Origin of the sequence: Oceanobacillus sp. CFH 90083, from assembly GCF_009389585.1 — a bacterium.
Classification (GTDB): domain Bacteria; phylum Bacillota; class Bacilli; order Bacillales; family Amphibacillaceae; genus Oceanobacillus.
On sequence record NZ_VIYG01000013.1, the window covers coordinates 57672 to 101426 of the forward strand.

General features: G+C 38.9%; 42 protein-coding genes. 37 read left to right on the top strand and 5 right to left on the bottom strand.

What is annotated here, in order from left to right:
• Positions 1-58: 58 nt before the first annotated feature.
• From FLK20_RS17210 to FLK20_RS17235, 6 genes are all read left to right on the top strand, one after another.
• Complete coding sequence (locus FLK20_RS17210) at positions 59-442, top strand: DUF2642 domain-containing protein (RefSeq protein WP_152657824.1); 384 nt, start codon at positions 59-61, stop codon at positions 440-442.
• 13 nt (positions 443-455) lie between these two features.
• Positions 456-668 (top strand): hypothetical protein, encoded by a 213-nt coding sequence (locus tag FLK20_RS17215; RefSeq protein WP_152657825.1) that lies wholly within the window; start codon positions 456-458, stop codon positions 666-668.
• A 226-nt stretch (positions 669-894) separates the two neighbouring features.
• Entirely contained in the window at positions 895-2046 is a 1152-nt protein-coding gene (gene sat, locus FLK20_RS17220) for a sulfate adenylyltransferase (RefSeq protein WP_152657826.1), read from the top strand.
• Positions 2047-2117: 71 nt separating this feature from the next.
• Complete coding sequence (locus tag FLK20_RS17225) at positions 2118-3896, top strand: SLC13 family permease (protein WP_152657827.1); 1779 nt, start codon at positions 2118-2120, stop codon at positions 3894-3896.
• Positions 3897-3908: 12 nt separating this feature from the next.
• Positions 3909-4511 carry an adenylyl-sulfate kinase gene (gene cysC, locus FLK20_RS17230; protein WP_152657828.1) on the top strand — a complete coding sequence of 201 codons (603 nt, stop codon included), beginning with the start codon at positions 3909-3911 and terminating at the stop codon, positions 4509-4511.
• 249 nt (positions 4512-4760) lie between these two features.
• Positions 4761-5765 carry a polysaccharide biosynthesis protein gene (locus FLK20_RS17235; protein WP_152657829.1) on the top strand — a complete coding sequence of 335 codons (1005 nt, stop codon included), beginning with the start codon at positions 4761-4763 and terminating at the stop codon, positions 5763-5765.
• 366 nt (positions 5766-6131) lie between these two features.
• Here the strand turns inward: FLK20_RS17235 and FLK20_RS17240 are convergent, their stop codons facing one another.
• The 3 genes from FLK20_RS17240 to FLK20_RS17250 form a co-directional block, all read right to left on the bottom strand.
• Positions 6132-7058: a glycosyltransferase family protein gene (locus FLK20_RS17240; RefSeq protein ID WP_152657830.1), complete on the bottom strand. Its 927-nt coding sequence runs from the start codon at positions 7056-7058 to the stop codon at positions 6132-6134.
• Between the two features lie 66 nt (positions 7059-7124).
• On the bottom strand, positions 7125-7862 hold the full coding sequence (locus FLK20_RS17245) for a sulfotransferase domain-containing protein (RefSeq protein ID WP_194165663.1): 738 nt from the start codon (positions 7860-7862) through the stop codon (positions 7125-7127).
• Positions 7863-7867: 5 nt separating this feature from the next.
• The gene (locus tag FLK20_RS17250) at positions 7868-9010 is read right to left on the bottom strand and encodes a polysaccharide biosynthesis C-terminal domain-containing protein (protein ID WP_152657832.1); all 1143 of its coding nucleotides are present in this window, start codon (positions 9008-9010) and stop codon (positions 7868-7870) included.
• A gap of 164 nt (positions 9011-9174) precedes the next feature.
• Between FLK20_RS17250 and FLK20_RS17255 the strand changes: the two genes are divergently transcribed.
• Entirely contained in the window at positions 9175-10275 is a 1101-nt protein-coding gene (locus tag FLK20_RS17255) for a glycosyltransferase family 61 protein (protein WP_194165664.1), read from the top strand.
• A 137-nt stretch (positions 10276-10412) separates the two neighbouring features.
• Here FLK20_RS17255 and FLK20_RS17260 read toward each other — a convergent pair whose 3' ends face one another.
• Complete coding sequence (locus tag FLK20_RS17260; protein WP_152657834.1) at positions 10413-11690, bottom strand: glycosyltransferase family 2 protein; 1278 nt, start codon at positions 11688-11690, stop codon at positions 10413-10415.
• A 398-nt stretch (positions 11691-12088) separates the two neighbouring features.
• On the opposite strand from FLK20_RS17260, the gene FLK20_RS17270 reads away from it, so the two are divergent.
• From FLK20_RS17270 to FLK20_RS17395, 26 genes are all read left to right on the top strand, one after another.
• Entirely contained in the window at positions 12089-13159 is a 1071-nt protein-coding gene (locus tag FLK20_RS17270; protein WP_152657835.1) for a C45 family autoproteolytic acyltransferase/hydrolase, read from the top strand.
• 220 nt (positions 13160-13379) lie between these two features.
• Positions 13380-14573, top strand: a complete 1194-nt coding sequence (locus FLK20_RS17275; protein WP_152657836.1) for a M20 metallopeptidase family protein — start codon at positions 13380-13382, stop codon at positions 14571-14573.
• 51 nt (positions 14574-14624) lie between these two features.
• A complete protein-coding gene (locus FLK20_RS17280; protein WP_152657837.1) occupies positions 14625-16226 on the top strand; it encodes an ABC transporter substrate-binding protein in 1602 nt (533 codons plus the stop codon).
• 135 nt (positions 16227-16361) lie between these two features.
• On the top strand, positions 16362-17306 hold the full coding sequence (locus FLK20_RS17285; RefSeq protein WP_152657838.1) for an ABC transporter permease: 945 nt from the start codon (positions 16362-16364) through the stop codon (positions 17304-17306).
• Positions 17307-17364: 58 nt separating this feature from the next.
• The gene (locus FLK20_RS17290; RefSeq protein WP_152657839.1) at positions 17365-18216 is read left to right on the top strand and encodes an ABC transporter permease; all 852 of its coding nucleotides are present in this window, start codon (positions 17365-17367) and stop codon (positions 18214-18216) included.
• Positions 18217-18233: 17 nt separating this feature from the next.
• Positions 18234-19253 (top strand): ABC transporter ATP-binding protein, encoded by a 1020-nt coding sequence (locus FLK20_RS17295; protein WP_152657840.1) that lies wholly within the window; start codon positions 18234-18236, stop codon positions 19251-19253.
• A complete protein-coding gene (locus FLK20_RS17300; RefSeq protein WP_152657841.1) occupies positions 19253-20257 on the top strand; it encodes an ABC transporter ATP-binding protein in 1005 nt (334 codons plus the stop codon). The genes FLK20_RS17295 and FLK20_RS17300 overlap by 1 nt, the downstream gene beginning before the upstream one ends.
• 29 nt (positions 20258-20286) lie before the next feature.
• Entirely contained in the window at positions 20287-20721 is a 435-nt protein-coding gene (locus FLK20_RS17305) for a hypothetical protein (RefSeq protein WP_152657842.1), read from the top strand.
• Between the two features lie 390 nt (positions 20722-21111).
• Entirely contained in the window at positions 21112-21891 is a 780-nt protein-coding gene (locus FLK20_RS17310) for an ABC transporter permease (RefSeq protein ID WP_227995114.1), read from the top strand.
• Positions 21892-22328: 437 nt separating this feature from the next.
• Positions 22329-23588 (top strand): NAD(P)H-dependent oxidoreductase, encoded by a 1260-nt coding sequence (locus FLK20_RS17315; protein ID WP_152657843.1) that lies wholly within the window; start codon positions 22329-22331, stop codon positions 23586-23588.
• Positions 23589-23782: 194 nt separating this feature from the next.
• A complete protein-coding gene (locus FLK20_RS17320; RefSeq protein WP_152657844.1) occupies positions 23783-24139 on the top strand; it encodes a PTS glucitol/sorbitol transporter subunit IIA in 357 nt (118 codons plus the stop codon).
• Positions 24140-24208: 69 nt separating this feature from the next.
• The gene (srlA, locus tag FLK20_RS17325) at positions 24209-24751 is read left to right on the top strand and encodes a PTS glucitol/sorbitol transporter subunit IIC (protein ID WP_152657845.1); all 543 of its coding nucleotides are present in this window, start codon (positions 24209-24211) and stop codon (positions 24749-24751) included.
• 17 nt (positions 24752-24768) lie between these two features.
• Positions 24769-25812 carry a PTS glucitol/sorbitol transporter subunit IIB gene (gene srlE / locus FLK20_RS17330; protein ID WP_152657846.1) on the top strand — a complete coding sequence of 348 codons (1044 nt, stop codon included), beginning with the start codon at positions 24769-24771 and terminating at the stop codon, positions 25810-25812.
• A 25-nt stretch (positions 25813-25837) separates the two neighbouring features.
• A complete protein-coding gene (locus tag FLK20_RS17335) occupies positions 25838-26896 on the top strand; it encodes a zinc-dependent alcohol dehydrogenase (protein WP_152657847.1) in 1059 nt (352 codons plus the stop codon).
• A gap of 33 nt (positions 26897-26929) precedes the next feature.
• Complete coding sequence (locus tag FLK20_RS17340; protein ID WP_152657848.1) at positions 26930-27931, top strand: 2-hydroxyacid dehydrogenase; 1002 nt, start codon at positions 26930-26932, stop codon at positions 27929-27931.
• Between the two features lie 105 nt (positions 27932-28036).
• Complete coding sequence (locus FLK20_RS17345; RefSeq protein WP_152657849.1) at positions 28037-28420, top strand: transcriptional regulator GutM; 384 nt, start codon at positions 28037-28039, stop codon at positions 28418-28420.
• A 146-nt stretch (positions 28421-28566) separates the two neighbouring features.
• Entirely contained in the window at positions 28567-29508 is a 942-nt protein-coding gene (locus FLK20_RS17350) for a sugar-binding transcriptional regulator (protein WP_152657850.1), read from the top strand.
• 588 nt (positions 29509-30096) lie between these two features.
• The gene (locus FLK20_RS17355) at positions 30097-32163 is read left to right on the top strand and encodes a BglG family transcription antiterminator (RefSeq protein ID WP_152657851.1); all 2067 of its coding nucleotides are present in this window, start codon (positions 30097-30099) and stop codon (positions 32161-32163) included.
• 35 nt (positions 32164-32198) lie between these two features.
• Positions 32199-32672: a PTS sugar transporter subunit IIA gene (locus FLK20_RS17360; protein WP_194165665.1), complete on the top strand. Its 474-nt coding sequence runs from the start codon at positions 32199-32201 to the stop codon at positions 32670-32672.
• 26 nt (positions 32673-32698) lie between these two features.
• Complete coding sequence (locus FLK20_RS17365; protein ID WP_152657853.1) at positions 32699-34075, top strand: PTS galactitol transporter subunit IIC; 1377 nt, start codon at positions 32699-32701, stop codon at positions 34073-34075.
• A gap of 16 nt (positions 34076-34091) precedes the next feature.
• A complete protein-coding gene (locus tag FLK20_RS17370) occupies positions 34092-34376 on the top strand; it encodes a PTS sugar transporter subunit IIB (protein WP_152657854.1) in 285 nt (94 codons plus the stop codon).
• Between the two features lie 68 nt (positions 34377-34444).
• A complete protein-coding gene (locus tag FLK20_RS17375) occupies positions 34445-34891 on the top strand; it encodes a hypothetical protein (protein ID WP_152657855.1) in 447 nt (148 codons plus the stop codon).
• 6 nt (positions 34892-34897) lie between these two features.
• Positions 34898-35935: an alcohol dehydrogenase catalytic domain-containing protein gene (locus FLK20_RS17380; protein WP_152657856.1), complete on the top strand. Its 1038-nt coding sequence runs from the start codon at positions 34898-34900 to the stop codon at positions 35933-35935.
• A gap of 4 nt (positions 35936-35939) precedes the next feature.
• Entirely contained in the window at positions 35940-36590 is a 651-nt protein-coding gene (locus tag FLK20_RS17385; RefSeq protein ID WP_152657857.1) for an SDR family oxidoreductase, read from the top strand.
• Between the two features lie 20 nt (positions 36591-36610).
• Complete coding sequence (locus tag FLK20_RS17390) at positions 36611-37360, top strand: SDR family NAD(P)-dependent oxidoreductase (RefSeq protein WP_152657858.1); 750 nt, start codon at positions 36611-36613, stop codon at positions 37358-37360.
• A gap of 17 nt (positions 37361-37377) precedes the next feature.
• Positions 37378-37653 (top strand): PTS sugar transporter subunit IIB, encoded by a 276-nt coding sequence (locus FLK20_RS17395; RefSeq protein ID WP_152657859.1) that lies wholly within the window; start codon positions 37378-37380, stop codon positions 37651-37653.
• A gap of 84 nt (positions 37654-37737) precedes the next feature.
• On the opposite strand, the gene FLK20_RS17400 is transcribed toward FLK20_RS17395, so the two are convergent.
• Positions 37738-38688, bottom strand: a complete 951-nt coding sequence (locus FLK20_RS17400) for a sugar-binding transcriptional regulator (RefSeq protein WP_152657860.1) — start codon at positions 38686-38688, stop codon at positions 37738-37740.
• Between the two features lie 198 nt (positions 38689-38886).
• On the opposite strand from FLK20_RS17400, the gene FLK20_RS17405 reads away from it, so the two are divergent.
• Genes FLK20_RS17405 through lpdA form a run of 4 tightly spaced genes read left to right on the top strand, consistent with a single transcriptional unit; the run spans position 38887 to position 43632 of the window.
• The gene (locus FLK20_RS17405; RefSeq protein ID WP_152657861.1) at positions 38887-39867 is read left to right on the top strand and encodes a thiamine pyrophosphate-dependent dehydrogenase E1 component subunit alpha; all 981 of its coding nucleotides are present in this window, start codon (positions 38887-38889) and stop codon (positions 39865-39867) included.
• A gap of 30 nt (positions 39868-39897) precedes the next feature.
• Complete coding sequence (locus tag FLK20_RS17410; RefSeq protein WP_152657862.1) at positions 39898-40881, top strand: alpha-ketoacid dehydrogenase subunit beta; 984 nt, start codon at positions 39898-39900, stop codon at positions 40879-40881.
• 15 nt (positions 40882-40896) lie between these two features.
• Positions 40897-42246: a dihydrolipoamide acetyltransferase family protein gene (locus FLK20_RS17415; RefSeq protein WP_152657863.1), complete on the top strand. Its 1350-nt coding sequence runs from the start codon at positions 40897-40899 to the stop codon at positions 42244-42246.
• 12 nt (positions 42247-42258) lie between these two features.
• Complete coding sequence (gene lpdA, locus FLK20_RS17420) at positions 42259-43632, top strand: dihydrolipoyl dehydrogenase (protein WP_152657864.1); 1374 nt, start codon at positions 42259-42261, stop codon at positions 43630-43632.
• Positions 43633-43755: the final 123 nt, after the last annotated feature.

A 43755-nucleotide genomic window follows, 5' to 3' on the forward strand; every position in this document is an offset into this window, starting at 1 on the left:
TTATTAGTAGTAATAGACAGGAGATCCCGAAAATTATTATGGAAAGGAATGAATGAGCTTGGCTAATTTAACAGATCGTCAAAGAAATTTATTAGGGTTGCTAAACCTCTTGTCACAAAACACATTCAATAACAATAGCACCAGCGATGATAGCACGTTAAGTAACAGTTTTTCTCTCAATTTACCGGGGCTCAATCTGGATTTAGATCAGAGTTTAAATTTGGATTTTGGTTTCGGCAGAGGAAGAACTCCTGCTACCCCGACAACCATTAGAGAAGTTTTACTGGGTTTAGTAAACGAACAGGTGCAGGTCACTACTCCTTTTGACACAATAACTGGAACATTACTCAATGTTCAAAATGACTATATTACGATGATTGAAGCTTCTGGCGCACAAGTACTGACCCAAATAGAAAAAATTGAATTTGTCAGTAATATGTAAGGGAGGGGTCCAAATGTTTGAAGCGAGGTTTGTTGCTGAATTATCTACTCGAACCGGATCAAATGTGGAATTAGCTACAGATAACAATTTAATCGAAGGTATTCTCTCAACGGTTACCGCAGATTTGGTTTTAGTAATTGATGTGACAAGCGGCTATGGAGGCAATGTCAAAATATATATATCTTTGGATGCTATTAATTTCGTCCGCTTTCCTGTAGCAGCGTAGAAAAAATATTTATCAAGAAAGATTTGTTTTTCTTCACTCCCTATTTTTGGAAATAGAAAGGTGAAAAATACTCTGGTTTGGCAGCCAGGGTATTTTATTATTATCCACGGGAGCCGAATAAAAATCAAGCCAATTGCACTGCGATAAATTTGAGTCATAAGCGGTTTCGGCCAATGTTGCTATTCAATATATTACTATATGAAAATTGAAATTTGGAGGTTATAGTATGGTCAATCAACCACACGGCGGAAGATTAATCAGCCGTGAATTAACTGGACAGCAAAAAGATGAAGCAGCCAGACATGCTGAAAGGCTTCCATCAATCATTGTGGACCCCTGGGTGATTTCCGATATGGAATTGATTGGGACCGGAGGCTTTAGTCCGCTGACAGGGTTTATGAAGCAAGCTGATTATGAAAATGTTATTGCCAATACACGTCTTGCAGATGGCATGATTTGGAGCATTCCCATTACACTGCCGGTCACCGAACAACAGGCTCTAAACATTAACGTTGGTGAACAAATTGCTCTTAAAGGAAAGGATGATATCATTTACGGGATACTCGAGCTGGAGGAGAAATATGGATATGACAAAAAGAAAGAAGCACAGCATATCTATGGCACGACTGATGCGGCACATCCCGGTGTGAAAAAAGTTTATGAAAAAGGACATGTATACCTTGGCGGGCCAATTACACTGCTTCGCCGGCCGGATCATAGTCCATTTGCAGCTTATTACATGGATCCATCTGAAACACGGCAGATGTTTGCTGATTTGAATTGGAAAACAATCGTTGGTTTTCAGACACGTAACCCGGTGCACCGCGCACATGAATATATTCAGAAGGCTGCTCTGGAGTCGGTCGATGGTTTACTGCTGAATCCGCTTGTCGGTGAAACAAAGCCTGATGATATTCCGGCAGCTGTCCGGATGGAAAGCTATGAAATAATTTTAAAAAATTACTATGTGAAAGATCGTGTCCGTCTTGTCATCTATCCGGCAGCAATGCGCTACGCTGGACCGAGAGAAGCGATTTTACATGCTATTGTACGCAAAAATTATGGCTGTACACATTTCATCATCGGACGTGATCATGCTGGTGTTGGTAATTATTATGGTGCATATGATGCGCAAACACTGATCGGTCAATATGAAGAAGAACTCGGTATTCGGATTTTTAAGTTTGAAAATGCGTTTTACTGCAACATTTGTGAAAATATGGCATCCGGGAAAACCTGTCCGCATGACAAGGAAAACCATGTTGATTTAAGTGGCACAAAAGTACGTGAAATGCTTCGTAATGGCAAACGTCCGCCCAAAGAATTTTCACGTCCGGAAGTTGCGGATGTACTAATCAGAGGAATGCGAAGAAAATGAGGAAGGCTGTTCAAAAATCCTGCTCTAATTTCTTTTTCTTGAGCATGCAGATAAAGAGGGGATGAAATGTTATGACGCTGGAAATGATGTTTGTTCTGATGTTACTGCTGACCATGTTTTCCATTCTGATTTTTGAATTAATCCGGCCTGACATAGTTCTTTTCTCCATATTGATGATATTACTTCTATCGGGCATATTGACAGTTGACGAGGCGCTTGCCGGATTTTCCAATGAAGGGATGCTGACTATCGCATTATTGTTCATTGTTGCAGGAACGATACAGAAGAGTGGTCTAATCAATCAAATGATGGGAAAATGGCTGCAAAACAGTCGTTCACACACAGGTGCGATGCTGCGTTTTTTGGTGCCGACATCTGCGTTTTCCGCATTTTTAAATAATACACCGATTGTGGCAGCCCTTACGCCAATGATTAAAAAATGGTGCGAAGATAGCAGAATTGCTCCTTCCAAGTTTTTAATCCCATTGTCATATGCCACTATTTTAGGCGGGATGATCACATTAATCGGAACGTCGACAAATCTCGTTGTTCACGGTTTGATGCTGGACTTTGGGCTAGAGGGTTTTTCATTATTCACATTAGCTGCCGTCGGTATTCCGACTACTCTGGTTGGACTGATTTACCTATTTACCATCGGATACAAATTACTGCCGGATAACAAAAGCTTCCATCAGAAGATGAAGGAAGACTCCAAAGAATATATCGCTGAACTACTAGTGACACAGGATTTCGAACATCTGGGCAAGAGTATCAGGCAAGCAGGTCTGCGTGGTCTGAAGGGTCTTTACTTGATTGAGATTATCCGTAGTGAAGAACGGATTTCACCAGTCAAGTCAACTGCGGTAATTCAGAGTGGTGACCGATTGATTTTTACGGGGCTGATTTCAACCATAGCTGACTTACAGCAGATGAAAGGTTTGGAGCTGGAAACAGGGACAAACATGGAGCTTGGTCAGCTTAAAGATGGATCAAGCATGCTGGTGGATGCGGTCGTATCAGACCAGTCTTCCCTGATATCTAAATCAATTAGACAGTCGCAGTTCCGTTCACAATATGATGCAGGTGTTATTGCAGTACACCGAAATAATGAACGGATGAAGAGCAAGGTTGGCGACATCATTTTGAAGCCGGGGGATTCATTATTGCTTTTGGCTGGTACGGACTTTATTGAAAAATATCAACAGTCGAATGATTTTTTTGTCGTGTCGTCATTGAATACACCGCCTTCTCTGCACCAAAGTACAAAGAAGGGCTGGTTTTCCATTACCATGCTGCTTGTGATGATTATGACGGTAACGCTGGGGTGGCTCAGCATGTTTCAAGCGATGGCACTGGCAGTATTAGTATTTTTGGCGATGAAAATGATTACACCTCAGGAAGCAAAGAATTATATTCACTTCAACGTTTTATTAATGATTGCCAGTTCGTTGGGAATAGGAACTGCTATGAGGAAAACGGGTCTGGCGGAATGGGTTGCGGCTCGTCTGCTGGAGCTTGGTGAGCCGCTTGGGTTACTGGTCGTTTTGTTTATGATCTATATCCTGACAAATGTGTTTACAGAGATTGTTACGAATAGCACAGCAGCCGTTATGATGCTTCCGGTCGGAATTGAAATGGCACATACACTTCATGTCGATACGCTGGGAATAGCTGTCCTGATTGCGATAGCCGCTTCAGCAAGCTTCGTTACACCGATTGGTTACCAGACAAACTTAATAGTGTATGGTCCCGGTGGCTATAAGTTTATCGATTATGTAAAAGTGGGACTCCCGCTAAGTCTATTAGTAATGGTGACATCTGTTTTAATCGCTTATAATGTATGGTTTTAGGAGGAAAAGCTTATGACTGAGTCGGAAAATGTGAAGTGGCATCATGCAAAAGTAACGAAAGAACAACGGAGGCATTTAAATAAGCATAAGAGTGCCGTGGTTTGGTTCACCGGGTTGTCTGGCTCCGGTAAATCGACTATTTCCGTTGAACTGGAAAAGGAACTGCATCACCTTGGTGTCCGGACGTACTGTTTGGATGGTGACAATATCCGTCATGGATTGAATAAAGATCTTGGCTTCCGTCCGGATGACCGGAAAGAAAATATCCGCCGCATCGGCGAAGTATCCAAGCTGATGGTTGAAGCCGGGCTGGTTGTACTGGCAGCATTTATTTCACCATATCGCGCAGACCGTAATGAAATACGAAAAAGGATGGATGACGGTGAATTTATTGAAGTATTTGTCAATGCGAAAATAGAAACATGTGAATCACGTGATCCAAAAGGACTTTATAAGAAAGCACGCGCGGGTGAGGTGAAAGAATTTACCGGGATTGATGCGCCTTATGAAGCACCGCTGAACCCCGAATGTATAGTGAATACAGATAAGCAGAGTGTTGAGGAATCAGTGCAAACGATCATGTCCTATTTGAAGGCGGAAGGGTACCTGGAATGAAATCAGGGTCACTGGATTCACAGCAATTGCCCCTTTTTCCCTTACTTCAACGTATATCATGTACCGTCTACTATTTTTTTCATAGATTGAGGTATACCTATTTGAATGAAATGATGCCAGTTTCCAAGCAGCGAATAAATAAACGAATATGGAAGCCTGCTTGCGAAAAACGCCCTCATCCAACTCATCAGCTGTTCAAATCTTGGTGATATAAACAATTAAACAATATTCCTGGAGGAGTGTTTAGATGTGTTTCAAAATACGACAATATTGATTACCGGAGGAACAGGTTCCTGGGGACATGAACTCGTTAAAAAACTAATTTCTTTTCAACCAAAGGAAATAAGGATCTTTTCGCGTAATGAATTTGCTCAGGTGAAAATGAAAAGGTTATTTTCGGATAACGCTTGTTTGAAATTTATAATTGGCGATGTAAGAGATTTTGAGGCAGTAGATGAAGCAGCCCAAAACGTTGATTATCTCTTCCATCTTTCGGCGCTGAAGCATGTGCCAATCTGTGAAGAACAACCCTCAGAAGCATTAAAAACAAATGTACATGGTACTGAGAATATCATCAAAGCAAGTTTAAAGCAAAAGGTGAAAAAAGTCATCGATGTTTCCACAGATAAAGCAGTTGAACCAATCAATTTTTATGGAATGACAAAAGCAATTGGTGAGAAATTAATCATTCAGGCCAATCAATTAAGCACTCATACGCGTTTTGTCTGTGTCCGCGGGGGGAATGTTATTGGAACAAATGGGAGTGTCATCCCGTTTTTTAAGGAACAGATAACTACCAGCCATGAAGTTCCTCTAACATCTAGAGAAATGACACGCTTCTTCCTGACAGTTTCCCAAGCCATTGAATTACTGATACATGCATCTGAAAAAGCAATCGGCGGAGAAGTATTTGTCATGAAGATGGAAGCGTGCCGGATTGTCGATTTAATTGATGTTCTGGAAAAACATTTTGCCGAAAAAAAAGTCAATATTAATGAGGTTGGCATCCGTCCGGGTGAAAAACTGCATGAGGTATTAGTATCCAATGCTGAATCCAGAAATGCATATCAATTTGATGAAAATTATTATGTTATTTTGCCTGCTAATGCTTCTGAGGAGATAAAGAAAAGGTATAAGAATTTACCAAAGGTCGCCTTCAAACAATACCAATCCAATGATGAGCTCATGTCCTCCAGTGAAATTGAACAAATTCTCAGAAAAGCAAATGTTATTACAACTTCAGCTCTTTTTTAACACATCGATCTGCGGTAAAGTACAAAAGACAATTAAAATACAAATTATAGGAAGATAATTAGGACAAAACATCGGAAACAATCCCAAAATAGTGTGTTGCCACTTACAGGTGGAGACACACTATTTTTTGTTTTTAATCCGTTTGGAGTGTGAAGAATGTAGCTTAAAAGTCGTTCGACGTAAAAATTTTTTAGGCAGTAACTATAAGTACAGTTGTTTTTATAGAGGGAGTAACCGCAAACGGTCTTTGGCGGGGCGGGTAACCGCAGCCCCATTCCGAGTTTCAGGACGTTAGTGTCAGCGTTGCTACAAGGACGTTACGGATTTAGCAGCTCGGTCTTTTTATCTAACTTTTTGAACACACACTTATAATACGCTTTTTATCTGGTCGATTAACTGATTTGCCCGATGAGCGGTGGAATGATGGTTATGAACAAAACGGTAACCTGCTTCGGTAATCTTTTCCCGCTCTTTTGTATTTTTCAGATAGTATTTCGCTTTTTCCGAAAAATTTTCTGTGTTGATATCCACAAAATGCTTTCCCGGTATCAAACCAATTTCCGCGAGCTCAGGTAAAGCCGGAGCCATCAGTAATGTGCGGCACGCCGGCACTTCGAAATATTTAAAAGTTACAACCTGGCGGACAGACCCGCATGCAAAAAACAGCTTCGCCTGATTAATGGTTCTGGCGTAATTTTCACCGATGAAAGCTTTATCCTCCTGTTCCCTGGTAAAATTCCTCCACCCGGGGTGAGGCCGGTTGAAAAAAGCAGGATTATCTTTATAATGCTGTAATATCCTTGCTCTCAATGGGTAGATGTTCGGAAACGAAATTTCTCCCAGCAGCATCAAGTCGATTGTTTTTTCATTATTATAGTCTTTAAAGATAGAGGTATTCGCAAATTGAGGAAGAAAGAATACCTGATGCTGGCTTTGCCTGCGATAATGATTATTAAAATTATGCTGGCATATGACAAAGAACACCCTGATATGATTATTCTCCATATACCTTCTTCGCTGTTCTGTAAACCGGTGAGCATCAGTTACCATCAGACCTACAGGTATTTGGATACTGGATAAACCGGTGACGACAGGATCAAATCTTGTACCAATATCATTAATAATTAAAATGAAATCCGGCTTATCAGTAAGCTTACGTAATATTTTGCGGATAGGACCGGATTTTCGATAAACAGTCAAGCTGGTCACTTTTGCTAATTCTTTTTCTAAATTGTTATAATTATTATTTGTAAAACGAGAGGTGTCGGCTGCAATTAGCAATAATTTTAGCATCTGTTATTCACACCTTCCTGAAATAAAAACGCCTTCTTTGTGTAGAAGACGTTTACAATAATCGCTTTACTTATACCCCAGCCTTGATAAAGTCTTATCAAAAGTTTGATTGATTTGTTTTTGCTGATCTTCCGTTAAGATAGATTTCCATTTATTTGCCTGACCTTTTCTTAAAAAAGGGATATTGCGGTCAACAAATTCTGATTCGCCGTCTAAATGAAGTTTTTGCTTTTTTTCCATTGCTTTCATATTATCAAAGGAAGCCCAATTCACAGCTTCGTTAATTTCTTTCTCTGTTCTGTTCACATTTAAGAAGCTAGTAATTCTGTATGCTTCTTTAGAAGTATTTTGAAGAAGATCCTCGTATTTAATCAGAAGAAAACCATTTTTGACCTTTTCCTGATTATCTAACCAGCCTGTGACATTGGTGTCCCATTTTCCAGGCCATATATCTCCTTCCATCCACTTGTGAAAAAATGCATCAAAAGGCATTTTTTCACCTGTATATTTCAGATGATGATAATAGTAGGAAATAGCAATATCCCTCGGGTCTCTTACCAGATAAATCACTTTCGGGTAAGCTGGAGAGTAGCTTTCATGACTCCATACGAGGTGCGGAGAAGGCAAGTTTTCGATTGGCTCACTTAACACATTCTGAATCATTTCGCCTTTTGTCGCCCAGTCTATATTTTTTCGGTACAATAACTTGGCGACAAGGAACAGTAAGAAGTTGTTCCCCGATTTCGGGTAGGCTACGAGGCAAATATCATCCTCCTGGCATATATATATTTTATTGGCTGGCACAAATATCATCCTTTCTTTTTATCAACTTTGTTTGGCTGTACATCTAATGGAAAGGTGTCCGGGTTATCCGGATCAAACAATTCATTGGCCCAAAATAAAACAATCATCTCATCATCTGATACGTTTTCAATTGAATGGGTGTAGCCCGGGGGGATGTCTACCATTTCAATGTTCTGATCTGTAACACGATAAGAAATCCTTTGATCTGAATCGATTTTTCTCAATGCAATATTCGCTTCTCCTTTAATCACACAGAATTTCTCTACTTTTGTATGATGGTAATGATTTCCTCTGATAACGCCCTTGCGTGATGTTGACATAAAAATTTGGCCGAGCTGGTGTGATTTGATTAACTCTACTAAACTTCCTCTTGCATCCTGATGAACAGGTAAATCATAGGAAAAATCATTTTCGTCTAAAAAGGATAGATAGGTTGCATACAAGTACTTGGTGAATGGATCAGACAGATCAGGTATGATCAGCGAATTTCGTATGTTCTTTATCTCATAAAGCTTTTGCGCGAGTTCACCCACCGTAATATGAAAGGTTTGGGGGATTGAATAATAGAATGTTTTTTCTGTCCTTTTTTGATGCAGACAGTCGATAAAACTGTCTACTACATCGTCAATATATACGAGTTCAAGCATTTTGTCCGCATCATGGATTGCAATGTCTTTATTGTGCGAAATTTCATGACAGAAGGTAGCAACTACGGAGTTATAATGTGGTCTGCACCACTTTCCGAAGACACCCGGCAAACGGTAAATGTACACCTCGGCAGCTGTTTCCATACTATAATGCTGAAGAACCTCTTCGGCAGCTTTTTTACTTAAGCCATAAGGTGTATCTATTTCAGCTTGTGCAGAGGATGAAAAAACAATTTTTGGTGTTTTGTGATGCGCTCTCAAATAGTTGACGATGGATTCTGTAAGTCCTTTATTAACACTTGCAAACTCCGATTTATTTGTGGGTCTGTTCACTCCGGCCAGATGATAGATGATATCCGAATCGTTTAAATACTTATAAAGCAGCGACAGGTCATCGCTGTGGTGGTATTGTCTGACGGAGACTCCTTTTTCCTGGCGCAGTCTGTCAACCAGATTCTTGCCGATAAATCCGCCTGCCCCGGTTACGGTTATATTTATCATACTATGCTCCTCCTGTTTCTATTACCCATGCGCGTATCCATTTGGTGTAGCTGGACACTTGTTCAACACTTATGAAGACTTTTCTACATATTATGGAGTACTCGGTGAAATGTGAAAAAATAGGGCATAGGCTAAGGTTGTTCATTAAAAGAGGAGATGTATATATGACAGATTTATATATTCCTACAAAAGATTGGCTTGAAAAAACGACAGCAACATCTAATATACATGATGTTTATAAGGAATTTTATACAAATGAAACCGTAACATATACGCAGCCGAAAGGGGATTTACCGGAATGGGTGGATTGGGTATCTCCGCCGAAGTTTGGGGAGAACCATAAATTTGATAAGTCTTATGTTGCCAAAATAGAAAATGGAAGTGTATGGATGTGTGATAGAGGGGAGGGGATGGTTTATGCGTTGGCACCTGAACACACATACTTTCAGGATATGGTCTTTCATTTATACTGGGATTATTTTGAGAAGGTTGCAGCTGCTAAGATACCTCCCGCTTCCGCCTGCCATGGAACGCTAGGTGTTCTTGCTTGGGCGGGTCATACCAATTACTGGCATTGGCTGCATGACACTTTGGGACGTTATCATTTACTTCAGCTCAGCGGTTTTAAGATAGATAAATATGTCCTGCCTCCCTTGACGCTGCCATTTCAGCGGGAAACAGTAGAAATACTTGGGATTCCTGAGGATAAAATCCTGGAGCTTACACCAGGAAAGCATCTGAAGGCAGAATATTTAATTTTGCCATCTATACCATTCAATGCAGGGACATGTGTGCAATGGACAGTGAAATTCCTCCGGGATACATTTTTGAAAGAGAAGCGCTATACTGACTTAGATTGCTTTGAACGAATCTATATCAGCCGGGAAGATGCCGGATGGAGAAAAGTTGCTAATGAATCTAAGCTTATGGAGCTCTTGACCAAAAAAGGATTTAAAAAAATGATACCAAGCGCGTTAACCGTCAAGGAGCAAATCGATATATTTTCTTCCGCCAAGGTTATCATAAGTCCGAATGGAGCCGGGCTGACAAATCTTATGTTTTGTCAGTCCGGGACAAAAGTGATTCAGCTATTTACATCCACGTCAGACGAATTTTTTAAAATGGGGCAGTATATAGGTTTGGATTATCGGTTTTTGAAGTGCAGAAATGCTAATCCTGTATCTAAAGAGCATGAGGTCCTTAAAAATCTTGTGGTTGATGTGAAAAAAATAGCAAGAGTGTTGGAGGAAGAGGGGATAGATTAATTCTGAAAAGACAGATGCTCAGTGCAGCATCTGTCTTTTGATGGAAAACATCAAACTCAAACATAAATAGAGAAAAAACAATGGCTACTCTCTATCCTTTTGGATCCCCCCTTATTATGATAGAAAGCAAATCGATTTCACTTCAATGATTTCAAAAATTCATTCCAGTCCGGGCGGTTGGTTTTTGTGATGCTCTCTTTATGCTCCCGTACATTATAGACAGTAAAATCATGATATTGGAAACGATTGCTTCGGATTAATTGGTTGAGCACACTGACATCTTCATAAAGCCTGCCGTCATTTAAGGGGATGACTGGAAATCCGCCGACCTTTTTTAAAGATAAAGTCCGGTAAATTCTCGGCCCAAGGGGAAAGGGATACGAGAGCAGGTCTGCTCTTCCGTGGATCATACTTCCTTTTGTGATTCCTTTAAAGAGAACATCTCCTTCTAACTGTTTCCACTTGCGAAGGTTGCCATATAATACAGATACATCTTTGGTAAGATCCGCCAGGTATTTTTTTATAACAGAAACAGCATCCGGATCCAGCCAATCATCGGCATCGAGCTCCAGGATAAAATCTGAAGTCACATGAGCCAGTAATTGATTAAGGGCGATTGCTTTTCCTTCATTCTTTTTGCTAAACAGACTCACTGGTTTTCTATCATTCCATGATTGAAGCTGATGATAGGAGTTGTCTGTTGAACCATCATCTATGATGAGTACCTGTTCCGGCTGTTCATTTTGAAGCAGGCAGGAAGCAACTGCTGTTTCTACATACTTTTCCATATTATAATTGGAAATGAAGATAGATAAACTTGGATGTGTTGTTTGTATTTTAGTTAACTGGTATTTTTGCATAAATTTTTGTTTTTCGATCGTATTGGCAGAACGGTTCCTCCTTGACTGGACCACAAGGTCATTTCTGTTTAATGTCTTTGAATTCATATGGTTGGAAAGCCAGGCAGGAAATAGTGCCTCCTTAAATGGAAGCTGGAAGGTTGATAAAAATCGTTGCTTTTTAAGAAAGGCAGCAGATACTAATAATGGGCGATGAACAGTAATATTTCGGTTTCGGTCAACGGTGTTTAAGAATGGTTCCGATTGGGAAAGGTGAAGGGAATCAGCCTGAATAGAAGGAGAAAGATAATCCGTACCATGGAGGAATAGTACATAGGAGCTGCCGATGGTATGCATTATATCATTCAATGTTTTCCCAAGATCATTATCTTTCAATGGGATCCATTGTATATGCTTAAAACTGCTATTCTCCTGCCTTCTATTTAGAGACATATCCTGTGCATGAAGAACTATAATAGAATGTAATCTGAATTTAATTTTTTCTAAAGAGACTAAAGCTTTACGGATTGCTGCCGGATCCGAATAATCGGCCAGGATGGCAGTTATATCTTTCAATAGAAAGCCTCCATTCTTTTGCGGTATTCATGCTTATGTATATGCTGTTTTCTTATTTTTATCACGATAGAATCAAGGCAGCTCCGAATAAAGGATTAAAGGGGAAATGAAATGGTAGTAAAATTTCCTGCATATGTAATATTATTGATTTTCAATTGCATAAAGCTTTTGCTATGAAGCAATCTCAGTCTTATTCTATGTCTGCATGTGAAGGGTGCTTTAAAAGAAACCGGTTAGAGAGGGGATGGCTGATTTCTGGAGATGCTTTATCAAATGATGCTGCATGAGTGGGTAACGTTACCCTATATATTATCAAAAGTATCGGATGGTGAAACGAGCATTTTGAGCAGATATGCTTGATAATATAAAGTATGCTAAAAGCGGAAAGGAGTTCTTTTATGAAAAAGGTTCGTACAAAAGTCATTCCATTTCGGGGAACGCATTACCAATATGGCTATCACCAAGGTACGTTATTGAGAAATCATATTTTATTAAAAAACCGTGAAAATCAATGGAAGGTAAGGAAGCCGCTCTTTTCTATTAATCTGGAAGAAACGAAACGTATATTTCAAGAAATAGCTCCAGCAATATGGGAGGAATTATCAGGCTTTGCAGATGCGCTCAAATGGCCGATGGAGCGAGTGCTGCTTGAATTTGGAGGATATCGGGTTAAATTGAACCGTTCAGGCTGCTCTATTCTAACAGGTTCCGACTATTTAGTAAGAAATTATGATTATCACCCTAAAACTTACGATGGTATTTATTCGTTGTTTCAGCCCGCAGATCAAGGATATGCTGTGATAGGTGTTACACAGAAAGTAACGGGCAGATGTGATGGAATGAATGAAAAAGGGCTGGCAATGGGATATACCTTTATGCATCGTAAACGTCCCAAAAGCGGCTTTGTCTGTCATATGATCGGGCGAATGATTTTAGAAACCTGTGCCAATACAGATGAAGCGGTTTCCTTGCTGAAGCATATTCCGCATCGTGGGTCATTTAGTTATGTATTATTTGATAAAAATCATACAGAATCAACAATTGTTGAAGCTTCGCCAAGAAAGGTCGAGGTGAGAAGGGGAGCAGCTTGTACAAACCATTTTCAAATAATGGAGGAGGAAAACCGTCATTATCTGAAGGATTCGAAAAGGCGATTAGAAATAATGGAAAGCAGCCAGGCAAATTCTTTAAATGGAAAAGAAGCTTTTCAACTGTTAAATGGAACAGAAAACGGCGTATTTTCCAAACTATATGGACAGTGGGCCGGGACGATACATACTGCTGCTTATTTTCCATCAACCTTAGAGGCATGGCTTGCTCTCGGCGGTAATCAGGAGCCGGTGAAATTTGATTTTGCTTCATGGTTAAATGGGGAGGATTTTCCGGTTTCTGAAGTTACTGGCATGGTGGAAACGGATATGCCATTTGTCCATATGGAGAAGGCGGATTGGTATAAGAGGAGTAAGTGAACTGGCAATATAGCAACGATATGTCATTTGGAAACAGTTTTAAGAAGAAGTTATGTCTTTTCAGGCACAATTTCTTCTTTTTTTTCATATAATCTTTCTAAACCTAGTTGACAACTAGGAATTATGCGTTTAAACTAATATAAAATTTCATTCCTTGAATTAATTATTTAGATGAAGCGAAATAGACAGATAATTGGAAAAGTAAATGGAGGATGGGAAAATGAGTAACGTCAAAGAAAAAACAATTCATTCTATTTTTGAAGAATTTGATCAGTCCTTTGAGGAGGTCAGGGGCTGGAGAAGATACATGCACCAGCATCCTGAACTATCTTTTCAGGAAGTACATACAGCAGAATATATAGAAGAAAAATTAAAAAGCTTTGGATTAGAGGTTCAAAAAAATATTGGCGGTCATGGCCTCATTAGTGTTTTGGAAGGAAAAGAGCCTGGAAAGAAAATTGCATTACGGGCTGATTTTGATGCATTGCCGATTGAGGATGAGAAAGAAACCCCTTATAAGTCCACGAAACCGGGTATCATGCATGCCTGTGGACATGATGGGCATACGGCAGCTCTTCTGGGCGTGGCGAAAGTAGTCAGTAAATATAAAGAAAAATTAAAAGGAAGCATCGTATTTGTCTTTCAGCCAGCTGAGGAAACACCGCCAGGCGGAGCTAAATTTATGATTGAAGAAGGAATTTTAGATGATGTAGATTATGTCTTCGGGGCACATCTTGCTTCTGATATACCAGTTGGAAAAGTTGGAGTGGGAGAAGGCTACCAAATGGCAGCAGTAGATAAATTTGCGATCGATATTAAAGGTCATGGCGGTCATGGCGCCCGTCCGCATCAGACGACGGATTCACTTGTGATTGGAACAAGTGTTGTCGAGGCCCTGCAAAAGATTGTCAGCCGTCAAATTGATCCGCTGAAATCCGCAGTCGTTACAATTGGTGTTTTTCAAGCAGGAAACGCATTTAATGTTATCCCGAATACCGCTCGTATTGAGGGGACTGTCCGTACCTTTGATCCGGAAGTTCGCGATCAGGTGGAAACAGAGATTCGTTCCATTTTGGATGGAATCACGAGTGCATTTCACGCAACCTATCAACTGGATTATTTAAGAGGATATCCTGCATTGTTTAATCATAAGGAGGAAACCGATTTAGCCAGAGAGCTGTTTAAAGAAGCTTTTCAAGAAGAAAATGTCATTGAATTTTCTCCGACGATGGGAGCAGAAGACTTTTCTTATTTTCTGGAAGCAAAACCAGGAACCTACTTCCGTGTCGGCTCACAAAACGAGAATGAAGCAACACATTATCCGCATCATCATCCGAGATTCGATATTGATGAACGCGCATTAGTAAATATTGAAAAATCATTTGTTTCCATTATCAGTCATTATTTATTTTAAACGAAACACAACAGCCGGGTATAATTCATTAACAACGAGGAGAAATGCAGAATGAACAAGCGATTAAGCAGATTATTAATTTCCATTTTTACAATATTATTTTTAGCTGCCTGTGGAAATCAAGATCAGTCGGCAGATGGAGCAGGGGATAACAAGGAGCCGGCGGGAGATCCGGTGGAAGGGGGCACCTTGACGGTTGCATACCCTTCTGAACCCGATACACTTGATTGGATGGCAACGGGAGCAACACCTACACGGGATATTGCCTGGCATATTTTTGAGCCGTTACTTGCCTTGGATAATGATTATCAGGTACAGCCAATGATTGCAGAGGATTTTACAGTCAGCGATGATGAGACGCTTTATACAATCACATTAAGAGATGATGTGAATTTTCATGATGGTTCTACTGTGACAGTAGAAGATGTAATTGCATCTTTAGACAGATGGAGAACGATTTCATCGGTTGGCAGAGAGTCTGATAGATTCATTAAATCTGTTACAGCGATAGACGACAAAACAATTGAAATTCAATTGTCAGAAGTATATAACGCATTTTTATCTGATATGGCAGCGCCAAAAAATGCATTGATGATTATTCCTGCTGAAATTGCTGAAGAGGCGGGAGAACAGCCATTAACACCGGAGCAATTGATAGGAACAGGACCTTATCAATTTGATAACTGGGATCGTGGAAGTGAAATTGTTTTAACTAAATTTGAAGATTACACTGCGCGTGAAGAAGCCGATTTAGGCGGATTGACAGGAGAAAAAGTTGCTTACTTTGACCAGCTGGATTTTCAGATCGTGAAAGATCCGCAGGTCGCAATTAACGGTATTAAAACAGATTTATATGACTATGCTTTATCCATTCCCAATGATTTATATGAGGTTGTAGAAACAGATCCTACGATTGATCCGGTCAGCTATATCAATGGCTATTCTACGATTACACCGGATAAATCAGAGCCGCCATTTGATGATATTAAAGTGCGAGAAGCTTTACATCTTGCGTTAGATAAAGAAGCAATTGCAGAAGCTACCTATGGAAACAGTGATTTCTATTCCTTTGATGGAGCATTATTTGATCCGGAGCAGACACTGCTTTATTCCGAAGAAGGTACAGAGAATTATTTAAACCATGATCCGGAACAGGCTAAAGAACTGCTGGAGGAATCTGATTATAATGGAGAGTCACTTAAAATAATGCATTCTAATGATTCAGAGACCTATAAACGAATTTCACAGGTGATGAAGCAGCAGTTGGAGGAAGTTGGATTTACCATTGAACTCGTACCGTTGGAGTGGGCAACATATTTAGAGCAGTGGTCTGATCCGGCGAATTGGGATATGGTTGTTGTCGGCTGGTCAACCCGATTCTCTCCGAATGAACTGGGGATGCTGGTCAATGATACCAACAGCAGCGGCTGGTATGACAGTGAACGCTGGAGAGGCTTGATTGACGACTGGGCCGTAGCTTCGGACGATGAAGAAAGATTAGATATTTTATCAGAGATGAATCAAACGGTTTGGGAAGAGCTCCCATTTATTAAAGTGGCTAATGAAACAAGGCTTGATATTAAAGGAGAACAGGTTCAATTAAAGGAAACTTGGGTTGGGCCGAGATTCTGGGGAGCCTGGAAGGGTGAATAAATAAGAGGATAAAGAAGCCATGTCCATTCATTATGTTGATATGGCTTCTTTTTCTATTACGAATGTAAACGTATGCCGGCAGCATCCGCTTGTCAGAAGCCGATACGGTAAAACAGAAAATGAGGTGAATGGAGTTTGTTACAATATACAATTCGTCGGCTTATATCTATTATTCCAGTCATGCTGGTTGTAAGTATTATAGTGTTTATGATTGTCCATTTGACTCCGGGAAATCCGGCTTATCTGATTCTTGGGGAGGACAGCTCACAGGAGGCTGTCCAGCAGCTGGAGGAGCAGCTGGGATTAAATCAGCCAATTGTTGTCCAGTTTTTTGACTGGGTTATTAATGTGTTTAAAGGAGACTTGGGAGAATCGGTTTATTCCTCCGAGCCAGTTCTATCTATTATATTGGATCGGATCGGACCTACCTTCAGTGTGATGCTGATTTCGATGATTTTTACGTTAGTTATTGCTATACCAGTTGCGATTTTTGTTGTCTGGAAGCGGCAAACTGCTTTAGACCCGTTATTTATCTCAGCATCTCTACTAGGTGCATCTATTCCGGAATTCTGGTTTGCTATGTTATTGGTGTTGGGGCTGGGCGTCAGTATTCCGATTTTTCCAGTAGCGGGCTATATACCAATGGCAGAGGGGGTACTTCCATGGCTACACCATTTAATTCTCCCTTCATTCGTTCTGGCAACAGTAGAAATTGGTTTAATATCGAGAATGCTGCGTGACGGGATGTTAGAGGCTGTAAATCAGGATTATACGAAAACTGCTCGGGCAAAGGGGATAAAAGAAAGTGCTGTACTGATGAAGCATGTTTTTGCGAATGCTCTAATCCCGACAACTACCGTTATTGGCGTAACGATTGCCGGATTATTAGGAGGTACAGTTATTATTGAAACGATATTTACCATACCGGGAATTGGCCAGCTACTCATTGATTCGATTCACCGGAGAGATTACCCGGTAATTCAGGGCGTTGTTTTATTTATTGCTGTTATCTATGTTGTTATCAATTTACTGGTAGATTTGCTTTACGGTCTGCTTGATCCAAGAATTCGTTACGATTGAGACGGAAGTGCACCATAAAAGAAATGGTTTTATTTTATTGAAAAAAGGAGATATCCCTATGCTGAAGAAAAAAAGAAACATTGTTGCTCTTTCTGCTCTGGTGTTATTAACAATAGCAACGATAACAGCCAATATCTGGTTACCTGTTTCTCCTGGCTTTATAGATGCCGCGCAGCGTCTGCTTCCTCCATCAGGGACACACTGGTTTGGTACTGATCATTTTGGAAGAGATGTCTTTGCACTGACGGTGGTAGCAGCAAGAGTCTCTTTGACAGTCGGTTTTACAGTTGCTGTATTAGCAACCGTACTGGGAACAATTACAGGTTTGATAGCAGGCTATTATAAAAAAGCAGATTTCATTATTATGCGCATTATTGATGGTATGCTCGCCTTTCCTTCTTTACTTCTTGCATTGGCACTGGTGGCAGCGTTGGGGGGAAGTGTAACAAATATCATTATTGCTTTAACTTTTTCATTCTGGCCTGTAATGACACGTATTGTACGGTCAGCGGTTTTACAAATTAATTCCATTCAATATATTGAAGCAGCAAAAACGTCCGGGGTCAGTGATCCGGTTGTTATATCCAAATATGTTTTGCCGAATGTGCTGTCTCCGATAATTGTCCAGGGCACATTTATTTTTGCAAAAGCAATTCTTGCAGAAGCTGCACTAAGCTTTTTGGGAGTCGGAGTAGATCCATCAACGCCAACCTGGGGGAATATGCTTCAGGAATCACAAATTTATATTTCAATGGCACCGTGGATTTCTATTTTTCCAGGCCTGGCAATTGTGATTACGGTACTTTCTTTAAATATGCTTGGTGATGGATTACGTGATGCATTCGACCCGCATGCAAAGAAAAATAAAAAAAGAAAGCAGCGTTTCGTTAAAACGAAAATGGCATCATAAGAGAGGAGGCAGTATGCATGCTTGAGGTGAAAAATCTAAAAACCTACATTGATACGGGAAGTGGAACAGTAAAAGCGGTGGATAATGTATCTTTTCAGATTGAAGCAGGAGAGACCATCTGTATTGTAGGTGAATCAGGAAGCGGAAAAAGTGTATTAGCACATTCCATCATGCAGTTAAATCCTTCTCCTCCAGTCTTTCACCCGGAAGGAGAAATACTATTTGAAGGAAAAAATCTGCTTGATTTGAGTGAGAAAGAGCTACGCAGAATAAGAGGTAATGAAATTTCTATGATTTTTCAAGACCCTATGTCCAGTCTGAACCCTGTATTTAGAGTTGGAGACCAGCTGATTGAAGCAATCCGTTCTCATGAAAAGGTATCTAAAAAGAATGCCAAAAAGCGGGCTTTGGAGCTTTTAACAGATGTTGGCATCCCCGATCCGGAGCGGAGACTGTACGATTATCCGCATCAATTTTCCGGAGGGATGCGCCAGCGTGTTTTAATCGCGATTGCACTGGCAGGTCGTCCCAAAGTTTTAATTGCCGATGAACCAACCACAGCACTCGATGTGACCATACAGGCACAAATTCTGGAATTAATGCGTTCGATTCAGAAAAAATATGAAACAGCGATTATCTTAATCACTCATGATCTTGGAGTAGTAGCGCAAATTGCAGACAAAGTGCTTGTTATGTATTCAGGCAGAATTGTCGAGAAAGGAAGTGTCTCGGATATATTTTACCGCTCCACGATGCCCTATACCTGGTCTTTACTTCGATCCCTGCCGCGTATTGATGCAGATGCATCAAATCGGTTGATACCAATTCAAGGGCAGCCGAGTAATTTAATTGATCGTCCTAAAGGCTGTCATTTCGCGCCAAGATGTCCATTTGCTACAGAGGCATGTTTAGAGATTGATCCTGCGTTAACGAAACGTGGAGAAGGACATTGGGCAGCTTGTATATTATCTGAAGAGGAATTTTCTAATAAGAAACAAGAGCTTGAGGTATATGCTCAGAAGGGAGCTGTAAAATAATGTCTGAGCCATTACTGGAATTAAAAGATATAAAAATGTATTTTCCCATAAAAGAAAAAGTATTTAAAAAGCCTGTCAACCATGTAAAAGCAGTGAATGGAGTCAGTCTGACTGTCCGAAAAGGTGAAACCCTGGGGATTGTGGGTGAATCCGGCTGCGGTAAAAGTACATTGGCACGTACCATTGTCGGACTATTGGAGCCGACATCTGGTGATATTCTTTTTGAGGGAGAAAGCATTCTGGGCTACAACAAAAAGCAGATGCATGAGCTGCGCAGAGATATCCAAATGGTATATCAGGATCCGTACACCAGCCTGAATCCAAGAATGAAGGCTGGAGAAATTATTGCAGCACCGCTGAAAGCATTTAAAATGACAAGTAATTTAAATGAGCGGGTGTATGAATTATTAGACCTTGTCGGCTTAAAAAGAGAAGATGCGGATAAACTCCCGCATCAATTTTCTGGAGGACAGCGTCAGCGGATAGGTATAGCGAGAGCACTTGCTCTGAATCCAAAGCTGTTAATTCTGGATGAACCGGTAAGTGCATTGGATGTATCCGTGCAGGCACAGGTAATTAATCTTTTAGAAGATTTGCAGGAAGAGCTGGGGCTGACTTATGTATTTATTGCACATGATTTATCTGTAATTAAGCATATTGCTGATAAAGTGGCGGTAATGTATCTTGGGAAAGTCATGGAATTATCTGATAGTGACACATTGTATCATCATTCCAAGCATCCATATACAAATGCACTCCTGTCAGCAATCCCATTACCTGATCCTGAGAAGGAAAGACAGCGCCAGCGCATTATGCTGAAAGGAGAGCTGCCGTCTCCCGCTAATCCGCCATCCGGATGTATTTTTCATACGAGATGCCCGATTGCTCAAGCATTCTGTAAGCAGCATATTCCTGTTTTAGAAGAAAAGGATGGGAATAATCCTAATCATCAGGTTGCCTGCTTTTATCCGCAGGAAACCGAAGCGATTGTCAACAGTCAATAATTAAATTTAAGGAAGAAAGGAATATGTAGATGAGTCGACCAAAAATTTCTCAGATGGAAGCGTATATAATTGAAACGCTGCGCACGAATGGAATAACAAATGAAGAAATTATTCATGACGTAAAAGTAAAAGATGTATCGAAATGGAAGCAAATCCACGAAAAGTTTGATTTTGAACAGTTGATTACATTAGCTGAGAAGGACTTTGAATCCTTTGAAAAAGCAATTAATGAGGGGTATGCAGTTAAATTTGTTACAGTTGGCGGTCTGGAGAGATTATTGAGGCTGAAGTTTCAAAAAGAACCGGGGAAAGCCTATCAGAAGCTCGAAACAGGTGCTAAAGAACTTGATTTGGATGAGGTATCTCTCCAGGAGTTAAAACAGATGCTTTCAATTAATTGGAAGGTTGAAAAAGATACGCAAGGGGTATCGGTATTGTTGAAAGAGCAGAAGGATTTTAATTAATATTTGCCGGAGAAGCGCTATGGACCTGATTTTTGGGTTTGTAGCGTTTTTATATTGTTTGGAAAGATAGAATATCGTTTTCTTAATAACAGATAAATTAGCAAATAATGTGAAATTTTTAATTGTTTAAAATAATCATTGGCAGAAAGCGCTTTATATTTATAATACTTTTACGCAACAAATGATTTTATATGTAACATATATTACAAATATTGAATCGATTATATTTACTAAAAGAGGTGATGATCATTGGAATGGCAATAAAATTAGAAATGCTGCGATTCTTAGTATTATGATGGTTGCTGTTGCAGGAGTCGTGTTTGGGCGCAAAATCGTATCTTTAAAAATAAGAATTATGGCTCTTTGTCTGGAAAGCCAAAGAAACTGAAGATGAATGATAATAAATTGGTATCCACTTTATTATCAGTGTTTTCAGGCTTTATCGTATTAGTTCCATTTTTAGCATTAATTACTGTATTTCTGCAATCCATTGCCACGACACGGGGGAGAGATCCGTTGCCAAATGGATACACCTTAGCGCATTATCAAAATGTATTTTCAAATACGTTGTCCAATATACAAAATACACTAATACTTGGTTTAGGGGCACTTGTCATTGCAATTGTCGTAGGGGTGTTAATTTCATACTTTATTGTTCGGCATAAATCTTCCGGACTGGACTTTCTAAGCACCTTACCGTTAATCGTTCCAGGTATTGCTTTAGGTATTGCGTTATTGCAAACATTTAATGTTGCTCCGCTGCAATTAACTGGAACAGCGACGATCCTGATTATAGCCTATGCGATAAGAAGGCTGCCTTATATGGTAAGATCTACTGTCGGTACCATGAAGGCGATCAAAGAAGATATTGAAGAAGCGGCAGTTAATCTGGGAGCTTCCAGCTTAACAGCAGCGTTAACAGTAATTGGCCCATTAATGCTTCCGGGAATAGCTGCCGGGTCGATACTTGTATTTGTAACAGTTATTAAGGAGACAAGTGTTACCATACTTTTGGCACCTCCAAGCTGGGCACCATTAAGTTTAGCGATCTTCCAGGATATTTTAAGAACGCAGTATTATACCGCTGCAGCAATGTCAATTATTTTAGTGGCTTTAGTTTTAATATTACAAGGTATTGCTAAATTCATTTCAAAAAAAGAAACCTATTAAAAGAGCCTGCTGCATAAATGTTTGTGCAGCAGGTTCTTTAGTAAGTTCATTAGTCTTCCATTCAAGTGCCGCTCATCTGCTCACCCAGTACATATGTATCCTGTTGTATATAGACAGACTGCGAAACACCTTTTGCAGATACGATATAGCAAAAATAATGCATTTCTCCTCCATAAACGGTAATTCACTTTAGGTTAAAAAACGCTTATTAATAGAGTTCTTTTAGTAGATAGTGACAGATGATTTTCAAAACCAAGAATTTTTAGTTGACAATCAAAATGTAACATCATATAATGAAAGCGTATTCTCACATATGATATGAATTGTAACATATGTTACAAAAATTAATCATAAGTGATTATTTATAACGTATGTTACATATTAATTTTTTATAAATGTAATGTATGCACTTTGGAAAATCATAAGGAGGAGTTATCATGTCAATTTATCAAGAGCTTCAAATAAGACAAAAAGAAAATAATCCAATTAAAGTAGGTGTTATTGGTGCGGGTCAAATGGGATTTGGTCTGATTTCACAAATATCCCGAATTCCTGGAATGGTCGTTGGCGGTGTATCGGATGTTGATAAAGGAAGAGCGCAAAAAGCTGTTGATTTTTATCAATCTCAAGAAAATTTAAAGATTAGTACATTAGTATCTACTGATTATCGTGAAGTTATCCAATCCTCCAATGTAGAGGTGGTCGTTGATGCAACGGGAGTACCTGAAGTTGGAGCAAATATTTCTTTAGAAGCATTAAACTCAAGGAAACATCTGGTTTTATTGAATGTAGAAGTAGATATAACGATCGGTTCCTATATGAATTCATTATTCCAATCTGCCGGTCTTGTTTATTCTGGTTCTGCTGGAGACGAGCCCGCGGCAATTGTGGAATTATATGAATTTGCTAAGACAATGGGAATGGAAGTTGTTGTTGCAGGTAAAGGTAAAAATAATCCATTTCAACCGACAGCTAATCCTGATACAGCAGCTGCTGAAGCAAAATCTAAAAATATGAGTGCACATATGCTTGCTGCGTTTCAGGATGGAACAAAAACAATGGCGGAAATGAACTTATTAAGTAATGCAATTGGTTTGGTTCCCGATAAGGTTGGCATGCATGGTGTTGATGCCAATTTGGATAATGTAGCTAAAAAACTGGATTTAAAAGAGAATGGCGGCGTTTTAGATAGTTTAGGAATAGTTGATTATGTAAATGGTTTAGCGCCGGGAGTTTTCGTTATTGTAAAAAGTGATTTGGAGCCTGTTGATGAAGAGTTGCGTTATTTGTTGAAAGTAGATAAAAGCCATGGTAACCATTATACCTTATATCGTCCGTATCATTTAGCGAGTTTAGAAACGCCGGTTACGATTGCGAAGGCAGTTTTACAGCATGACACTTCCATTCATCCATTGGGAGCACCTATCTCAGAAACGGTGACAGTAGCTAAAAGAGATATTAAGGCAGGAGAAAAATTAGATGGGATCGGTGGTTATTCTGTGCGAGGTGTCTTGGAAACACATCAGGATATGGAAGCAAATGGACATATTCCAATTGGTCTAATTAGTGGAAATGTAACCGCTAAAAAAGATATTAAAGAAGGTCAATTCTTAACATTGGATGACATTGAACTTGATCCTTCCACGACAGTTTGGAAATTAAGAGCATTACAGGATCATATGTTTTCCGGTAAATAACTTTGTTAATATATAGAATCTGCCGGGAAATGTCAAGGGTATGAACTATAAAGGTATCGTATTTAAGCCGTTTTACTTTAAAATAATTTTTCGGATAAGAGTATTCCATAACATGTATTTATTTAGACATATCTGATGTTTTTAAATCAAAAGCTGACAGATTTTCTGTTATCACACAATAGGAGGAAGATATTATGGTAAAAACGCATATTCTTGAAATTGGTGCGCTTGTACCGGAATTTGAAGAAGAAAACTTATTAGTACTTTTTAATGAAACAGTTCCGCCCGAGTTAAAGGATATTTCAGTCGTTCATCGTTTTGATGAAACACCTGATAATGCTTTAAAACCAGGTGGAGCATTAGTCATTGGAGATAAAGAATACAAAATTGAAAAGGTAGGGGATGAAGCTAATCCAAATTTAGAAAGCTTAGGTCACCTTTCCATTTATTTTAAAGACGACAAGAATGAAGAAATCTTACCAGGGGCAATTTTAGTAACACCAAGTGATTTTCCAGTTTTAACTGTGGGTGATGCTATTGTAATTAAATAAAATTCGTCATTTTTTAGGGGCAGTTTCTTCTGGATGGTTGTTAATCTTTTATGAGAGGATGGAAGTTATATGGATTTTATGATAACGGTTGCTGATGGCTTTATTGGAATGTTTGAAGCTGGCGCTGAAGTATTTATGGGGTATATGACAGGAATTATACCCTTATTAGTAACATTAATCACAGCTGTTAATGCATTAACAAAAATGATTGGAGAAGAAAGGATAAACCGATTTCTTCAAAAAATCACAAAATATGCTTTGTTGCGTTACACCCTTGTACCATTTATAGCTGTTTTCTTCTTTACAAATCCGATGTGTTATACAGTTGGACGATTTATGCCGGAAAAATATAAACCTGCATTCTATGATTCTGCGGTTTCATTCGTGCATCCGATTACTGGTCTGTTTCCGCATGCAAACTCTGCCGAATTATTTATCTGGTTAGGTGTTGCAACTGGGTATACAGCAGCAGGCGGCAGCCAGTCACATTTAGGTCTTATGTTCTTATTAACTGGTCTGCTTGTCATTTTAATGAGAGGCTTAGTGACAGAAAGAATCAGTGCCTATATGTTTAAAAAACAAGGATATGAGAATATCCTGGATGAAAAGTGATATAGGGAGGGAATCTTATGACGAATCATAAAACGGTTAGAATATCCAAGGGGAAATATGGCTGGGGCGGACCGCTTGAATTAACGCCGACGAAAGAAAAGAAATATGTCATCAGTGTTACTGGCGGAGGCATTCATCCGGTAGCAGAAAGGATTGCGAAGCTTTCTGGAGCAGAGGTTGTTGATGCATTTAAAAATCCGGTGGATAAGGATGAAACCTTAGTTGCGGTTATTGATTGCGGCGGAACGGCACGTTGTGGAACGTATCCGAGATTAAGAATACCTACCGTTAATATCAAAACAATGAGCCCGTCTGGTCCGCTTGCGAAATTTATGACAGAAGATATATTCGTTTCAGGTACAACTGTCAATGATATTGAATCTGTTGACGGAGAAACAGCTGCTGAAGTAACGAAAAGTGATGAAACAGCTGAACGGAAAGAAGCAGAGACGGAACAGAGCGAAGAAACGGTTGTCACGGCATCTGAACAAACGGAAAACAGCAGTGCAAATAATGGCAATGGGAAAAAGAAAGGTATCATGGGTCTTATAGATACGGTTGCTAAAGTTGCGGGAAATTTTATAAATATTCTGTACCAGGCAGGCCGTGATACCATTGATACGATTATTAAAAATATCATCCCATTTATGGCGTTTGTTGCCGCGTTAATCGGAATCATTAACTACACTGGTATCGGAGAAATATTAGCAAATGTATTCGTACCGCTGGCAAATAATATTGGCGGGCTGCTTATTTTGGGTGTTATTACAGCGCTCCCATTTCTTTCTCCGCTGCTTGCACCAGGTGCTGTTATAGGTGCCATTATTGGTACATTAGTTGGGAATGAAATTGCGAACGGTAACATTAATATGAGTATTGCACTGCCGGCATTATTTGCAATTAACGCACAAGTTGGAACAGACTTTATTCCGGTTGGTTTGACTTTAGGAGAGGCAAAGCCTGAAACAATCAGTGTCGGAGCACCGGCTATTCTTTTTTCCAGAGTAATCACAGGGCCATTAGCAGTTGTCATTGCCTATTTTATGTCGTTTTTATTGTAAAAAGCTTGAGTGAGGAGGAAGCGAGATGTTACCAGATTCATTTCGTTTTGGGGTTCTTGAAAAAAAGGGAAATATGGAAGTGCGGGAAGAAAAGCTACCTCATTTAAAAGAAGATGAAGTACTGATTAAGCAGGAAGCATGTAATATCTGTACAACTGATTACCAACAATGGCAAGGGAAACGCGAGCATCAAGGTTATCCGATGGCAGGTGGCCATGAATGTTCGGGATTAATTGTTGCTAAAGGAGCAAAAGTAAGTAATTCTTTAAAAGTTAGAGATCGAGTCTGTGTTATATATGATTATTGCGGAGATTGTGATAGTTGTAAAAAAGGTGACATTACTTCTTGCAGAAATATTCAGCAATTTGGGAAAAATTACTCCGATCAATACTATGGTATTTTTGGATTTGCAAATTATTTTATAAGGAAATCTAAAAGTGTTGTAAAAGTCAGTGCCGATTTACCTGCTCCTGAAGCAAGCTTTGTGGAACCATTATCATCCGTATTAAAAGGAATACGTAAACTTCGTATACATTCAGGGTTTGATACAGTAGTTGTTATTGGTGGAGGTACAATGGGACTGCTGAATGCAGCAGTTTCACAAGCAATGGGTGCAAGAGTGATTGTATCAGAACGAAATCCAAAAAAGGTAGAGAAAATGAAACAAATGGACTTAGAATTAATTGATGCGAATATCACTGATCCGGTAGAGGAAGTAAAAAAGCGGACAAATGGTAATGGTGCAGATATTGTAATTGTCGCAGTCGGCACTTCTTCTGCAAATGATCAAGCTTTAAATATGATTAAAGATGATGGGGGAAAGATTCTTTTATTTGCAGCAGGCTATCCAGCCCCGGAATTAAATGTAGATTCTAACAGTATTCATTATAAACAGTGTGAGCTTATCGGCACGTATGGATCAAGTCTGGATGATTTTAATAATGCAGCTAAAATGCTAAGTGAGCGCCGGATAGATGTCAGTCCTTTAATCGAAGAAGAGGTTCCATTAACCAGAATTCAAGAAGCCTTTGAAAAAGCGGGTACTCGTGGAAATTATCGTGTATCTGTTTTGCTTCACTCCTAAGTATGCGGAAAATTACAATTGGAAGGTGAAAAAATGAAGTGTTTAGCAATTGCTGATTTATTTATTGATAAGCAAATGATGGTAGAAGGCCTTGCCAGTCTAAAAGAATTTGGGATAAATGTGACTGTGAGAGAATGGAAGCATAAGGATTTAGAAGAATTGCAAAATGATAATATTAAATTAGAGTATCAAGGTAGTGAAGCAATTGTACTTCCAGCAGAATTAACAGAAGGACTGGAAGAATTTGATATTATCATTACCCAATTTGCACCAATTGGTAAAACAGTTATTGACCAAAGTGAAAATTTGAAATTATTAGGAGTCCTTCGAGCAGGTATCGAAAATGTAAATCAAGCATACGCAGAAGCGAAAGGGATTACAGTTCTTAATACGCCTGGCCGAAGCATTACAAGTGTATCTGAGTTTACAGTTGGAATGATTCTGTCCGAAATTCGCAATATTGCTCGAGCTAACCATAAATTGAAAAATGGTAAATGGGAAAAATATTTTCCAAATGGTGTTCTGGCGCCGGAATTAAAGGAATCAACCATAGGTCTAATCGGTTACGGAGCCATAGGTCAACGTGTCGCAGAATTACTACGTCCTTTTGGCGGTAAAATTTTATTCTACGATGAGTATTATCAAGGCAGTACACTCGATAAGCAAGTTGATACACTGGATGAATTAGTGAAAGAAGCTGATATACTGTCGATGCACTACCGTTTGACGGAGCAAACAAGGAATATGATTAATAAAGAGCATTTTAATTTGATGAAGAGAAATGCGGTTTTGATTAATACTGCCCGCTCTGGATTAATTAATGAACAGGATTTGGCTGAAGCATTACATGATAGAAAAATTGCCGGTGCGGCAGTGGATGTGTTTAATGTAGAACCATTACCAAAAGACCATCCGTACAATAATTTAGATAATATTACGATTACACCGCATATTGCAGGCTCGACAGTCGGTAACTTTGCCAATTCACCAGTTATATTAAGCGAACGTATTATCGAGACGTTAAAGTTAAAGTGAAAGAATCATTACTCCATATAATGGATGGCTTACCTTTCACTCGCGGTTTTTTATTTGCACCATTTTTTATTAAAAATATATAAATCAAAATAGGAGGGGAAAGAAATGAATCCCTTACCATTTCTTATACTATTAATTGTTGTTCTTATGATTCAAGCATTTACAGGAATGATACATGTGAAATATTATCAGAACAAAATAAAAAAGCTTACCCAAAAATATAGTGAAGGTTATCTTGGGGTCGGGATGACAAAAAAGATGTTTCGGGTTGGGAAGGTAGCTATTGTTGTTACTAATAAGGAAGGAATTATTCAAGAATGTAATATTTTATCGGGGCTTACCGTTCTTTCAAGGTTTGCTAAATATAAAGAATATGTCGGAGAGAATATAAAACAGATTAATTGGAAAAAGAAGAAGCATAAATTAGTTGTTCAAGATGCAATTAAACGAGTTGAAGAACAAATGAAACGAAAAATAAGTGTAAGCTAAGCCTGTGCGAGTTAGAAGTTATTGGTATATCATTTATCAGAGAGCGATTTATCAAGGCAGTATTTTTTGACTCATTATTTTTCTTCATTGAATAAAATGATATAATAATATGTAAACAACTTTTAACAAGAACAGGGTGTCATAAAATGTCCTATTTAGACGATCGTAGATTATTGATTAAGATTGCGCATATGTACTATGAGGCAGGAGAAACACAATCAACTATTGCGCAAAAAATTGGAGTTAGCCGGTCATTAATATCGAAGTATTTATCCAAGTCCAAGGAATTAGGTATCGTTGAAATTATTATTCATGATGAAGATTACCATACGGTATCCAGTCTGGAAACAAAGCTGGAAACAAAGTATGGACTGCGTGAGGCAGTTTGTTTGCCTGATACAGATCAAGGCAATATGAAAGCACAGCTGGGAGCAGCAGCAAGTAAATATTTGCTAAGAATGATCAGGGATAATCAAGTTGTGGGAGTATCCGCAGGTACGACCTTGTATGAAGTTGCAACAGCGATGGCATCCAGTCAGTATTTTTCAAATGTATGCTTTGTTCCCATTGTTGGAGGAATGGGTAATGAACGGTTAGATATACATGCCAATCATATTGTTGCAAAGCTTGCAGAGGCATTAAAAGCAACCTATCATCTTTTACATGCTCCCGTTGTTGTTGATTCTAAAGAAACAAAAGAAATTATGTTAAAACAGTTGTCTATAAAGAACACTCTGGAAATGGGAAACAAGGCAGATATTGCCCTTGTAGGCATCGGCGGATCTCCAGAGCATTCAACGATGGTTAAATCTTATAAAGATTATGGTATTATAGATGATTTAAATGTGGAAGAAATCGCTGGAGATATTTGTTATAACTTTATCAATGATGAAGGAGAATTGGTAGAAAATGAATGGAATGAAAAGACAATCTCTACCAATATTAATAAGCTGAAAAAAATTCCATTAGTAATAGGCGTAGCGTCAGGAAAAGAAAAAGTAAGAGCTATCAAAGCTGCTCTGCGTGGAGAACTGGTTCATGTTTTAATAACGGATGAAATGACAGCAAAACAATTACTGGATGATTAATTTGTCGCTTAGCTGGAATCATTATGCTGGTTTAGATGATAAGCTGCTCATAGAGAAGCATGGTACTGCTAACCAGATTATTCAGAATCGGAATTCTATCAATTGATATTCTTGATTTATTCCATCAATCAAGAATAATAGAATTTATCTAATGTTTATCAATGATTTTTACATAATAATGCATTGTATGTTTCATAACTTAAAACATAGGGTTTTAAGTTATGAAATTCAATGTGATTTAAGAAATATTTCTTTAAAAGCCCCTGTTCGGGCTTTTTTTATGCTCAATATTGGTTGAATATATAGTATATGAACGGCAACAAACAGGAAAAGATTTTAATACTTCTTACATTAGTTCTTTTGTATAACGATTGTTTTTATGCAGATATAAAAGATATATTTAATGAATTATATATTCAAATAAGATAAGTGCTAATATTTGGTATGTAAATGTTTGTGGCTTCTATTGTATAATAAAGATACATCATCACAATCATGTACAATGATGTTACAAAAACTTTGTTTATAAATGTGTTAATAAAGAACAAATGATATGATACAGTATTAATAAGCAAAGGGGATTATTTTATGCAGCTAGATATAAGAAGCCGTCTTATTATGCAATCACTATTGAGAAATCCTTTTATTACAAGCAAAGAACTAGTGGAGCATCAACAAATAAGCAAGAGACAATTAACCTATTCATTATCTAAAATTAATGAATATTTAAAAATGAAAGGGTTTCCAAGAATAGTAAGAAGTAAAACAGGTCTTTTTATCATTCCTGATGAACTGTTTATCCAACAGCAGCATCAATCCAAAGCGGCAGAGAATCACCAGGATTTTTTCACGGAAGAACAAAGAATCTTAGTTATCATATTGATGACTTTAACTTCAGCTGAAGAACTATCCTTAATTCATTTTGCTTCATCGCTAAAGGTAAGTAAAAACACGATTTTGAATGATTTAAAGAAAGTAAAAGAATATGTACAACCTTTTGAAGTTGACTATATGTATAACCGGACAGACGGTTACTTAATAGCAGGTGATGAGTATGCTGTTCGCAAGCTGTTGATCTCCATCGTACGAGAATGCATGGAGATGAGTAACGGAGATCAATTTATAGAGCAATATGGACAAGTTAAGGAGGCGGATATTCAGGATATTGCAAATAGACTGGTGGAAATTGAAGACAGACTCCAGTTAAAGTTTACTGATGATAGAATGACAATCATGCCTTATATGATCGCCTCTATTTTAAGAAGGGTCAGGTTAGGGCATTCTATTGAGCATTTTCAACTGCGTTATGAAGAAATTGCGAATACGAAAGAGTACCTTGCTACAGAGGAGCTATTTTCAGATTATAAATATGTTTCAACAAATGAACGCTTGTATATAGCATTGCATTTGCTTTCAACTACATTGCATTCTTCAGAGTATGCAGATGAAAGTGTACTGCCGCAGATTAGAGAAGCGATTGAGTTATTTTTAATTGAGTTTGAGAGACAGGCATGTGTGATTCTGAAGGATAAGAAGCAGTTAATCAGTCAATTACTGTTACATGCAATGCCTGCTTATTATCGGATTAAATATCGTTTGAGTGAATTAAATCAAGTTGATGCATCGTTTACAAAGGATTTTAAGGAATTACATTATTTAGTGAAAAAGACACTTACTCCTTTTGCAAAGTTATTTGATCAGTCAATGCCTGAAAACGAAATTATTTATTTTAGTATTTTAATAGGCGGATGGTTATCTAAACAAGGTGATAACGTTGCTGAGAAAATCAAAGCGATTGTTGTCTGCCCGCATGGCACATCCATTTCCAAAATGCTGATGAATACTTTGAAACGAATATTTCCAGATTTCATCTTTCTGGGGGCTATGTCGTTGAGAGAGTTTCATGAATATAGGCATGATTACCATATCGTTTTTACCAATGTCCGTTTGCAAACAGCTAAACGTCAATATTTCATTAATAAGTTTCCAACAACTTCAGAATGGAAAAAGTTACAAAAACTTGTAGTTAATGATTTATACGGATACACACCGCAATCACCAGATCTGGACATTATCATGCAAATTGTTGCGGAAAGTTCAACTATCCAGGATAAAGCTAAGCTAAAAAGAGAATTAGCTGCTTACTTGCATGGTCCCAGCGAAATTTCTAAATTTCATTTAAATGTTACTAAGCGGAATTTAGTACAAATGATGGAAACAGGCCATGTTCAATTTGTAGATTGTGTTAAAGGTTGGAGGGAAGCAATTTATATTGCAGCACAACCGCTGATTAGGAATGAAATTATTAAACCGGAATATAGAGATGCCGTTATAAAGGATTATAATTATGAAAGCGATTACTTGTTTTTGGGAGATAAAACTATCATACCACATACAGATCCAGCGTATGGAGCTTTAAAAGTAGGGATGAGCTTTCTAATTGTAAAACAGGGAGTTAAATTTTCAAAAAATAAGAATGCAAATTTCATTGTACTGTTATCTGCTATTGATCGTGAACAGCATTTGCGGGCGTTATTGCAGTTAACGGATATAGCTCAAAATAATCAACAAATCAATCAAATTATAGCAACTGCTTCCCACCAGCAGATACAAGAGCTGATAGAGCAGTTTATCGAAAATGAAGAAGATGAATAAAGTGACGTTTATATCGTGATGGAGGAATGAAGGTTATGAATTTTGACAGTTTTTTTAGTGAAGAGCTTATCTTTTTTATTAATGCATCGTCTCAAGAAGATATATTTAAGCAAATGTTTCAACGTATGCACGAACTCGGGTATGTAAAAGAATCTTATTTAGAAGCATTAAGCGAACGAGAAAAAGTATATCCTACAGGTATCCAGACAGAGCGGATTGGGATAGCTATACCTCATACTGATTCTGTTCATGTAAATAAAGAATCCATTGGCGTGGCAGTGTTAGAAAAGCCTGTTTCTTTTACGCATATGGGGACAGAGAATCAAACAGTAGAAGCATCGATAATATTTATGCTGGCTATTCAAAAGCCGGAACAGCAATTAGGAGTGTTGCAAGTAATCACAGGCTTAATCCAGAATAACGATTTGCTGCAAAGTCTTCTTCTGGCTAATGATAAGGAAAAAATAATATCTATTATCCAGGAATATAGTAAAAAATTAAATGTGTAGACAAAAAATAGAAAAGGGTGATAGCAATGTTTCAATCGACAATTGATTTTATTTTAGATTTAGGTCCGTCAGTTATGCTGCCAATTATTATGACCATTTTTGGACTTCTTCTAAAACAGGGCTTTAACAAATCTTTTCGGGCAGGTATTACAATCGGTATTGGGTTTGTTGGTATTAACCTGGTGATTGGATTATTGACAACATCTTTAAGTCCGGCAACAGAAGCGATGGTAGAACGATTTAATTTAAATCTATCTATATTAGACGTGGGTTGGCCAGTGGGAGCGGCAATATCATTTGGAACTACATTAGCACCTGTCATGATACCAATAATCATTGTCTTTAACCTTATTCTTGTTGCTTTAAACTGGACAAAAACAATCAATGTTGACATTTGGAATTTTTGGCACTTAATTTTTTCTACCTCATTGGTGTATATAGCTACAAATAATGCATTTTTAGCTATTGCTATCGGGCTAATTGTGACGGGAATTACATTAAAACTGGCAGATTGGACAGCACCAGTGGTAGAACATCATTTTGGTTTGAAGGGTGTATCACTTGCGCATTCAGAAACAGTAAACTTCGCACCGATCACATATGCGCTTAATAAAGTACAAGATAAGATTCCAGGATTAAACAAATTACATGCTGATCCTGAAACATTACGAAAGCGCTTCGGTGTATTTGGAGAACCACTGGTTATGGGGCTGCTTCTTGGGCTGTTAATCGGAATCTTAGGTGAATACAATATACAAGGTATTTTAACATTGGGAATTCAAATGGCAGCAGTATTGATTTTGTTACCAAGAATGGTTGCTCTGTTAATGGAAGGACTTATCCCAATTTCAGAAGGAACAAGAGATTTTGTTACCAAGAGGTTCCCGGGTAAAGAAGTATACATTGGTTTAGATGCCGCAGTTGTTATTGGTAACCCTGCTAATATGGCGGTCGCTTTATTAATGGTACCGATTACACTGGTTTTAGCAGTTATATTACCATGGAATGAAATGCTTCCATTCGCTGATTTAGCAGTATTGCCTTTTACAGTGATTTGGGCAGTAGCAGCTTCCAGAGGAAATATTATTCGGGGCTTAATTAACGCCATTGTAACCGTGATGATCGTATTATTTATTGCCACGAATATTGCAGAATTAACTACCAAAATGGGAGATGCAGTCGGATTTGCAATGCCAGAATCATCCAGTTTAATTTCTGGTATTGATGTAGGCTCACATATCCTTGTTTTCATTCTGTATAACTTATTAGATCCGACGAGTCCGTTATTTATTACTGCCGTTATCTTTGGCGTTATATATGCCTTGTTATGGTATTGGGTTCGCAATGATATTAAGAAAGAGTATGCAAAAGAGTTAAGTATTGATAAAAAAACATTAAAATAAGAAAAGGTGGCGTTTCATGATGAAAAGAATTTTAGTAGCATGTGGTACAGCGATTGCAACATCAACAGTGGTAGCGAAGAAGATTGAAGAGGTATTAGGAAACAAAGGTCATCAAGTGTATGTTGATCAATGCAAAGCAGCAGAAGCTCCTTCAAAAGCAGCAAGTTTTGACCTGATTGTTACAACTACACCAGTTAGCGGTGTTGGTGACGTACCTGTTGTTCAAACCGTTTCTTTTCTATCAGGAGTTGGAATGGATCAGGATATTCAAAAAATAATGGATATCCTGGGGTTAGAGTAAGCTGGAAAGCCTGGCAATTTTAATAAATTGGCAGGCTTTCTATTAAAAAGTCAAGGAAGGTGTTAAAGATGAAGCATTATCAATATACAACTGTGAAATTTTTAACAACGGTATTATTACCTGTCATTATCATGATTGGGCTGCTGCTATGGGGAACAGTCTTATTTCTTTCAGGGGAACAAATGACATTTGCGCAGGTTTTGATATATGGAAGCAGCATTCTATTATTTTTTAGCATTGCAGGTATTCATACGCCCAGCTGGATTAAATTAGATGATGAAAAAATAATTGTACATGCTTTTTTTGTTACACATACGTTTTACTGGAGGGACTTATCTTTTGTTCAATTACGAGTATATAAACAAACCGGTAAACTATATATCAGGCTTGGAACAAATAAAATCATAAAGGGACGTTATTGGATACACAGCGATATCAAAGGTTTTGATGAATTATTTGAACAATTAAAATCTAAAAGCTTTGTAGAGAAAAAAATTTCTAGCGTGGAGAGGTGACGCCGAATGCAGAAGAGTGTTTATTTCGATAAAAACCACTTTGAGATGCAGCCGATCGGTAATCTGAATATCGATAATGATGAAGTGTTAATCAGGATGAAGGTGTGTGGGCTTTGTGGTACAGATATTCATAAAGCGGTGGATAAGACAGTACAAGCCCCGATTACATTAGGTCATGAAATAGCAGGAGAAGTGATAGAAGCAGGTGCTGATGTAACGGAATTTAAAGTGGGGGATCGAGTATTTGTCGCACACCACGTCCCTTGTTTTACATGTACTTATTGTAAAAGGGGACATTATTCGTTATGTCCTCAATTTAAAATGACAAATGTAGACCCTGGGGGCTTTTCAGAATATATTCGTGTGCCTGCTTTACATGTTAAGCATACCATGGGTAAATTGCCTGATGGTATAAGTGATGAGGAAGGAGCTATGGTCGAACCACTAGCTTGCTGTTTACACGGGTTTGAACAAATTGCTATAAATCCAGGTGATAAGGTGTTAATTCTTGGGGCAGGGCAAATCGGCTGTTTACAAGTACAGTTAGCTAACCATTTTTTAGCTGGACAAGTAATCGTCAGTGATGTGAATCCTTATCGATTAAAGAAGGCGAAAGAGGTTGGTGCAACACATGTTATCAAAGCAGATGAAGAAGCAGTACGAGAAAGAGTCAATCATTTAACAGAGGGGCATGGTGCAGATATTGTTATTATTTCAGCTGGAGTCAGCTTTTTATTAGAGCAGGCACTGCATTGCGTGGCACGAGGAGGAACGGTCCTAGTATTTGCTCCTTTTGAGAAGACAGACATTCCAATCCCTGCTTATCGCTTTTTTGAGGATGAAATCTCTATTGTAGGAGCATATTCTTCCACACCTTATAATTATATCCCGGCATTAGAGCTTTTGAAAAAAGGTATTATTGATGTCGATAAGATGGTAACACACCGATTCCCGTTATCTGAGCTGAATGAAGCAATAACACTGGCACATGATACAACGAAAGAGGTTTTAAAAGTGTTAATAGTTCCTGACGAAAGCAGGTGATTGCATGAATATTTTATTATTTGATTCGTCTCATCAAATTTCTGGCGTGCTGACAGAATACTTCCCATCAGTGTATGCGCTTCACTTTACTGATAAATTAAATGGGAAAGGCTGCCTGTCCCAATATGTCAGCGGTCAAGACCCAGAGCAATTAATCACTTTTGATTTATTAGACGATGGGGCCTCCTCTATTGAGTCTTGGTTAAATGAACACCATATGACATTTGATGCAGTAATTAACAACTTAGAACAATGGAGCGGCAGGACACTAACAGAAACATCGGTCGAACAATGGCAGGAATCCCTTTTTATCAATCTTCATCTTCCTTTTTTATTAGTGAAAGCATTCATTCCATATGTTTCTGATAAAGGACAGCTTATTCATATATCCTCTACTGCAGCAGTGAGCGGGGAAACAGGAGATGTAAGCTACGCCAGTCATAAAAGCGGTTTGGAAGCTTTCAGTAAAGGTTTGTCCAGAGAGCTTTCCAAGCGGAAAATTCGTTCCAACGTGATTAGTATATCTCCTGCGTGCTGGGAGAAGCCGGATGGAGTCAGACAAATAGCTCAGCTGTTAAACCAGACTTGTCATGAGCCGATTCGCTTTTTAAATGGTCAGGTTATTACTTTGGATAATGGAGAAACATTATCATAAATAAAGAAGGAGGGGATGTGATGACACGGGCATCGGTCGTTTTGATTATTGGTGGAGCAGCCGGCATCGGGAAAGCGGTAGCGGAAAGCCGCCTGAAAAAGAATGATAAGGTAATCTTTACGGACATAAATGCAGAAGTGGGCAATCAGTTAATGAAAGAATGGAGAAGCCAGGACTACGAAGCGACTTTTTTACGACAAAATGTTACCTCCTGGCAGGACACAGAAGCGGTAGTAGCAAAAACAGTAGCATTATATGGAAGAATTGATGTGCTGATTATTTCAGCGGGGGTTACATCACAAAAAAGATTGGAAGATATCTCAGAGAAGGAATGGCGTTTTACACTGGATGTCAATCTCACAGGGTTATTCTATAACCTGAAAGCAGCTATTCCTGAAATGGTAAAGCATTATGGAGGAGATATAGTCATTGTTGGTTCCGGCTCTGCTATAACCGGGTCAGGAGGTGGTATCCATTATGCTGTTTCTAAAGGAGGTGCATTTGGTTTAATGCGGGCAATTGCTAATGAATACAGTGATCAAGGTATTCATATCAATCTTGTGGCGCCACGAGTAATCGAAACGGAAATGCTGGATGTGCTTTACCCGACCATGGAAGCAAAGGGAGCACTTCGTCAAAAAATACCTGTTAGAACATTTGGAACATTAGCAGATACGACAAGTGCTATCAATTTTTTGGCAAGTGAGGATTCACGGTATATACAGGCGCAGATTTTATTACTGGATGGCGGAAGAACCTATTTAACGTAAATAAAGGAGAGATTAAGTTGGCGAAAGTTTTAGTTGCAACAGGAACCTCACAAAATAAAATGAACAAAGTAGTAGAATTATTAAAGTCTGGTTTAGCTGATAGAAACATGGAAGCTGAAATTGTAGCAGAAAATATTTATGAAACGAATGTGGAGGATATAAATCCAGATGTTATTGTTCTTGTCGGTGTCAATAAGCTGGATACTGAAATTCCTACGATTGATGGTGTTCCGTTTATAACGGGAATAGGGATAGATCATGTAATAAACGAAGTATTGAAATATATTTCCTAGCTAAAAAGACTCTTTGGATAGACCGGACTGGCTGCCAAAGAGTTTTTTAGCAGGCATTTGTTTCATCGATAGGAGATTAGGAGATTACTCACTCGCATATAATAATTCTGTTGCTATTTGCTCATCGAGAACCAATACATTAATATAATTGCCTTTTAAAGCTGCTGATACGCTCTCTGCCTTATGAGCTCCTGAAACAACGCCGATTACTTTTTGGATATGGCGCAATTGTTCAAGCGATATTCCGATTACTTTTTTATTAAATGAACTATCGACCTGTTTACCGTTTAAATCAAAGAAGCGGAAACCCATATCACCAACTACCCCAAATTGCCGAAGCTGTTCTAAATCATTTTGATTAAGATAGCCAATCTCTTCCAGAGTTGATTGTACGTATGGATTAGCTAAGCCGACTAATGCAATATCAACAGTTGCCGCTTCCTGGAGAACTTCATTAATATCATCCATCTTCATTAAGCGCTCACGCAATTCGCTGGTTTCCGTCATAGCTGGTGCATAGAGGTAAGAGCATGTACCGCCTACCCTTTTAGCGAGTTCATATGCTAATTGGTTAGAGTGGATCTCTACTTTCTCACGTCCCATGCCGCCTTCTAATGGGAAGATGGTGATGTTTTTTTTCATTTCATAGGGATATTCCTGGACTAATGCTTCTAGAGTTGTTCCCCATGATATCCCGATTTTATTTGCTTTTTTGATATTTTTCGATAGATAATAAGCTCCTGCCTGTGCAACAGATAACTTGACTACATCTGGTGTTTGCCCGGAAATAGGGACAACAATAGCATCTTCTAACCCAAAGCGTTCCTCTAATTTTTTTTCTAAATTTACTGTATGAACCGTTTCATCTTTAATAAAAATCTCAATAATTTTATGCTCGCGTGCTTTTTGTAATGATTTTGATATGACTGGTCGTGAAACACCAAGTTTCTTGGCAATCTGTTCCTGCGTCCAGCCATCATTATAATAAAGGTTGGCGATTTTTACCAATGAACGTCTTTCTTCCCAGCTAAGCATATACTCACATCCATTCAAATTAGCATTCCTATTACAATTGATATAAGAGAAATTCTTTAATGTAAAGTTTACTATAAATTAAAAAATAATCAATAAATTCGAGATTTATCAGAGAATTATCTTGACCTTTCACCAAAAAAAACATACACTATTTACAAAGGTAACTATATAGAACATATGTAAGTAGGAGGCGAAAAAATGAATCATTTAAAGGTTCCAGAGAAAATAACAGAAAATAAGCTAGTAGAACTCTACAAACAAATGTGGTTAATCCGCTATTTTGAGGAAAAAGTAGACCAATTTTTTGCAAAAGGGAAAATCCATGGAACAACACACTTAGCTGTAGGACAGGAAGCAAGCGCTGCCGGTGTATGCGCTTTATTAGACAAGGAAGATAAAATTACCAGTACGCATCGCGGGCATGGTCATTGTATCGCCAAAGGAGCAACACCAGATAAGATGATGGCTGAGCTCTTTGGAAGAACGACAGGCTATTGTAAAGGAAAAGGCGGTTCCATGCATATTGCCGATGTAGAAATGGGAAATCTTGGTGCTAACGGCATCGTTGGCGGCGGTATTCCATTAGCAGTCGGCTCTGCCTTAACTGCATCGATGAAAAAGTTAAATTATGTAACCGTATGCTTTTTTGGAGATGGCGCTACTAATGAAGGAAGCTTTCATGAAGCAGTAAACCTTGCAGCTGTTTGGAATTTACCTGTTATTTTTGTTTGTGAAAATAATCAATATGGAATGTCAGGTTCTGTGAAAGAGATGGTTAAGGTGGAGGATATTGCAACAAGAGCAAAAGCCTACGGTATTCCAGGAGTCGTTGCCGATGGAAATGACATTATTGAGATGATCAATGTCACAGACGAAGCCATTGCACGTGCTAAAAACGGTGAAGGTCCAACATTGATTGAAGCAAAAACATATCGCTGGAAGGGTCATTCGAAAAGCGATGCCAAAAAGTATCGTACCCGTGATGAGGAAAATGAATGGAGAGAAAAAGATCCGATTAAACGGTTAAAGGAACTTTTAATTAGTGAATCCATTTTTACAGAAGAAAAGGCAGAAGCACTGCGGAAAGAAGCATTAAAGGAAATTGAGGATGCAGTGGCGTTTGCCGAAGAAGGTCCAATGCCAACAAAAGATGACTTATTAACAGATGTATTCGCTTAAAGAGAATGTTCAAAAAGGAGGAAAGAAATAATGAGAGAGATAACGTATTTAGAAGCTGTTCGGGAAGCAATGAGTCAGGAGATGCGTGCAAATGAAGATGTTTTTATTCTTGGTGAAGATATAGGTGTATACGGTGGTGCTTTTGGAGTCACCCGTGGAATGATCGAAGAATTTGGACCTGAACGGATACGTAATACACCGATTAGTGAATCAGGTATTGCCGGTGCAGCAGTTGGTGCAGCATTGACTGGAATGCGCCCAATTTTAGAGCTGCAATTCTCTGATTTTATTACCATTGCAATGGATCAAATGGTGAATCAGGCGGCAAAGATTCGTTATATGTATGGTGGAAAAGGGAAGGTTCCGATGGTTTTGCGTACGCCAAGCGGATCAGGTACGGGGGCTGCTGCACAGCATTCACAGAGCTTAGAAGCCTGGGTAGCTCATATTCCGGGGTTAAAAGTAGTCCAGCCTTCCACAGCGCATGATGTAAAAGGGCTGTTAAAAGCAGCGATGGATGATGATAATCCGGTTATTTTCTATGAGCATAAATTGCTCTATAAAACAAAAGGCGATGTACCAGAAGAACAATACAGCATCCCGTTAGGAAAAGCAGATGTAAAACGGGAAGGAACGGATGTAACGATTGTAGCTACAGCTATTATGGTCCATCGTGCTTTAGAGGCGGCAGAGGAGCTGGAGAAGGAAGGAATCAGTGTAGAAGTTGTCGACCCACGTACATTAGTTCCATTAGATACAGAAACCATTATTCAATCTGTATCTAAAACATCCCGTTTAGTCGTTGTCCATGAAGCCGTAAAAAGAGGCGGTTATGGAGCAGAGATTGCAAGTATGATTGCAGAGAGTGAAGCATTTGATTACTTAGATGCACCAATTAAACGATTGGGCGGTGCGTCCTCACCAATTCCATATAATCCGGAATTAGAAAAAATGCATGTTCCACAGGTTCCAGATATTATTCAGGCAGTTAAAGAAACATTAAATAAAGCATAGAAAGGAGGATTTCAGGTGGCGAAAGAAATATTTATGCCCAAGTTAAGCAGTACGATGGAAGTAGGAACTCTGCTTCAATGGTTTAAAGAAGAGGGAGATTCTGTGGAAATGGGAGAACCCCTATTCGAGATTATGACGGATAAAATTAATATCGAAGTAGAGTCCTATGAAGAAGGGGTATTGTTAAAGAAATATTTTAACGTGGATGACGAGGTCGAAGTGAATGCCTGTATCGGTTATATTGGCGAAGCAGGTGAAAAAGTTCCTGATACACCGCCGGCAGCTTCTGGAGAATCGGACGCAGAAGAAGCCCGGGAAGAGGTATCTGTTGAGGAGAATGGGGAAGCAGCAAGTGCTCATTCTGATCCGGCAGAAAATAAAGGTGGAAAAGTTAGAGCAACGCCGGCAGCCCGTCGTGTTTCCCGGGAAAATGATATTTCCTTATCAACAGTTCCCGGATCTGGTCCAAACGGCAGAGTACATCAGCAGGATGTTGAGACAGCAATTGCGAAGGGTGCGATAGCAGTAACTCCGCTGGCGGAGAAAATAGCAGCTGATCATGGGGTAGATTTGAAGCAGGTAATTGGAACGGGAGCCCGCGGGAAAATTGAAAAGCAGGATGTGCTTGCTTACCTTGAATCTGCTAAGGGAACCGTATCAGAAGCACATGCACCTCAAGCAGAACGTATCAAGCTGAAAGGGCTTAGAAAAGCGGTTGCTGATAAGATGGTGGAAAGTGTGCAAACTATTCCGCATGTAACATTGACAAGTGATGTCGATATGACAAATGTTATGGATCTGCGTAAATCATTGCTGCCTGTCATCGAAAAAGATACAGGATACCGTTTATCCTTTACAGAGGTCATTATGAAAGCAGCTGCCAACGCACTGGCCAAGCATCCCAAATTAAATGCTTCTTTAATCGGTGATGAAATTGTAATGAACAAGGAAGTAAATATTGGACTTGCTGTTGCAGTAGAAAATGGCTTAATTGTGCCCTCTGTGAAAAATGTAAATCAGAAGGGTCTGGCTGAACTGACACAGGTTAGTAAAGAACTGGGCAGGAAGGCAAGAGAAAATAAATTGAAGCCGGATGAGATGCGGGGAAGTACCTTTACAATCAGTAATTTGGGAATGTATGCGATTGATGCCTTTACACCAATTATAAACGGACCTGAAACAGCGATTTTGGGTGTCGGAAGAATCATCGAAAAACCTGTTGTCGTAGATGGACAACTGGTAGCACGTCCGATGATGGTGCTTAGCTTGTCCTTTGACCATCGGGCTATTGATGGTGCACCGGCTGCAGCATTTTTAACGGATTTGAAGGCAAATCTAGAGAATCCTTATAGTTTATTAGTTTAAGGGGCTGAGTAAATGACAAAATTTGATGTAGCGATAATTGGCGGAGGTCCCGGAGGATATGTTGCAGCAATCCGTGCTGCAAAGCTGGGTCTATCTGTAGCATTGGTGGAAGGCAGGGATTTGGGAGGAACCTGTTTAAACCGTGGTTGTATTCCTTCTAAAACCTTATTAAAAAATGCGGAAGTTATCAATCAAGTGAAAGAAGCGAAGCAATTTGGTGTTCAAATTGACTATTACTCTATTGATATAAACACTATGATTAAAAGAAAGAATCAGGTTATCGGGCAGCTTCGTAACGGGATTAACAGCTTATTAAAAGCGAATAAAATAAAAGTATATAACGGTTATGGTACAGTCGCTGCCCAAAAGAGAATCTCTGTTGATTTGGGAGAAAAGACAGAAAATCTGGAGGCGGAATCGATTATTCTTGCAAATGGATCGAAACCGTTCGTTCCCAGCCTTCCTGGACTTTCTGAGATTCCTTATGATACCAGTGACACGATTTTTGATATCGAAGAAGTGCCTGATCATTTAGTTATTGTCGGTGGCGGCGTCATCGGATTAGAAATTGCCTGTATTTTTCAAAGCTTAGGAACAAAAGTCGAAATTATTGAAATGGCGGATCGGATTATTCCTGCCGAAGACAAGGATGCAGCTGATTTTCTTGCAAAAGAGCTGCAAAGAAAAGGGATTCTGATGCATACGAATGCCAAAGTGCTTGCTTTTAAAAAGGGTCAGAAAACCATTGTCCAGTTAGAAAAGAACGGGCAGGAAATAAACCTGGAGACGGACAAGGTGCTGGTTTCTGTCGGACGCGAGCCTAATTTAACAGGATTAGACGACCTTTCTGTTGATTATGACGGCAAGTTTATTAAAGTGGATAAACATATGCAGACGAATGTAAAAGGTATTTATGCAATTGGTGACTTAATTGGCGGTTATCAGCTTGCACATGCGGCAAGTGAGGAAGGTATCCGGGCAGTGAATCATATTTTGGGCGAAAAGCATCCAAAGGATTTTATTATGCCCCGTTGTATTTACACCTTCCCCGAGATTGCAAGTGTTGGTATGACCGAAGAGCAGGCTAAAGCAGAAGGGTATCAGGTGAAATCTCAAAAAGTAGATTTAGCTGCTAATGGAAAGGGAATTGCCTCAGCAGAAAATAGCGGATTTATGAAGATTATATCGGAAAAAAAATATGGAGAAATTCTTGGTGTCATCATGGCCGGTGCTCATGTTACAGAAATTATCAGCCAGGCAACCTCCTTTATGTACTTGGAAGGTACTGTAGAAGAACTGGAGGATATGATTTTTCCGCATCCAACCTTATCAGAAGCAATGTTTGAAGCAGCTGCAAAATGGCTGGATAAAGGCATTCATTATTAAAAAGAAGAATCGGGACAGCATCCATGAAAATAAAAAACGTATGAGATCAATTTTAGAAGCTTCGATTTCATGCGTTTTTCATTCATTGACACAAAATCTATCAATTCCTACAGAGGTGATAAA

Coding starts and splice junctions, on each gene's coding strand:
- FLK20_RS17315 (WP_152657843.1), top strand. CDS start 22,329: ATGTCAATTTATCAAGAGCTTCAAATAAGACAAAAAGAAAATAATCCA.
- FLK20_RS17300 (WP_152657841.1), top strand. CDS start 19,253: ATGTCTGAGCCATTACTGGAATTAAAAGATATAAAAATGTATTTTCCC.
- FLK20_RS17410 (WP_152657862.1), top strand. CDS start 39,898: ATGAGAGAGATAACGTATTTAGAAGCTGTTCGGGAAGCAATGAGTCAG.
- FLK20_RS17255 (WP_194165664.1), top strand. CDS start 9,175: ATGACAGATTTATATATTCCTACAAAAGATTGGCTTGAAAAAACGACA.
- srlE (WP_152657846.1), top strand. CDS start 24,769: ATGACGAATCATAAAACGGTTAGAATATCCAAGGGGAAATATGGCTGG.
- FLK20_RS17295 (WP_152657840.1), top strand. CDS start 18,234: ATGCTTGAGGTGAAAAATCTAAAAACCTACATTGATACGGGAAGTGGA.
- FLK20_RS17320 (WP_152657844.1), top strand. CDS start 23,783: ATGGTAAAAACGCATATTCTTGAAATTGGTGCGCTTGTACCGGAATTT.
- FLK20_RS17405 (WP_152657861.1), top strand. CDS start 38,887: ATGAATCATTTAAAGGTTCCAGAGAAAATAACAGAAAATAAGCTAGTA.
- FLK20_RS17270 (WP_152657835.1), top strand. CDS start 12,089: ATGAAAAAGGTTCGTACAAAAGTCATTCCATTTCGGGGAACGCATTAC.
- FLK20_RS17215 (WP_152657825.1), top strand. CDS start 456: ATGTTTGAAGCGAGGTTTGTTGCTGAATTATCTACTCGAACCGGATCA.
- FLK20_RS17390 (WP_152657858.1), top strand. CDS start 36,611: ATGACACGGGCATCGGTCGTTTTGATTATTGGTGGAGCAGCCGGCATC.
- FLK20_RS17345 (WP_152657849.1), top strand. CDS start 28,037: ATGAATCCCTTACCATTTCTTATACTATTAATTGTTGTTCTTATGATT.
- sat (WP_152657826.1), top strand. CDS start 895: ATGGTCAATCAACCACACGGCGGAAGATTAATCAGCCGTGAATTAACT.
- FLK20_RS17400 (WP_152657860.1), bottom strand. CDS start 38,688: ATGCTTAGCTGGGAAGAAAGACGTTCATTGGTAAAAATCGCCAACCTT.
- FLK20_RS17240 (WP_152657830.1), bottom strand. CDS start 7,058: ATGCTAAAATTATTGCTAATTGCAGCCGACACCTCTCGTTTTACAAAT.
- cysC (WP_152657828.1), top strand. CDS start 3,909: ATGACTGAGTCGGAAAATGTGAAGTGGCATCATGCAAAAGTAACGAAA.
- FLK20_RS17290 (WP_152657839.1), top strand. CDS start 17,365: ATGCTGAAGAAAAAAAGAAACATTGTTGCTCTTTCTGCTCTGGTGTTA.
- FLK20_RS17250 (WP_152657832.1), bottom strand. CDS start 9,010: ATGATAAATATAACCGTAACCGGGGCAGGCGGATTTATCGGCAAGAAT.
- srlA (WP_152657845.1), top strand. CDS start 24,209: ATGGATTTTATGATAACGGTTGCTGATGGCTTTATTGGAATGTTTGAA.
- lpdA (WP_152657864.1), top strand. CDS start 42,259: ATGACAAAATTTGATGTAGCGATAATTGGCGGAGGTCCCGGAGGATAT.
- FLK20_RS17225 (WP_152657827.1), top strand. CDS start 2,118: ATGACGCTGGAAATGATGTTTGTTCTGATGTTACTGCTGACCATGTTT.
- FLK20_RS17350 (WP_152657850.1), top strand. CDS start 28,567: ATGTCCTATTTAGACGATCGTAGATTATTGATTAAGATTGCGCATATG.
- FLK20_RS17380 (WP_152657856.1), top strand. CDS start 34,898: ATGCAGAAGAGTGTTTATTTCGATAAAAACCACTTTGAGATGCAGCCG.
- FLK20_RS17335 (WP_152657847.1), top strand. CDS start 25,838: ATGTTACCAGATTCATTTCGTTTTGGGGTTCTTGAAAAAAAGGGAAAT.
- FLK20_RS17305 (WP_152657842.1), top strand. CDS start 20,287: ATGAGTCGACCAAAAATTTCTCAGATGGAAGCGTATATAATTGAAACG.
- FLK20_RS17370 (WP_152657854.1), top strand. CDS start 34,092: ATGATGAAAAGAATTTTAGTAGCATGTGGTACAGCGATTGCAACATCA.
- FLK20_RS17360 (WP_194165665.1), top strand. CDS start 32,199: ATGAATTTTGACAGTTTTTTTAGTGAAGAGCTTATCTTTTTTATTAAT.
- FLK20_RS17385 (WP_152657857.1), top strand. CDS start 35,940: ATGAATATTTTATTATTTGATTCGTCTCATCAAATTTCTGGCGTGCTG.
- FLK20_RS17365 (WP_152657853.1), top strand. CDS start 32,699: ATGTTTCAATCGACAATTGATTTTATTTTAGATTTAGGTCCGTCAGTT.
- FLK20_RS17355 (WP_152657851.1), top strand. CDS start 30,097: ATGCAGCTAGATATAAGAAGCCGTCTTATTATGCAATCACTATTGAGA.
- FLK20_RS17340 (WP_152657848.1), top strand. CDS start 26,930: ATGAAGTGTTTAGCAATTGCTGATTTATTTATTGATAAGCAAATGATG.
- FLK20_RS17275 (WP_152657836.1), top strand. CDS start 13,380: ATGAGTAACGTCAAAGAAAAAACAATTCATTCTATTTTTGAAGAATTT.
- FLK20_RS17280 (WP_152657837.1), top strand. CDS start 14,625: ATGAACAAGCGATTAAGCAGATTATTAATTTCCATTTTTACAATATTA.
- FLK20_RS17375 (WP_152657855.1), top strand. CDS start 34,445: ATGAAGCATTATCAATATACAACTGTGAAATTTTTAACAACGGTATTA.
- FLK20_RS17310 (WP_227995114.1), top strand. CDS start 21,112: ATGAATGATAATAAATTGGTATCCACTTTATTATCAGTGTTTTCAGGC.